Consider the following 57671-nt stretch of genomic DNA (forward strand, 5'->3'; position numbering starts at 1 on the left):
GCGCCTCACGCAGCGAGCCGCTATTCCGATTGCTCTTGTGTCAGAGGACCTGGAAGGCGTCCGAACAGGCCTCTACTCTGCAATAGTCGAATGGGACCGGATTGCCCCCGGGTCGTCGAATGTGATCGAGGAAATTAGAACAGCCGGGAGTGAGTTGCTAGCGAAGCTCTCGAAGGAAGATGGCAGGAGCGAAGGTTGACAGACGCACAGAAGGTTCAGGGCAAGGTAGCGGAAATCGTCAGCGATCGGGAGGTGATCTTGAACCGGGGGGAACGAGACGGCGTCGAACAGGGAATGTACTTCGCCATCCTCGACCCCGACTTCGTCAGCGTGACGGACCCCGACAGCAACGAAGATCTTGGCGGTATCCGTCTCGTCAAGGTGGCGGTACAAGCCGTCGAGGTCGCCCCTCACCTCACCCTTGCTCGAACGTTCAGAACCCGAACCGTGAACGTAGGTGGTACTGCCGCTGGTATTGGGTCCATACTCGCTGCAACACAGCCGCCGCGCTACGTCGAGCGTGTCGAGCGTCTGACGATCGACGAGAGCACCCGCCGCAAAATCGATCCGTCTGAGAGTGTCGTCGGGCGCGGGGATCCGTTCGAGGAGATCGACGAGGACGACGCCGAGGACATCAAATCCATCACTATTTGGCGGTGAACTACTTGCGCATTCCTCTGCCTCTTCCCCAGTAGTAGCAGCTCGAGCCCGATCCGCATGTCAGTGGAAGAAGTGGCGTTCGCCCGTGAAGTACATCGTCACGCCGGCCGCGTTCGCCGCAGCGATCACCTCGGCGTCGCGCACGGACCCGCCGGGCTGGACCACCGCCCGGACACCCGCGTCGATGAGGACCTGCAGCCCGTCGGCGAACGGGAAGAAGGCGTCGGAGGCGGCCACCGACCCCGCGGCGCGGTCGCCCGCCCGGGTCACGGCGAGGTGGCACGAGTCGACCCGGTTCACCTGGCCCATGCCGACGCCGACGCTCGCCCCGGCGTTCGCCAGCAGGATCGCGTTCGACTTGACGGCCCGGCAGGCCTTCCACGCGAACGCGAGGTCCGCGAGGGTGGCGTCGTCCGCGGCGTCCCCGGACACGAGGTCCCACGTCGCCTGGTCGAACGTCGTGAACCGGTCGGCGTCCTGCACGAGGAACCCGCCCGAGATCTGCTTGACCTCGCGGGGCGCCAGGGCGAAGTCGGCCGGCAGGGTGAGCAGCCGGATGTTCTTCTTGGCGGACAGGATCTCGACGGCCTCGGGGTCGAACGCGGGTGCGATCACGACCTCGGTGAAGATGTCCGCCACAGCCTCGGCCATGCCGCGCGACACGGGGCGGTTCGCCGCGATGACCCCGCCGAACGCCGACAGGGGATCGCACGCGTGGGCACGGGCGTGGGCGTCGGCGATCGGGTCGGCCGCGTCGGGTGCCGCGACCGCGATGCCGCAGGGGTTCGCGTGCTTGATGATCGCGACCGCCGGCTCCGTGAAGTCGTACGCGGCACGGAGCGCTGCGTCGGCGTCGACGTAGTTGTTGTACGACATCTCCTTGCCGTGCAGCTGGGTCGCCTGCGCGATGCCGTGGCCGTCGGCGGCGGTGTAGAGCGCGGCGGCCTGGTGCGCGTTCTCGCCGTAGCGGAGACCCGCCGCGAGCGAGCCCTCGAGCTGGATCGTCGGTGCGAAGCCGCTGGCGCCGGACCCGTCCGCTGATCCGTTCCCCGGGCCTCCCGGCTGCGCGACGTCGCCATGGACCGTCGGGCCGCCCGCGACGTGCTCGGTGAAGTACGCGGCCACGGCGGTGTCGTACGCCGCGGTGTGGGCGAAGGCCGCGGTGGCGAGCCGACGGCGGAGGGCGAGGTCCGTGCCTCCCGACCGGACCGCGGCGATGACCTCGGCGTACGACGACGGCGAGACCACGACGGCCACGTTGGCGTGGTTCTTCGCGGATGCGCGCACCATCGCGGGGCCGCCGATGTCGACGTTCTCGACGACCGTCGCCGTGTCCGCACCCGACGCCACGGTCTCGACGAAGGGGTAGAGGTTCACGACGACGAGCTCGAACGGCGCGATCCCGAGGTCGGCGAGCTGCTGCTCGTGCGACTCGAGCCGCAGATCGGCGAGCAGACCCGCGTGCACGGCCGGGTGCAGGGTCTTCACGCGGCCGTCGAGGGACTCGGGGAACCCGGTGATCGCGGCGACCTCGGTGACGCCGATGCCCGAGTCGGCGATGGCCTTCGCCGTCGACCCCGTGGACACGATCTCGACCCCGGCGGCGTCGAGGGCCGCGGCGAGGTCGAGGAGGCCGGACTTGTCGCTCACCGAGATGAGCGCGCGGCGGACGGCGACGCGGTCGCGCTCGCGGTAGAGGCTGGGATCGGCGGCGTGGGCGCTCATGCGCGGGCGAGTTCCTTCAGGTCGACGGTTCCGTTGGCGATGTCGAGGACGGTCTGGATGAGCAGCCGTCGCTCCACGTGCTTGATGCGGTCGTGCAGCGTGGACTCGGAGTCGTCCGGCTCCACGGGGATCCGCTCCTGGACGATGATCGGGCCGCTGTCGACGCCGTCGTCGACGAGGATGACGCTCGCGCCCGTCTCCCGCACGCCCGCGACGAGGGCGTCCCGCACGGCGTGCGCGCCGGGGAACTCGGGCAGGTGGGCGGGGTGGGTGTTGACGATCGCGGGGCTGAACTCGGCGACGACGTCGTGCGGGAGCAGCCGCATGAACCCCGAGAGCACGAGCAGGTCGGGCGTCCACGGGCGGATCTGCTCGGCCAGGGCGGCACCCCACTCCTGCCGGGTCGCGAACGCCGTGAAGGGGACCGTGAAGGTCGGGATGCCGTACTCCTCGCCGAGGTCGAGCCCCTCGGCGTCACGATCCGCACCGATCGCGACGACCCGTGCGGGGTACTCGGCGTCCCGTGCGGCGTCGAGCAGCGCGCGGAGGTTCGATCCGGCACCGGAGATCAGCACCACCAGTTCGAGCACGGTCGCCAGCCTACCGGGTGTCGTTCAGCGGGCGGCGTCGCCGCGGGTGTCGTTCAGCGGGCGGCGTCGCCGCGGCTGTCGTTCAGCGGCCGGCGTCGCCCTTGGGCCGACGCCACCACGGGAGCTCGTGCTCGGGGATCTCGTCGACGACGTCGGTGTCCCACTGGTCCGCCTCGCCGCCGACCGCTTCGGGGGACGTCGACTCGGCGCCGTCGGACCCTCTGGTCTCAGCGTGCCGGGACGGCCGGGCCGCCCATCCGAGCGGGAGCTGGGGCAGCGCGGCCTCGCGTTCCCGCTCGCGCTCGCGCTCGAGCTCGCGGACGACCTCCGGGTCCCCGTCGGACACCGGCTCGGTCGGCTGCTCGGGGTGCGCGATCGTCGCACCACTGCGTCCCGTCACGCGGAACCGGGAGTGGCCACCGGTGCGGCCGCCCACCGTCGTCGTGTCCGCCGCCCCGGCCCGGCCGAGCGCGCCGAGGAACCCGCCGTCGTCGTCCTCGGTGATGGTGTCCACGGGGAGCGGGGCGGCCGCCTCCGCATCGTCGTCGCGCCAGCGTTCACGGCGGGGCAGCCAGGAGTCGCGCTCCGGCCACCGCACCAGGTCGCTGCCGACCGCGAGCGCGAGGACCGCCGGCACACCGGCCTCGAGCGCGGCGAGTGCCCCGACGGCGACGGGGGACGGCCCGACGGTGACGAGTCGTCCGGGGCCGAGGGAACCGGCGGTCAGCCACGCGGCGAGTCCCGTCGCCAGCCCCGCCACCACGCCGATGCCGACGCCGGCGATGGCGCGGCGTCCGGCCGTGTTCCCCTCCGCGAGGGCGCGGACGAGCCGCGGGCGGAGCAGCGCGGCGACGAGGAACGCCCCGACGGCGGGCACCAGCACGGACAGCAGGCCGAACGCGTGTCCTCCGGTGGGAAGCGCGCCGAGGACGGGGATGCCCGGGATCGGACCGAGGGTCGTGCCGATCGGCGAGACGTCCGACCCGGTGCCGATCGCGAACCCGGGGCCGACGATCCACGCCATCGCCCAGCCGACGAGGTCGGGCAGGAACGCGAGTTCACCGACCGTGATCGCGAGACCGCCGACGAGTCCCGCGTGCGACTGCTCGTAGAGCGTGATGACCTGGGCGTACGACCCGAGCACGAGCAGGGCGACGAGCAGGGCCGCCGCGGTCACGAGCACCGCCACGACGCCGAGACCGCCGCGCAGCGCCACGTCGGTCACGGAGCGCCACGGGCCCGGGATCCGGTCGACGGCGTCGAGCACCGCGGCGGTCGCGGGGTCGGGATCGGCGCCCCGGCGGCGTCGGGCGACCTCGGCCGCCACGAGCAGCGGCACGGCGTACCAGAGGGTCGGCAGCAGGACCGACTGCCAGATCGAGGGACGAGCCGCGACGCTGACGGTCGACAGCGCGACGGCGAGCGCCAACGCGGCGACGACGACGATGCCGGCGATGCTGCCGGTCACGCGGTGTTCGGTCTCGGCGAGGCGTCGACCGGCGCGTGCGCCGAGCCACGCGGTGATCACCGCGAACCCGAGCGCCGCGATCGTCAGGACGATGGGCGCGTCGGCGCCGCTGAGGCCGGTCGCCTTGGCGGTGGCGGCGTCGAGCACGAAGGTGACGTCGACGCCGTGGCCGATCAGCCAGACGCTCCCCGCCGCCCGCCAGAACGCGAGCCACGGGACCTGCAGGCCGTACTCGATGCCCCAGAGGAGCGTCAGCGGCACGAGGGCGATCCCGACGCCGACGGCGACCGTCACGACGGCCTCGACGGCGGCGAAGAGAGCGGTGCCCGGGCGGTTCATCGCGGACGAGGATACGGGAGGGCCCGCCGCACACCGGGTCGGCGCGCGGCGGGCCGGGCGACACTCAGCCGAGTGCGGCGACTGCCTCCCGCAGCAGGGCCGCGGTCTCGCTCGGGGTCTTGCCGACGCGGACCCCGGCGGCCTCGAGCGCCGCCTTCTTCGCCTCGGCCGTGCCGGCCGAGCCGGACACGATCGCCCCGGCGTGCCCCATGGTCTTGCCCTCCGGCGCCGTGAACCCGGCGACGTAGCCCACCACCGGCTTCGTGACGTTGGCCTTGATGAAGTCGGCCGCGCGTTCCTCGGCGTCGCCGCCGATCTCGCCGATCATGACGATCGCGGTCGTCTCGGGGTCGGCCTCGAACGCGGCGAGCGCGTCGATGTGCGTCGTGCCGATGACCGGGTCGCCGCCGATGCCGATCGCGGTGGAGAACCCCAGGTCCCGGAGCTCGTACATCATCTGGTAGGTCAGCGTGCCCGACTTCGACACGAGGCCGATCGGCCCCTTGCCCGTGATGTTCGCGGGGGTGATGCCGACGAGGGACTCACCCGGCGTGATGATGCCGGGGCAGTTCGGCCCGATGATCCGGGTCTTCCCGCCGAGCGCCTTCGCGTGTGCCCAGAACTCCGCCGCGTCCTGCACCGGGATGCCCTCGGTGATGACGACGACGAGGGGGATCTCGGCGTCGATGGCCTCCATCACGGCGTCCTTCGCGAAGGCCGGCGGGACGAACACGATCGACGTGTCCGCTCCGGTCTCCTGGATGGCCTCGGTCACCGAGCCGAACACGGGCAGGGTGACGTCGCCGTGTGTGACCGTCGTGCCGGCCTTGCGCGCGTTCACGCCGCCGACGACCTTCGTCCCGGCCTTGAGCATGAGCGCGGTGTGCTTCGTGCCCTCGCCGCCGGTGATGCCCTGGACGATGACCTTCGAGTCCTTGTCGAGGAAGATGGACATGGTGCTGGTCCCTTCTAGGCCGCGGCCGCGGCGAGTTCGGCGGCCTTCTCGGCCGCGTCGTCCATGGTCGCCACGACGGTGACGAGCGGGTGTGCCGCCTCGGCGAGGATGCGCCGGCCCTCGTCCACGTTGTTGCCGTCGAGCCGCACGACGATCGGCTTCGTGGCCGCGTCGCCGAGGATCCCGAGCGCGGCGACGATGCCGTTCGCGACGGCGTCGCACGCGGTGATCCCGCCGAAGACGTTGACGAAGACGCTCTTCACCTGCGGGTCCCCGAGGATGACGTCGAGGCCGTTGGCCATGACCTCCGCCGAGGCGCCGCCGCCGATGTCGAGGAAGTTGGCGGGCTTGACGCCGCCGTGGCGCTCCCCCGCGTACGCGACGACGTCGAGCGTCGACATGACGAGCCCGGCTCCGTTGCCGATGACGCCGACCTCGCCGTCGAGCTTGACGTAGTTGAGGCCGTGCGCCCCGGCCTTCGCCTCGAGCGGGTCGGCCGAGGCGCTGTCCTCGAGCGCGGCGTGGTCCTCGTGCCGGAAACCCGCGTTGTCGTCGAGCGACACCTTGCCGTCCAGCGCGAGGATCTGGCCGTCCTCGGTGCGGACGAGCGGGTTGACCTCGACGAGCGTGGCGTCCTCGCCCTGGAACACGCCGTAGAGCGCGACGAACACGGGCACGACCGCGGGGATCAGGTCCTCGGGGAACCCGGCCTGGCGTGCGATCTGCTCGGCCTCGGCGTCGTTGATCCCGGTGAGCGGGTTGACCTCGACGCGGGCGAGTGCCTCGGGCTTCTCGACCGCGAGCTGCTCGATCTCCATGCCGCCCTCGACGCTGACGAGCGACAGGTACGAGCGGTTGGCGCGGTCGAGCAGCACGGAGAAGTAGAACTCCTCGGCGATCTGCGCGCCCTGCGCCACCATCACGCGGTGCACGGTGTGGCCCTTGATGTCGAGCCCGAGGATGGCCTGCGCGGCCTCGTACGCCTCGTCGGGGGTCTTCGCGACCTTGACCCCACCGGCCTTCCCACGCCCGCCGACCTTGACCTGCGCCTTCACCACGACGACCCCGCCGATGCGCTCGGCCGCCGCGCGGGCCTCGTCGGGGGTGTCGGCGATGATGCCCTGCAGGACGGGGACGCCGGAGGACTCGAAGAGGTCCCTGGCTTGGTACTCGAAAAGATCCACGCTGTTCTTCCTCACCGCGATGTGCGTCTTCGGGCAGCGCCGTCGTCGTGCGTCGGCGCTGGTCGGACGGTCGCACTCGACGTCGAGGTCGCTCGATGTCGAGACAACGGCCGCGGCCAGCCTAGCGCTCCGGGCCGGTCGTACCCCGGCCGCCGGGTCGCCTCCGAGCGGCGCTCCGGCAGGGTGTCGTGCATGAGCGATGACATCCGCGACCGTGCCGAGGCGACCGCCCGCGAGGTCTTCGGTTGGGAGGCCCTGCACGCCGGCCAGGCCGAGGCGATCGAGGCGGTGGTCGGCGGACGTGACACCCTCGCCGTGATGCCGACCGGCTACGGCAAGTCCGGCATCTACCAGGTGGCGGGGCTCCTCATCGACGGCCCGACCGTCGTCGTCTCCCCGCTCATCGCGCTGCAGGACGACCAGGTGGCGGGGCTCGAGGCGCGAGAGCAGACCGGCGGACCCCGTGCGGTCGCCGTCAACTCGACCCGGTCCGCGGGCGAGGTCGAACAGGCATGGGCCGACCTGGCGAGCGGAGACGCCGAGTACGTGTTCCTCGCGCCCGAGCAGCTCGCGAAGGACGAGGTCGTCGAACGCCTGCTCGACCTCGGCGTGCGCCTGTTCGTCGTCGACGAGGCCCACTGCGTGTCGAGCTGGGGGCACGACTTCCGCCCCGACTACCTCGTCCTCGGCGAGGTCGTCGAGCGGCTCGGTCACCCGACGGTCCTCGCCATGACCGCGACCGGCTCGGGTCCGGTCCGGTCCGAGATCGTCGAGCGGCTCGCCATGCGGGACCCGCTCGAGCTGAGCCGCGGGTTCGACCGGCCGAACCTCCGGCTCGAGGTCGTGCGTCACAGCGACGACGACGGCAAGCGGGCCGCCGTCGTCGAGCAGGTGGCGGCCCTCCCGGTCCCCGGTCTGCTGTACGTGGCGACCCGCAAGGAGACCGAGTGGTACGCGGACGAGCTGGCGGACCGCGGGCGGAACGTCCGCGCGTACCACGCCGGACTCAAGGCGTCCGAGCGGCAGGAGGTGCACGAGGCGTTCCTCGCCGGCACCCTCGACGTCGTCGTCGCGACGAACGCGTTCGGCATGGGCATCGACAAGCCGGACGTGCGCTTCGTCGTGCACGCCGACGTGCCCGAGTCCGTCGACGCGTACTACCAGGAGATCGGCCGGGCCGGACGCGACGGCGATCCGGCGACCACGACCCTCCACTACCGGGCCGAGGACCTCGGGCTGCGGCGGTTCTTCGCGTCCGGCACGCCCGCCAAGGCGAAGCTCCGCACGGTGTTCGACGCCGTGCCCGACGACGGCGCGATCCGTCGTCCCGAGCTCGCCGAGGCGGCGGAGGTGCCCACGCGGTCCCTCGGCCGCTACGCGAACGCCCTCGTCGAGGGCGGGGCGCTCGAGGAGACCGAGGACGGCCTCGTCCGCACCGACGACGACGCCGCGCGGGACGCGGACGCCGCCGCCGACGCCGCGGTCGCCCGCGCCGAGGACCGTGAGCGGATCGAGGAGTCGCGCATCGCGATGATGCGGCAGTACGCCGAGACCCTCGGTTGCCGACGCCAGTTCCTGCTCGGCTACTTCGGCGACGAGCTGCCCCAGCCCTGCGGCAACTGCGACACGTGCGCCTCCGGCTCGGCGTACGCGCAGGACGCCCACGTGGCGGACGGCTCGAACGACGCCGCGTACCCGCCGGACTCCGAGGTCGAGCACGACGAGTGGGGTCACGGGACCGTCATGAGCACCGAGGAGGACCGGATCACCGTGTTCTTCGAGTCGGTGGGGTACCGCGTGCTGTCGATCGACGCGGTGCGCGAGCGGGGCCTCCTGCGGACCGTCTGACGGCCGTCGTCACCCGCTGCCGGCGGCCCGGCGCGGGTCGGGGAAGGCGCGGCCGCTCGACCACCCGTCGGCGGCCGCGCTCCACTCCCCCGAGCCAGAGCAGCCTGGCCCCCGCGGGCGTCGCGCAGGTGACCGCCCGGTGAACACCGCGTGGCGGATCGCGGTCCGATGCGTCGCCACGGCGTTGCCTGTGCGGCACCTCCGGATGCCGGGGCCGGGAGGCCCGGTGCGGGTACCCAGGAACCGTCACCCGACGCGGTGGCCCAGCGGCGCACCCGCGCCGACCCGACGACAGGAGTCACCATGAGCAAGGACGTCAACACGAAGGCCCAGCAGCACCTCGGCGAACTGCTCCAGCAGCGTGCGTTCGACCGGTTCGGCGAGGTGTGGGCCGAGGACGTCGTCGACCACGACCCGGCTCCGGGCGCCGCTCCGGGGCTGGCGGGCATCGTCGCCTTCTGGCAGGAGTTCACGACCGCGTTCCCGGACGTCGCCCTGCAGCCCGAGACGCTCGTCGCCGACGACGACTCCGTCTCGGTCGTGTTCACGATCACCGGCACGCACAGCGGCGAGTTCCAGGGCCACGCGCCCACCGGCCGGACCTTCCGCGTCCGGGGACTGCAGACCGCGCGGTTCGAGGACGGCAAGATCGTCGAGCGCTGGGGCGCGACCGACGAGAAGGGCCTCGCCGAGCAGCTGCACCTGACCGGCGGCGAGACGCACTTCGTCACGGCCTGACCCCGACCGCCCCGCTCCGCACACCGGCGCGGGGCGCCCCTCGGCCACCGTCCGGAGGCACACCCCGGCCGGACCGAGTACGAACGAACGGGGACGGCACCACGGCCGTCCCCGCCACCAGCACCACGGGAGGACCCCATGAGCGACCCCGCCATCGGACCGGACGACGACGCCACCGAGCTCCGCGAGCAGACGACGACCGACGACCAGGTCGCGTTCGACGAGGACCCGGACGCGATCCAGGAGTCCATCGAGACCGTCACGAACGACGCCGTCGCCGGCGAGACCGTTGATCCGGAACCGGGCGACGGCACGGCGAACGGACCGACCGGCGGTGCCCCACGCGAGGGCGAACCGATCCTCTGGGAGAACGACGGCGAGGACGAGCCCGAGTCCCAGGGCGTCGACTTCGGCAACGACGAGTACCGGTCGCTCTGACGAGCGTCTCCCCGGCCGTCCGCCGGTTCGCGGCGGACGGCTCGCTCGTCATGGCGGGCGGCCGCGCGATCCTGCTGCAGATCGCGGACCCGGTCGTCGCGGCCGGTGTCGCCCGGCACAGTGACTTCGCGCACCGACCGCAGCAGCGGCTCGTGCACACGCTGCAGTACGTCTACGCGGTCGTGCTCGGCTCGCCCGCCGACGCCCGCGCCGCAGCAGCGTTCGTCGAGCACGCCCACCGACCCGTGCAGGGCGCCGACGACCCGGACCACCAGCTCTGGGTCGCCGCGACCCTGTACGAGTCGGCGCTCCGCATGCACGAGGTGCTCCGCGGTCCGGTCGACCCGGCGCTGGCCGCAGCCGTGCTCACCGCGTACGAGCCGCTCGGCGGCGCGCTCCGAGTCCCCGCGGACCGGTGGCCGTCGACGCCCGCGGCCTTCGACGCGTACTGGCGCCGGGCCTCCGCGGCGCTCCGGGTGACCGACGAGGCACGCGGGGTGGTCCGGGACCTGTTCCACCCGCGCTTCGCGCCCGTCTGGATCCGCGCGCTCATGCCCGTCGCGCGGATCGTCACCGTCGGGATGCTGCCGCCCGACCTGCGGACGGCGTACGGGTTCGCGTGGGGAGGCTCCGAGCAACGCCGGTACGACCGCACCGTCGCCGTGCTGCGCCGGGTCGTGGCGGCGGTCCCGGGACCGGTGCGGCGCCTCCCGGTCCGGATGCTGCTGCGGTCGCTCCGACGGGCGGCCGCACGCCGCACCACCGTCGCCGGCCGCTGAGCGTCAGGCGCTGAGCCTCGGCCGCTGAGCGTCGGGCGCTGAGCATCAGGCGCTGAGCCTCAGCCGCTGAGCGCCAGCCGCTACGGTGGTCGGCATGGGGGCCGACCACTTCGCCATCACCGTGCCGCGGACCTGGTTCGAGCTGCCGGTCCGACCCGAGCACCGCGACGACGCGATCAGCGCCCTCGTGCAGGAACGGGTCGGGGACCAGCCGACCCTGCGGGAGCACCGCACCGAGATCGTCCGGATCCTCCGACGGTTCGCCCGGTCCGCCTGGGACTCCGGCGCCCGGTACTGCGCCGCGTTCGCGGAACCGAGCGACGACGGGATCGTGTCCGGTGCGCTGACGGTCAGCATGCTCCCGGCGCCCGGCGGGGACGACGATCCGCTCACGGCGCTGACCGACCGGGTCGCCATGCTGGCCGATCGGGACAGCGGTGACGACGAGGCTGCGCGCGCGCACGTCGACCTCCACGACCTCCCCCGCGTCGGCCGGGTCCCACGGACCTGGGGCATCAGCCGGATCGTCGATCCGTCCGGGCAGCGGTCGTTCCCCGTCGCGACGATGCAGACGTTCGTGCCGATGGACGACCAGGTGGCACTCGTCAGCGTCGCCTCACCCGCGGTGGACCTCGCCGAGGCGCTGTTCGACCTCTTCGAGGCGGTGACGGACACGTTCGAGCTCATCGACGCGGGCGCGAGCGGTGCCACGGATCAGGAGGCGCGGTGATGCGCCTCCGGTTCCGTCGCCGTCGTCGTCCGGTCACCGTCGTGCCCGAACGGGTCGCGCCCGACGACGTCACGCGCATGGCCGCGGACGGCCGACTCGCACGGGTCGTGACGACGCCACCGCCCGCGCCGCGGGCGAGTGCCGGACGGGTGCGGGACCTCCTCGCGGTGCTCCCGGAGCGGCCGCTCGGGCACACCGCGGCCACCGACGCCACGGCGCCGGCGCGGCCCGCCGCTGCCGTCGTCCTCGTGCTCGACGACGACCGACGCGTGCTCGTGCGTGGCCCCGGGGTCCTCGGACGCGACCCGTCGCTCCACGCCGCCGGGATCGACGACGACACCGTGCACCGGATCACGCTCGACGACCCGGATCGGTTGCTCAGCCGGACCCACCTGGCGTTCGGGTTCGGGGCCGAGGGCTCGTTCTGGGTCCTCGACGCGGACTCCGCCAACGGCGCCGAGCTGCACCGCCCGGGGTTCCCTTCCACGATGCTCTCGCGGGGCCAGCGCACCACGATCCGCCCGGACGACGTCGTCGTCTTCGGGGGTCACGTGCTCCGCACCGAACCGGCGACCGCGCTCGTGCCCGAGACACCGCTCGACTGACGGCGCGCACGCGATCAGTCGCCCTCCGGCACCTGCACCACCCGGAGGACGCCGTCCGCGTCGTGCAGCAACCCCCGCCCGGGCATGCGGTCCTGACCCAGCGCGCTCTTGGTCAGGCGCGCACCGATCAGGTCGCCGTCGACGGTGCTCAGCGGGGCGAGGAGCAGGCCCCGTCGCGCCTTCTTGGCGTCCACCTGCCAGCCGCGGAACCCGCTCGCCACGCCCTCGACGTCACCGCCGAGCACGAGGCCGACGCGGCGCCCCCGCTCCGACGCCATGATCGCGCGGAACACCGGCTCGGCATCGGTCTCCTTGAGCAGCTCCGCGTCGTCGACGAGCACGAGGGTGAAGCCCTCCGCCCCCTCGACCGCCGCGGCGAGGTCGTCCGCGCTGAGTCCGGGATCGGTGAACACGGTGCACCGTGCGTGCTCGGCCGCGAGTGCGCGCAGCGGTGAGTCGCGCGGGACGACCGCGACGACGCTCCCGCCCGTGTCCAGGGCGTGTCGGGCCATCGCGACCAACGTCGTGCTCTTGCCTGAGCGGGCGCTCCCCGCGACGACGAACACCGCGGTGTCGTCGACGAAGTCGTGGGTGTGGAAGCGGAGCTCGTCGCCGCCCACACCGACCCCGATCCTCCCGGCGCGCGCATCGGCGACCGGCAGGTACCGGACCGCCTCGGAGCGCGTGATCCCCTGCGGGAGCGCATCGACCCGGACCGGCCGGGGCGCGTCCGCGGCCACCAACGCTCGGACCTCGTCACCGATCCCGCGGAGGGCGTCGGCCTGCGCCCGCCCGGTGGCGCCACCGGGGAGCACGGCGATCTGGGTCTCGGTGGCCGTGGCGTTGCGGAACCCCCGACCGGGCGGGATGATCTCGGGCAGCTTCTTGCCGTTCACGCCCTCGTACGCGTAGTCGCCGCGGTCCGCCAGGGCGAGCAGGAGCTTCCGCTCGACCTGGCTCGACATGCGCCCGGCGGTGAGCGTCCGATCCCCGGTGACGACGAGGTGCACGCCGACGCCGACGCCCTCGCGCAGGAGCGTCTGGACGGCGTCGTGCAGTGCGCCGTTCTCGACCTCGGCCAGCGAGGACATGAAGCCCTCCCACTGGTCGAGCAGGACCACGACGTGGGGCATGGGGACCTCGTCGGCGGCGGGCGCGGCCTCGCGCTGCTCGGCGATGGACCCGTACCCGCCGCGGGCGAACGCCGTCTGCCGCGTCCGGACGAGACCGAGCAGGGTGGTCACCAGCCGCGCGACACGTTCCGGCTCGTGTCGCTGCACCACTGCACCGCAGTGCGGGAGCGCGCCGATCGGCAGGAGGGCACCGTTGCCGCAGTCGATGCCGTAGAGGTGCACGTCCCCGACACCGAGCCGCAGGGCCATCGCGCCGGCGAGGGTCCGCAGCGCCTGACTGCGTCCGCTCCGCGGCGAGCCGATGACGAACAGGTGGCCGTCCTGGTCGAGGTCGAACACCAGGGGCCGCTGCTCCTGCCGGTCCGGGTGGTCCTCGAGCCCCCAGGCCACCGCGAGCGGCGCCGTCGCCGCGGACACGGCCTCCACGTCGGCCAGGGTCACGAGCGACGGCAACGGTGGGAGCCACGGCTTGCGCTGCTCGGGGACGCCGACCGCCATGGCCGCGTCGCCGACGGCCCGGACCAGCACGCTGAGGTCCGTGACCTCGACGTCGGCCAGGTCGGAAGCCGTCGCAGCGCGGCGCGGTGCCGGTTCGCTGAGGTCCGCGAAGCTCCGCTCGCGCACGAGCGGAGCGACGTCCGCGTCGTCGCCGACGCCCCCTGGACGACGACCCCCGACGCGACCGGTCTGGAACGGCAGGAGCGACGCCGCGCCGAGCCGGACGTAGGCGCGTCCGGGCGTGGTCTTCGGGATCCGCGCCGCGTCGTTCGCCCCGATCACGTCCTGGCTCTCGGACTGGTCGGTCACCCGCAGCGCGATGCGGATGTTCGTGTTCGCCCGGATCTCGGGCGACACGACGCCGCCCGGCCGCTGGGTCGCGAGCACCAGGTGGATGCCCAGCGAGCGGCCCCGCTGCGCCACGTTCACCAGGCCCTTCACGAAGTCCGGGAGTTCGCGGGCGAGCGACGCGAACTCGTCGATCACGATGACCAGACGGGGCAAGGAGGGAACCGAGGCGTCACCCGCCGCCGCCCGTTTCGCGCGGAGGTCCTGGTGGTCCTCGAGATCCTTGGCGCCGACCGCGGCCAGGGCGTGCTCGCGGCGGCGGAGCTCCGCCCCGAGCGACTCCAGCGCGCGCTCGACCTGGTGGGTGTCGAGGTCGGTCACCATCCCGACCGTGTGCGGCAGGTCGACGCAGTCCTTGAACGCCGCGCCGCCCTTGTAGTCGACGAGGACGAACACCATCTCGTCCGGGCGGTTCGCCACCGCGAGCGACGCCACCAGCGACTGCAGCAGTTCGGACTTGCCGGACCCCGTCGTGCCGGCGACGAGCCCGTGCGGCCCGTCGCGGTGCAGGTCGATCGCGAAGGCGCCGTCGATGGACTCGCCGATCACGGCCGTCGTGCTGCGCCCGCCGAGCATCCAGCGCGCCTGGACGGCCTCGGACGTCGGCGGTTCGAGCGCGAGCACGTCCAGCAGCCGGGACGACGACGGCACCGCGCCGTCCTCGACGTCGGGGCTCGCGTCGACGATCGGCGACAACGACCGCGCCACCCACTCGAGCCAGTCCTGGTCCACCAGGTCCGGGCGGGCGTCGTCGATCCGCTCGCTCCGCTGCTGGCGGACGCGGAGGCGGCCGTCGCGGACGACGACCACGGCGTCGCACTCCTCCGGGAGCAGGCGCTCGTCGAGGTCGAGGCAGATGCTGAAGACGCCGACCGCCGGGCCCTCCTTGAGCACCTGGACGAGCGACGGCATGGCGCGGAGCCGGCGCGCGCCGTCCATGACGACCACGATCTGGCCGGCGTGCTGCGCCTGCCGCCCGGCCCGGACACCGGCCTCCTTCCGGGCGTCGATGGTGGCGGACAGCTCCGCGATGAGCCGTGCGGTACCGGCCGCGGTGGACGCGATGCTCGTGACCGGCTGGTCGGCGCCGTCGCGGCGGACGTGTGGGAGCCACGACATCCACTCCCACAGACCCGTCCTGGTCGAGTCGGTGAGCAGCGCGAACGTCAGGTCCTTCGGGCTCTGCAGCGTCGCCAGTTGCGCGACCACCCAGTTCGCGATCCGGCGCGCGTCGTCCCCCGGGCCCGCGATCCCGAGCACGCCCCGCTCGGCGAGCTCGATCCGCACCGGGACGTCGCGGGCGTCCCACGTGACCGTCCGCTTGTGCGAGAGCTGTTCCGGGTCCTCGAGCGTCACCTCGGACCGCTGCGTCGCGGTGCCGACGCGGACGAGCAGGTGGTCGGGGTCGGTCGGGCGGCGTTCCCAGAGGCGCGGGAGCGGCCCGACGGCGGTCTCGTACACGTCCGCGGGATCGGGAGCGCTGGCGATCCACCGCGCACGCTCACGTCGGAGGGACTCGGTCGCGTCCGCCTCGATCCGCGCCCGGGTGTCCTCGTACTCGGCCACCCGCTGCCGGTGGGTCTTCTTGCCCTGCCGTCGGCCCTGCAACCCGGTGATCACCATGACGAGGGGCGAGAGCAGGGCGACGAGCAGGTAGATCCAGCGGCCCGTCGTCGACACGAACATGACGGCCATGCCCATCGGGGCCAGGGCCATGAGGATCGGCAGGGCCCTGGCCGGCGGCTCGATCGGCGGCACCGGCAACTGGTACCGCGCGTGGTCGTCCGGCGGCAGGATGCGGGGTGGCCGGTTGTACTCCAGGGCCATGCCGTCCTCGGCGAGCGCGAGGTGCGCTCCGCGGCTCCGCGGGCGTCCGTACGCGAGCAAGGCCGACCCGATCGTGAGCTGCGCGTCCTCGGCCCATGCGGTTTCCGTCACCACGGGGTCGCCGTCGAGCGCGGCACCCGCGTACCCGTTGACCGGGCGCACGGTCGCGCCGTCCGGACCGACGGAGACCAGGAGCGCGATGTCGGGCACGCCCTGGCCGCCGAGCGCCGCGGCGGCGTCCGCCAGGCCGTCGGCCTGGGTGGCGGCCTCCACGCGGAGCTGGGCCGCCGCCCCCGAGCCGATCGTGACGATCCCCGCGTCGGCCCGGACGACCGTGCCCGCGTGCGGTCCGGACACGATCCGGACCTCGCCGAGTGACAGCGCACGGACGGGAGGCGGTGGGACGGCCTCGGCGCTCCGGCTCACCACCACGCCGTCACGGACACCGGAGGCGGCGATCGACGCGTCGAGGTCCAACGGGCGCTCGCCCACGAAGTAGGTCGCCGGGCCGGTGGCGGACGTGACATCGGTCGCGAGCAGCCGCTCGGCCTCGGCCACGACCTCGCGGACCGCCCGCCCGGTGTCGCCATCGACGTGGACGTTGGCCGTCTGCCCGCTGTCGCGGTCCACCATCGTGAACGTGAACGTCATCCTGCTCCCCCTCGCCCCGCCATCGTGGCGGGCACCTCTGACAGCGGGGCCCCTTAGCACATGCGATTGCATGAACTGTGGAGAACCGCTGTGCGGCCGACGCGTCGATGGTAGTGTCGCGCCGTGGAACGCCCCGAACGGGGGGAAATACAGCATGACTCCGGGGAAAGGGAGCACCAGTGGCGAACATCAACGTGTCCTACGCGGACCTCGAGGCAGCGGCATCCGACCTCAAGGCGGGGCAAGCCGACATCGAGGACCGTCTGTCCGCGCTGCAGCGCAAGATCCAGCAGCTCATCTCCGACGGCTACGTCACCGACAAGTCGTCCGTGGCGTTCGGTGAGTCCTACGACGAGTTCAACCGGGGCGTCACGCAGACGGTGCAGGGCCTCGACGGGCTCTCGTCCTTCCTGACGAAGGCGTCGCAGACCCTGTCCGAGACCGACGAGTCGCTCGCATCGGGCCTCAAGGGCTGACATCGCTCCACGACCCGTGCGCCGTCCGCGGCGCACGGGTCGTGGGCGTATCCGCGCGACGGGGAGGGACATCGCCATGGCAGACCGGCTGCTCGTCGACCTCATGGGTCTCGGCGAACTGGAACGGGACCTGACGACCGTGCACCGCACGCTGGAGCGTGCGCACAAGCAGGTCGACGCATCCGACGACGAGATCGGATCGCGGGTCGTCCAGGGTGCGCTGCACGACTTCGACCACCGGTGGGAGGACAAGCGCCGGAAGATCACGGACTCCACCGCGGCCCTCGCTGCCATGCTCACGACGTCCGAGCGCGCCTACCGCGAGACCGACGCCCACCTCGCCTCCGCCCTGCGGGTCGACGACCAGGCCGGTGGGCCCACCGCCGCCGGATCGGCGCGGTAGCCGTGTCCCGTCCCACGGGCTGGGCGGTCGTGGACCAGGGGTTCGACCCGGTCCCCGGCGACCCCACCGTCGTCCGCATGATGGCCCGTGAGTACCAGCGCATCTCGGAGGCCGCAGACGACGCGACCACGCGCCTCCGGTCCGTCCGCGGCTCGGGCTGGCTCACCGATTGGCAGGGTGAAGCCGCCGACGTCTTCGTCCGCGCGATCCAGGACACCCCCACCGACCTCGCGAAGCTCGTGCACTCGTACGCCGACGTCGCCACCGCGCTCCTCGGGTGGGCCGACGTCGTCGACCACACGCAGTACCGCGCCGACGGTGCCCTCGCCGACGCCAAGGACGCAGCCGGCGACCTCGACGCCGCCCGTCACCGGCTCGACGACGCCCAGGCGACCGCGGCGCACTACGCGGCGACGGCCTCCCGTCTCACCGCGCTCGCCGCCGCGCACCCCGCCGGCTCGACGCCGCCCACCGGCGCGGAGGTCCCGACCCCGGCGCAGCTGCGCGCCGCGTCCGACAACGCCGCCGTGGCATCCGACGGGGCCGAGGCCGCACAGAGCTCCATCACCGCCGCGCAGTCCCGGATCGACGCCGCGAAGCGTCTGGTCGCCGAGGCCCGTGGCGACTGGGAGGACGGCGAACGTCGCACGGCGACCGCGATCGGCCACGCGGCCGACGCCGGTCTCGGCAAGCAGTCCGTCTGGGACGAGGTGTTCCAGTCCGAGGTCTGGAGCGACATCGTCTCCGTGGCCAAGGTCGTCGTGGCCGTGGGGGGCGTCATCGCGCTCATCGTCGGCGGTCCGATCGCCTGGATCGTCGCGGGTGTCGCGCTCCTCGTGCTCGCCGACACCGTCTACAAGATGACCAAGGGCCAGGCGGACGGGTGGGACCTCGCGTTCGCGGCCCTCGACTGCATCCCGATGGGCAAGGGGATCACCACCGCGGCCCGGGTCGGCGAGGAGTTCGCCAAGGGCGCGGGACTCGCGGGCGGGATCGCCTCCGCAGGCAGGCACGTCGGTTCCGAAGTGGTGAACACGGCGCGGTCGTTCACCGCGCTCCCGCACCTCGTCGCCAACGTGCGGCACGGGACGGCGCTCCGGTCGGTGGAGTCGCTCCGCGCGTTCGTCGTCGCGGGGCTCCCGGCCGGGGTGCGGGACGTGCGGAACGCGCGCGGCGCCTTTCGCGATGGCGTGGAGGCGTACTGGCGGTCCGACCTCCCCTCGGTCGCCGCTCGCGCCCGGCACTGGCAGGGCACAACGAGCGGTTGGAAGAGCGGCTACCCGGGGGTCGACCCCTGGCGCTCGGGTCGGCCGACGTCCATCGTCGGCCAACGCCTGCAGGTGGTCGGGAACGGCGAGTTCTACGTGATGAGCGAGGGACCCGCACACGATCTGATCACGACTGGTGGTGACGCCGCGCAGTACGCCGCCAGCGTGCAGGTCGGAGTGCACGACGCGAGCGGCCCGTTCCAGACCTTCCGGCCGCAGGGCGAGACCTACCTGGTCACCCAGCCCCTGCCGCACGCCGTCGGATCGGCAGTGGCCAATCCGCAGTACGGCGCAGGCGGCGCGAGCGAGGTCTTCATCCCAGGTGACCGCTCGTCGTGGGGCACGGCCTTCCAGTCGATCGACCGGCCTCTCATGGATCCTGCCAGTGTCCATCCCCTCCCCGGCACGCTCCGGATGGAGGAGTACGGCTCCGCACTCCGTTCCATGGGTGTCGGTGCTCGCGGCCTCGTCGTGGCGACGCCCTGGGACTACGCCGACGACCTCCGGCATCACGTCGTCGCTGCGCAGTGAGCCCCCGCGGGATCACGCGAGGCGGCGAAGAGATCCTGCCGCGCTCGGCGAGTTGGGCGACCCAGCCCGCCGGCGACGGCACGGGTCGGCTCGTCGTGCCGCCGTCGCACGTCCCGATGTGGCCCGAGTACGGGCGGCTACTCGGCCTCGTCAACTGGTACCAGGCGTCCGGGTACGAACTCCTCGAACACCGAGGGCCAGCGATGGAGCGAGGGAACGAGATCATCGCTGACCGACGGATGACGCTGCTCGGTCCTGTGCCGACGCCCGCCGAGTTCGCGGCGCGGTGGGTGCTGCCGCCGGGGACCACGTACGAGGCCGTACCGGCCCTCGGGCACGACGGTGACGGACTGCGGGTCCGCGACGGGCTCGAGGCTGGCGGCTCGCGGTACGCCGTGGACCTCCGCTTCGCTCGTCCGGGCACGGAGACGGTCGCGACCGACACCGCCGATCCGGTCATGCGGCGTCCGATCCCGCTCCGTGCCGCGCTCCGCGACCCCGCTGACCCGGAGGGCGGATGGGGCCGTCTCCCCGCACTGGTGGCTCAGCTCCGCGGTGCGGGCGCGCGCGTGCACTCCGCCTTCGGCCGCTACCGGCGCTTGTCCGGACTGGTCGAGCACTCGGCGGGCGTCCGGGTGTCGGGCCACCACGTCTGGTCGGAGCTGCTCGCGACGGCGGCACTGCCGGCCGGTGTCCTCGTCGAGGACTTCGGCGACGGCCACGGCATCGTGCGCGACTTCCCCCAACCGTTCCGCGCGGAACGACCCCGATTCGCGTTGGTCCTCGAACCGTGAACCGGACGCCGACGTCACACGCGGAATCCGTCGCGGCCGGAACCGGTGACCGCAGTCGAAACGGGCAGCGCATCGCGGCCATGATGGAGTTCGACGGGGAGCCCGGGAGCCGGGAGCCCGGTACCGCCTCCCTCGACCACCGACGACGACGGGATGACCCCATGCCCCTGACGCCTCCGCGGAACGCGCACCGCGACATGATGCTCCGCTCGAAGTACGGGTTCGCCGAGGCACAGGTCATCGTCCTCCGACACGAAGAGCAGGGTGTTCCGTTGGCGGTCAGCACGCCAGCGGGTGTTGCACTGGTGTTGGGGTTCACCGTGCCCGAGGACGCCCTCGCTCGCATCCCTGCGGGGACCCCTGCCCGGATGCTGTCGATCCCGGTGCACGAGCTCCTCCGTCGGATCCCCGACGAGTGGGGTCTCGTGGTCGACATCGACCGCCCTTTCCCGCAGGTCGTGCAGCCCGATGAGAAGGCGGCGCTGGTGAGCGCCAGTGGGCCGTTTCCCGTCGGCGCGCAGGTCGCGCTCGATCGGGTGACGCGTCGGGATCGGCGGTTCATCGAGGCACTCCAAGCGCACGCTCCCGCCACCGCAGAGACACCGCGCGTGTGGGTCTTCCGACATGCGGTCGAGTCCCTTCCGGAAGACCTGCTCGTGGTCGTCACCGCTCGCGATCAGGACGCCGCGCTGCGGTACGCCGAGGCGGTGTACGACGTGTCGTCGTCGCTGGGCGTGCCCGATCCGGTCACCACGACGTGGATCGACGAACTGCCCGTCGAGCACGCGATGTGGGTCAGGACGCAGGACCCCGTGTCGACCGCGCTCGGTGCGACGGATCCGACGACGACGTGAGCGCACGACGGTGGTGACGCCCACGGACAGCCCGCGCGGATCGAGCCGCGGGGGCCCGGAGGACCCGTCGTACCCATCGCGGATCACCGTCGGACCCGCTGGCAGAAGAGACGGAGTCCGGCCCAGCACGCGCTCGAAGGCCCGTGGTCGTGATGCGCTCGCGCGCCCGCAGGAGCATCGTGGGCTCGTGACCACGGACCGCATCACCCGCGACGACACCGCCAGCTTCCCGGAGTTCGACGGCCTGACCGCCCACCCCGACCACCCGATGACGCTCGCGCGACGCTGGCTCGACGCCGCGACCGCCCGGGAGGTCCGCGAACCGCTCGCGATGACCCTCGCCACCGCGAGCCTCACGGGTGTGCTCAGCGCCCGGACCGTCGACGTCAAGGAGTTCGCCGACGAGGGGCTGCTGTTCGGCACGGGCACGGACACCCCCACGGGCGTCGAGCTCACGGCGAACCCGAACGCCGCCCTGCACGCCTACTGGCGCGAGACGGGGCAGCAGCTCCGGTTCGAGGGGCACGTCGTGCGCCTCGACGACGCCGCGGCCGACGCCCTGTTCGCGGCGCGCTCCCCGAAGTCCCGGGCCGCGACCGCGGCGTCCCACCAGTCCGCGGCGTTCCCCGCCGAACACGACCCGCGGTCGGTCGTGGACGACCTGATCGCGCAGGCCAACGCCCTGCTCGACGAGCACGGCGACGACGTGCCCCGACCACCCGCATGGGCCGCGTACCGCCTCGTGCCGGACGTGGCGGAGTTCTGGCTCAGCGCCCGCGACCGCGTGTACCGGCGCCTGCGTTACCGGAGCGCGGAGGGCTCCTGGCGGGTCGACCGACTGCAGCCCTGACCGGTCCTACCCTGAGGTCATGGCACACCGCGCCGTCGTCCGCACCGCCACCGCCGCGGACGCCCGCGGCATCGCGACGGTCCACGCCGTGTCGTGGCGCGAGACGTACGCGCACCTCGTCGACGGGGAGGACCATCCCGCGTTCCAGGTGGAGCCCCGCGTGGTGCGGTGGGAACAGAACCTCGCCGCCGGGTCCTTCGGCACGGTGGTCGCGGTCGTCGACGACCGGGTGATCGGCTTCGCCACGACCGCTGACCCCGACGACCCCGACGGGGACGAGCAGCCGACCGGCCCTGCCGCCGACGACCGCCCCGCCGCGCGCCACCCCACCGAACTGACCATGCTCTACGTCCTCGCCGCCGCGCACGGCACCGGGATCGGCCAGGCACTCCTCGACGCGGCGCTCGCGGACCGGCCGGCGTCGCTGTGGGTCGCGGCCGACAACCCGCGGGCGCAGGCCTTCTACCGGCGCAACGGGTTCAGGACCGACGGCACCACCGGCGCGTTCCCGCCGATCGGCGCGACCGTGCGCATGGTGCGCTGAGCAAGACGGGAGGCCCGACCCGGCTCCCGCGGATCGTCAGAGCTTCTCGATCGGCGCGATCTTGATGAGGAGCTTCTTGCGCCCGGCCGTGTCGAACTGGACCTCGGCGATCCGCTTCGCCCCGTTCCCGGTGACCGCGGTGACGCGTCCCTCGCCGAAGTCGACGTGCGAGATCCGGTCCCCCGGCGCGAGCTCCATGTCGCCGTTGTCGCGCACCTGCCCCGAGACGCTGTTCGACCACTCGGTCTTCGGGCGGGTCTTCGCCGCGGCCGTGGCCCGGTCGAAGCTGCCGCCCGCGAACCCGCCGCCGCGTCCGCGCCAGCCCGCGCCGCCGCCCGGTCCGACGCCGCCCTCGCGCCGGGCGTTCAGGGCGCGGGGTTGCGTGCCACCACGGCTGTTCGCCATGCCCGGTGACTGCTTCCACTCGATGAGCCCGTCCGGGATCTCCTGGAGGAACCGCGAGGGCATGGCCACGTTGACGTCACCGAACTGCGCGCGCGTCATCGCGAGCGAGAGGAACAGGTGCTTCCGAGCGCGGGTGATGCCCACGTAGAACAGACGGCGTTCCTCGGCCGGGCCACCGGGCTCGCCGGCGGACATGCGGTGCGGGAGCAGGTCCTCCTCGATGCCGGTGAGGAACACCGCGTCGTACTCGAGCCCCTTCGCGGTGTGCAGCGTCATGAGCGAGACGGTGCCCGAGGAGTCGTCGAGCTCGTCGGCCGCGGCGACCAGGGAGACCTCGGTCAGGAAGTCCGAGAGCGTGCCGTCGGGGTTGTTCTTCTGGAACTCCCGCGTGACCGCCACGAGCTCGTCGATGTTGTCGGCGCGGGCGGCGTCCTGGGCGTCCGGCGACATCCGGAGCACCTCGAGCAGCTTCGAGCCGTCGAGCAGCTGCGTCAGGGTGTCGACCACGGGCTGCGTCGGGGCCTTCTCGGCGACGGCGTCGAGCAGCGCCGCGAAGTCGGTGATCGCCGTGCGGACCTTCGGCCCGAACCCGAGTTCGTCGGCGTGCCGGAGGGCCTCGCGCAGGGAGACCTCGTTCTGGTCGGCGTACCGCTGCAGGGCCGTCTCGGTGACGGCGCCGATGCCGCGCTTCGGGACGTTGAGGATCCGGCGCAGCGAGAGCGGGTCCGCGGGGTTCGCGACGGTGATCAGGTACGCCATGGCGTCCTTGATCTCGGCACGCTCGTAGAACTTCGTGCCGCCGAGCACCCGGTACGGGATCGCCGCGCGGATGAAGATCTCCTCGAGTGCACGGGTCTGGGAGTTCGTCCGGTAGAACACCGCCATGTCGCGGTAGTCCATGTGCTCGTCGTCGTGCAGCCGCTGGATCTCGTCCGCGACGAACTGGGCCTCGTCGTGCCCCGTGTAACCCGTGAAGCCCGTGATCTTCTCGCCGGCCCCGACGTCCGTGAACAGGTTCTTGGCCTGCCGGTCGAAGTTGTTCGCGATCACGGCGTTGGCGGCGTCGAGGATGTTCTGCGTCGACCGGTAGTTCTGCTCGAGCAGGATCACCCGGCTGTTCGGGAAGTCCCGCTCGAACTCGACGATGTTCCGGATGTCCGCCCCGCGGAAGGCGTAGATCGACTGGTCGGAGTCGCCGACCACGGTGAGCGACGCCGGCGCGATCGACCCGTCGGGCTCCCGCATGCGGTCGACGTGCTGCCCCGATGCCTCGAGCGCGTCGACCTGCTCGGGTGCGACCGGCCGTGTGAGTTCGCGGATCAGGGCGTACTGGGCGTGGTTCGTGTCCTGGTACTCGTCGACGAGCACGTGCCGGAAGCGCCGCTGGTAGAGCGCGGCGACGTCGGGGAACGCCCGGAACAGGAACACCGTCTGCCCGATGAGGTCGTCGAAGTCGAACGCGTTCGCCCGCCGGAGCTCGCGTGAGTACTGCCGGAACACCTCGAGGAACATGACCTCTTGCGGGTCGTTCGTGTTGATGTCGCGGGCGTAGGACTCGACGTCCTGCAGCTCGTTCTTGAGCTTGGAGATCTTGTTGGCGGCGGCGCCGACCGTCAGCCCGAGCGCGTCGGCCTCGAGGTCCTTGAGGATCCGCTTGAGCAGTGCGCGCGAGTCCGCGGAGTCGTAGATCGTGAACGACGACGTGAACCCGAACCGCTCGGACTCGCGTCGGAGGATGCGCACGCACGCCGAGTGGAACGTCGAGATCCACATGCCCTCGGCCGCCCCGCCGACGAGCGCCTGGACACGCTCGCGCATCTCGGCCGCGGCCTTGTTCGTGAACGTGATCGCCAGGATCTGACTCGGCCAGGCCTCGCGGTTGGCCAGGAGGAGCGCGATGCGCCGGGTGAGCACACTCGTCTTGCCGGATCCCGCGCCCGCCACGATGAGGAGGGACTCGCCGCGGTACTCGACCGCGGCCTTCTGCTGCGGGTTGAGGCCGGCGGTGAAGGGGTCGTCGTAGGTGGCGGTGCCGCTGCGCGCGGGTCGACCCGCCCCGTCGTCGGGAGCGGAGTCGAAGGGGTCGAGCACGATCGTCATGACCGGGTCAGTCTAGGCGCGACCACGGACACCGCCACCGGACCGACGCCCGACCGCGGCCCGCATCCGGGCCTCCCGCGGCGCCGGGAGCTCAGCGGGCGAGACCGTCCCGGAGCGCGTCGAACAGCCGCCCCAACCGCGCCCGGTGGTCGTCGACGAGGGCGTCGGCCGGGGTCCCCGCGATCACGTGACGCGCGGTGACCACGAGGACGGTGGCGTAGCCCGCCACGACGAAGGCCGCGAGCAGGGTCGGATCACCGTCGGACGACCCGTCCTCCCGGACCGCGTCCTCGAGGGTCCGCTGCAGTTCCGCGCCGATCTCGCGCGCCCGGGCAACGAGGGCCGAGGACTCCGCCACGGTCCGGAAGAACGGACCGGACCGGTCGTCGAGCCCGGACAGGGGATGCCGTTCGTCGACGAGCCGCAGGGCCACGGCGTGCAGTGCAGCCAGGACGTCGGTGCCGGCGGGACGCGACCGCACCGCCGCACGGAGCAGCTCGGCGGCGTCGAGCGAGCGGTCGAGGAACAGGTCCTCCTTCCGCGGGAAGTGGTTGAAGACGGTGACGCTGGACACGCCGGCGGCCCGCGCGACCTCCGCGACGGTCACGGCGTCGAAACCGCGTTCGTGGAACAGGCCGGACGCGATCGCGGCGATCCTGGCTCGCGTCTCGGGTCCACCGCGCGCTGTGGTCCGTGGCATCGTTCCTCCACTTGCTTGTGTAACTACACTTACTCACATAAGGTCATGGTCATGTCCGACCCGACCACCAGCGCCATCGTCCCAGGCGCGCGATCCACCCGGCGCGCGCCCACCTCGCTCCGACAGGCGTGGCCCGCCCTGCTCGGCCTGTCGGCCGTGTTCCTGTTCGAGATGCTCGACAACGCGATCCTCAACGTCGCACTCCCCACGATCGGCCGGGATCTGCACACGACGACGACGGGACTGCAGTGGGTGACCGGCTCCTACGCCGTCGTGTTCGGCGGGTCGATGCTCGTGTTCGGGGCGATCGCCGACCGGTTCGGGCGGCGGCGCGTCATGCTCGTCGGGCTCGTCCTGCTCGCCGTCACGAGTCTCGCGACCGCACTCGTCGGCTCGACCGGCGAGCTCATCGCGGTCCGGGTCGTGATGGGGGTCGCCGCCGCGATGACCACGCCGGGCTCGATGGCGCTGGCGTTCCGGCTCTTCGACCGCGACGACCTCCGCGTCCGCGCGACCACCCTGATCTCGACGGTCGGACTCGTGGGGCTCGCGATCGGACCGACCGTCGGCGGGTTCGTCCTCGCGGTCGCGCCGTGGCAGGTCCTCCTGCTCGTGAACGCCCCGATCGCGGTGCTGGCGATCATCGGGGTCCGCCGGGGCGTGGCCCCCGACGAGCCCGAGGAGCTCCACCGCGCGCCGATCGACGTCCTCGGTGCGGCGCTCGGCACGGCGACGATCGTCCTCGGCCTCGTCGCACCGACGCTCTTCGTCGACCGTGGTGCGCAGGACGGCGCGCCGTGGGCCGCGAGCCTCGCCGCCCTCGTGGCCGCGGCGCTCTTCGTGCTCCGCGAACGCACCGCGCAGCACCCCCTGCTCGACCTCGCCCTGGTCGCCCTGCCCCGCGTCTCGAGCGGACTCGCGTTCAAGGCCGCCGCCGGACTCGCCACCGCCGGGCTCGGGTACCTCGTGACCCTGCAGTTCCAGCTGGACTGGGGTTGGGCACCGGCACTGGCCGCCCTCGGCATGCTCCCGCAGGTCGCCGTCCTCGTCGCGGGCGGCCCGTTCGTCGGCCGGTTCGTCGACCGCGTCGGGATCGACCACGCGGCGTGGTCGAGCGCCGCCGCGGTGGTGGCCGGTCTCGCCGTGTACGGAGTGCTCGGGCGCTTCGGCTACCCCTGGGTCGCCGCCGCGCTCGTGCTCGAGGCCGCCGGCATGCGCGTCGTCGGGGTCGTCGCGGGCGTGAACGTCCTCCGCGGCCTGCCGTCGGCGCGCACGACGATCGGTGCCGCGCTCGTCGACACGGCCACCGAGGTCGCGTCCGGCGTCGGTCTCGCCGTCACGGGGACCGTCCTCGCCGCGTCCGCCGTCGGTCGGCTCACCGCGGGCGGGTGGACCGCCGCACAGACCGCGGGGTTCCGGGAGGCCGTGACCACCGGGTCCCTCGTCCTCACCGTCGTCGCCGCGGCACTCGTCGCCTGGGGGATCGCCCGCGGCCGACGTGCCGTGCCGCTCGGTTGAGCGGGGGCGCTCAGCGGAGCATCGACCGTGCGGCGAGCGCGAGGTCCGGCTGGTCCCCGAACACGCCGTCGACGCCCGTGCGCATCACCGAGGTGAACCAGCGGGCCCAGTCCCCGTGCGCCGCGAGGTCGCCGTCGCGCCGGAGTGGCGCGGGGAGGAACCGGTTCTCCGCGCGGAGCGTCCAGGTGAACACCGTCAACCCGGCGGCGTGGGCCCGCTCGACCAGGCCGCTGCGGACCTCCCGGTCGTCGCCCACGGCGACCGAGTCGACACCCGCCATCAGAGTCGACAGGTCCACGCTGATGCCGTCGAAGCGCGACGCGAGCCCGGCCAGGCCAGCGTCGGTGCGCTCCGCGGCGTACGTCGGGGCGGCGGAGCCGTGCCGGGCGCGCTCGTCGGCCGCCGCGCCCCGCCGCTCCATGAGGTAGACGGAGCGACCGCCCGTTCCCCGGGCCCTCAGGTCGAGGAGCACCTGCTTCTCGAAGCTCTCGAACGTGAGGCGCGGATCGGAGCGCCAGCCGGCCTCGCCGAGGACGGCGTCGACGAGCTCGTCGAGGGGCAACCCCTGGTCGGCGAAGAACGTGGCGTGCTTGACCTCGGCCACGAGCCCGACCGGGCGCGGTGCGGCGTCGAGCAGTGCGAGGAGGTCCTCGAAGCGGAGGATCCCCCCGCTGCCGTCGTACGCCGCGCTCGCCGGCCGCAGGGCGGGGAGAGGCTCGCGCACACGGAGGGTGCGCAGCTCCTCCCACGTGAGGTCCTCGGTGAACCAGCCGGTGACGCGCTGACCGTCGACGCGCTTCGTGGTGCGCCGGTCGCGGAACTCCGGTCGGGACGCGATGTCCGTCGTGCCCGAGATCTCGTTCTCGTGACGCAGGACGAGCACACCGTCCCGGCTCACGACGAGATCCGGCTCGATCGCGTCCGCGCCGAGCATCACCGCCAGGTCGTACGCCGCCCGGGAGTGCTCGGGACGGTGCCCGGAGGCGCCCCGGTGGGCGATGACGCGGGGCTGTGGAGACGCCGTGTACGCGTGCTCGTCGGGCATGCGCACGAGCGTACGGGCGTTCTCCCAGAGGACGGCGACAGGATCGCGAGCACACCGGTGATTGCAGCCCGTCACCACCAGGAGGCCCGCAGTCCGCTCATCGCGAATCCCCAGCCAGGCGCCGTCGAACGACCCTAGGCTGAGAGAACACGGATGTTCGCACCCGCGACGCTCCCCGACAGCCGGACCACACCCGGCCGCCGAGCACCCAGAGAACAGGAACAACGAGGACACCATGGCGTTCAAGCCCGGTTTCGACCAGTCCCCCGCCTTCAACGACGCGGGCCGCAACGCATGGGGCAACGGTGCCCACGGCGCCGGCGCCCCCTACGGCCAGGCCCCGAACGGACAGCAGGCCCCCTACGGCCGGGCCGGCGGCCAGCCGCTCACGCCCGAGCAGCTCCAGTACATGTACGACCGCCCGGCGGCCGGCCCGGTCGAGACCGACCGCATGAGCTACGAGGACACGATCGTCAAGACGCTCGTGGCCTTCGGTGTGCTCGTCGTCGGCGCGGTCATCGGGTGGATGGTCCCGGCGCTCATGATCGTCGGCGTCATCGGGGGCTTCGTGCTCGCGCTCGTCAACACGTTCAAGCGCAGGCCCTCACCCGCCCTCGTCCTCACCTACGCGGGGCTCGAAGGCCTCTTCGTCGGCGGGATCTCGCAGGTCTTCAACACCCAGTGGGACGGCATCGTCGCCCAGGCGGTGTTCGGCACGCTCGGCGTCTTCGCCGTGACGCTCCTGCTCTTCACGTCCGGCAAGGTCCGTGCGACCCCGAAGGCCACGCGGTTCTTCCTCGTCGCGATGCTCGGGTACCTCGCGTTCTCGCTCGTGAACCTCGTCCTCATGTGGACGGGTGTCACGCACAGCGCGTTCGGTCTGCTGAACGTGACGCTGTTCGGCATCCCGCTCGGTGTGCTCATCGGCATCCTCGTGGTGCTCATGGCCGCGTACTCGCTCGTGCTCGACTTCGACCAGATCAAGACCGGCGTCGAGCGTGGCGCCCCGCGCATCTACGGCTGGACCGCCGCGTTCGGACTCATCGTCACGCTGGTCTGGCTGTACCTCGAGATCCTGCGCATCCTCGCCATCCTGCGGAACAACTAGGCCCTCCCGGACCTCGTCCCCGCACCCCGGACCGAGCCCCGCCGACGCGTCCCCGTCGGCGGGGCTCTTCCGTGTCCGGGCGCCGTGGCGGAGCGGGAAGTGCGCGCACAGACGACAAGTGCGCATGCGAGCGCATGCGCGCGCACAGACGACAAGTGCGCATGCGGACGCATGCGCACTTGTCGTCAGCGTGAGCAGATCGGGGCCCGGGCCCGGGGCCCCTGGCCCCTGGCCCGGAGGGCCCTACTCCCACTCGATGGTGCCCGGCGGCTTCGACGTGACGTCGAGCACGACGCGGTTGACGTCGCGCACCTCGTTCGTGATCCGGTTCGAGATCCGCGCGAGGACGTCGTACGGCAGGCGCGTCCAGTCCGCCGTCATGGCGTCCTCCGAGGAGACGGGGCGCAGCACGATCGGGTGCCCGTAGGTCCGCCCGTCGCCCTGCACGCCGACCGACCGGACGTCGGCGAGCAGCACCACGGGGCACTGCCAGATCTCCTGGTCGAGGCCCGCCGCGGTGAGTTCGGCGCGGACGATCGCGTCCGCCGCACGGAGCAGGTCGAGGCGGTCCTTCGTGACCTCGCCGACGATGCGGATGCCGAGGCCCGGGCCGGGGAACGGCTGCCGCCCGACGATGACCTCGGGCAGGCCGAGTTCACGGCCGATCGCCCGGACCTCGTCCTTGAACAGGGTCCGGAGCGGCTCGACGAGCGCGAACGTCATGTCCTCGGGCAGGCCGCCGACGTTGTGGTGCGACTTGATGTTCGCGGTGCCCGTCCCGCCGCCGGACTCGACGACGTCGGGGTAGAGCGTGCCCTGCACGAGGAACCTGACCTCGCCCGCGTCGTCGTCCGCCTTCGCCTCGAGCACCAGGGCCTCGGCCGCGGACTCGAACGTCCGGATGAACTCGCGCCCGATGATCTTGCGCTTCTGCTCCGGGTCGGACACACCGGCGAGCGCGTCGAGGAACTGCTGCTCGGCGTCGATCGTGACGAGCCGGACGCCGGTCGAGGCGACGTAGTCCTCTTCCACCTGCTTCCGCTCGTCGGCGCGCAGCAGGCCGTGGTCGACGAAGACGCAGGTGAGCTGATCGCCCACGGCCTTCTGCACGAGCGCGGCGGCGACGGCGGAGTCGACACCGCCCGACAGACCGGCGATGACCCGCGCCGAGCCGACCTGCTCGCGGATCCGCTCGACCTGCTCGGCGATGACGTTGCCGGCGTTCCAGTCACCCGGCAGGCCCGCCGCCTTGTGCAGGAAGTTCTCGATGACCCGCTGGCCCTCGGCGGAGTGCTTGACCTCGGGGTGCCACTGCACGCCGTAGAGCTTGCGCTCGTCGGACCCGAAGGCCGCGACCGGGGTCGAGGAGCTCGACGCGAGGACCTCGAAGCCCTCGGGCGCGGTGCGCACGGAGTCGCCGTGGCTCATCCAGGCGGTCTGCGCCGCGGGCTGGCCGCCGAGCAGCGTGCCACCGTCACCGACGAGCTCGACGTCGGTGGCCCCGTACTCGCGGAGGCCGGTGTTCGCGACCTCGCCGCCGAGTGACTTCGCCATCACCTGGAAGCCGTAGCAGATGCCGAGGACGGGCACACCGAGCTCCAGGATGCCCTCGTCGAGGTCGGGCGAGCCGGCCTCGTAGACACTGGACGGCCCTCCCGACAGGACGATCGCGGCGGGGTCCTTCGCCTTGATCTCGTCGGCCGTGACGGTGTGCGGCACGATCTCGCTGTAGACGTTCGCCTCGCGCACGCGACGGGCGATGAGCTGCGCGTACTGGGCGCCGAAGTCGACGACGAGGACGGGACGCTGGTCGGTCTCGCTCACCGAGCGGCCTCCTTCTGGCGCGCCTGCTGGTGCTGCGCGACGAGTTCATGGTGGGTCGCCAGCGCGATGCCCGCCATGCGGTGCTCCACGAAGAACGACAGGAACGGGACGACACCGCCGAGGGCGATGAGCAGGAAGCGCAGCGGCTTCCAGCGCATGATGCTCCACAGGCGGAAGTCGGCGAAGAGGTAGAGCACGTACAGCCAGCCGTGCGCGATGAGGATCCCGATCGACAGGTCGAACGTGCCGGGGGCCTTGCCCGAGGTGCCCTCGGGCACGAAGAAGCCGTTGCCGCCCAGCTGCATCTCGGTGTGCATCGGCGTGTACTTGAGGACCATCTCGAGCACGAGCAGCAGGAGCATGACACCCGTGATGTACGCGGAGACCCGGTACAGGCGGACCGCCCCCGGGATCTTGCGGATGTCACGCGTGCGGACGGTCAGGGCCATGGACCGATCCTACCGGTGGCCCGCGTGGGCCCCGGCGAGCAGCTGGGAGTCCTGAGCACCCGCAGAGCCGACCGGGAGGTCCGGGTCGGGATCGCGGTCGTCGTCCGGCCCGTCGTCGTCACCGGCCGCCTCGTCCTGCTCACGCTCCCAGGCGTCCTTGACGAACCGGTACCAGAGGAACACCGCGAAGCCCGCGAAGACGACCCACTCGACCGCGTAGAAGAGGTTGAGCCAGTTGAACTGGACGTTCCGGGTGGGCGCCCGGTCGGCGATCGTGCCGAGGTGCGCCTGGGCCGCCGTCGGATGGGTGGCGACCACGTACCCGCCGTAGATCTCGCCGTCGAAGTCGTGCCACTCGTTGACGAGCGACGCCGCGGCCACCGCGCTGTGCTCGCCCTTCTGGAACGCGTCCTGGTCGGGTGACTCCGACGGGTAGTAGCGGCCCTCGACCGTGACGGTACGACCCGTGGCGGCCCGGGCACCACCCGCGAGGGCCGCCCGCCGCGCGTCCGCGTACCCGATGACGACCGGGAGGCTGGCGCCCGAGCTGCTGTCGACGAAGTGCCCGACCGTCTGGAAGCGGCCACCGCCGCTGCGCCCGGTGAGCACCACCGTGTCGCCCGCGACGAAGTGCCCTCGCACGGAGACCCGCTGACCGGCGAGGTCCTCCGGCATGGAGCGCTGCGGCTTCGTGACGCGGTCGAGCACCTGCTGGTTCTCGGTCGAGGCGGGACCGACCTTCGCCGTCGCGATCGCCCGTTCGAGCTGCCACCGCCCGAGGAACGCGAACAGCGCCGCGAGGGCGAGCGCCAGGACCAGGAGACCGATCCACCGCGGTCGACGCGCCACAGCCCACATGTGTCAGTACTCCGGATCCCGCTGTCGTTCGGCGCGGACGTCGGACTGCTGCCCGGCCTGCTCCGCGTGGAGGTCGATCGGCGACGCCGGTACGGGTTCGCGGTCCTCCACGAGCACCGGTGCCTCCTCCGGTGCACCATTCTCGCGCGTCTCGCTGCCCGCTGCCTCCACGAGGGCGATCTCCTCGGCGAACATGCGATCACGCTCAGCTCGCCGCGCTTGCTCCGCGGCCGTCCGAGCACGCGCACGCCGCCGCTCCGGGCGGAGCACGAGGAGGCCGATCCGGTCGGCGTTCACGGCCAGGAGCGGACCGAGGATCGCCATCACGAGGACGTACAGCCCCGCGAACGCCGTGATCCGCGCCTCGAGGCCCGCGGCCGCCGACAGCGTCGCGAGGATGAGCGCGAACTCGCCGCGGTTGACGAGGATCACGGCGGTGTTGATGCCCGCCTGGGCGCCGAACCCGTTCATCCGGGCCACGACCTGGCCGGCGATCGCGTTGAGGACGACGGTCATGAGCACGGCGCCGAGCACCGGCCACACGACGACGCCGAACGTCGAGACGTCGAGGCCCAGCCCGAAGTTGACGAAGAAGAACGCGCCGAAGACGTCCCGCATCGGGAGCGCGAGCTGTTCGATGCGGTCGCGGTACCGCGTGGCACCGCAGAGCAGGCCGATGACGAACGCGCCGATGGCGTCCGTCACGCCGAGCAGGTCACCGAGCCCCCCGAACAGCACCGCGAGCCCGAAGAACAGCACCGTGAACAGCTCGTCGTCACGGGTGTTGAAGGCGCGCGAGACGAACCTGCCGCCCCAGCGCGCGAGCGAGAACATGACGATGAGGAACCCGAACGACAGCGCCAGCTTGCCGACGACCGCCCAGATGTTCGTGTCGCCGCTGAGCACGACGGACACGATCGCCAGGTAGATGGCGATGAAGACGTCCTCGATGACCGTGACGCCGAGGATCATCGGCGTCTCGTCGTTCGCGAGGCGCCGGAGCTCGATGAGGAGCTTCGTGACGATCGCGCTCGAACTCGTCGCCGTCATCCCCGCGACGACGAGGGCCTCGCGCGTGCCCCAGCCGAGCGAGAAGCCGAACGCGAACCCGACGCCCATGTTGATCGCGACGTAGGTGCCGCCGGACACGAGCAACTTGCCCGCGTTGCCGTAGAACTCCTCTTGGTCGAACTCGAGCCCGAGGTTGAACAGCAGCAGCACGAGCCCGAACGTCGCGATGAGCTCGATCGTGTGCGACTCGATGCTCAGCCCGATCCACGTGGAGTGCGGACTCGCGATGAGTCCGACCACCATGTAGATCGGGATGGCCGGCAGGCCGATGAGCTTGCCGAGACGTCCGAGGACGTAGGCGATGAGGAACAGGCCGCCGATGGTCAGCAGCTCACCACCCAGGTGCATCGCCCTATCCTCCGGGCGGGGCCTCGACGGACGCCGCCGTCAGTACACCGCTGCGGTAGTAGGCGAAGGCGCGCGCGACCTTCTCCGGGGAACCCGCGACGACGATGGTGTCGCCCGGGAACACGACGAAGTCGCCGGAGGGCGCCGGGTTCGCCGAGTCGCCACGGACGACCGCGACGACGGTGAGGCCGATGATGCCCGCGGCCGCCAGGTCGCCGAGCGGCTTGCCGGCGATGGCGTCCTCGTAGTCGACGCTGAACCAGTCGATCGACAGCCCGGGGATCTCGTCGAGCTTCGACAGGCCCTCCGTGATCCGGGTGCCGCCGAGCAGTTCGGCGAGCGTGTGGGCCTCGTCCTCACTGAGGCGGAGCGAGACCTTCTGCGCACGGTCGGCGCCGTCCGACACGTCGGCGAAGGAGATGAGGTCGGAGTGCCCCGACCGGTGCGTGATGACCCCGCACTTGCCACCGTCGTCGGTGTAGAAGCTGTGCAGTACGCCGACGCCGGGGAGCTTGACGCGATGAACGTCGACCATGGATGACTCCCTTTGTTGTCGCCCATGTTAACCGCGCACGCGCTCGCGCGATTCCCGCCGCCGCGGACCGGGAGGAGCGCGGCGCGCCCGCACCGTCCCTCCCGTCCGCCGTCCGGCCGGGTCCGCCGCGGTCAGCGCGGCTCGGTCGTCTTCTCGCCGATCACCTGCTCGTCCTCGGCGCGGCCGCCGTCCTGGCGACCCGGGCCGCCGACCTTGACGTCGTCCTCCTCGAAGCCGAACGCGATGTCGGGCGCCTCGAGCCGCACGCGGTCGGCGGAGGCGTCGTCCGGCTCGAGCTGGCTCGCCCGCTCCGCCGCGACGCGCTTGAGGTAGTTGCCCACTTCCTCCTCGGTGCGCTCGCGGTCCCAGCCCAGCACGCCCGCCATGAGCCGCGCGGCCACGGGTGCGGCCGACTCGCCGCGGTCCCACGCCTCGATCGAGATGCGCGTCCGCCGGGCGAGGACGTCCTCGAGGTGCAGGGCGCTCTCGTGGCTCGCCGCGTACACGACCTCGGCGCCGATGTAGTCGTCGGCCCCCGGCAGCGGCTCGGCGAGCGTCGGGTCCTCGCTGACGAGCCGGAGGACCTCGTCGGCGAGGGTGCCGTACCGGTTGAGCAGGTGCTCGAGCCGGACCTTGTGCAGCCCGTACGCCCGGGCCGTCCTGCCGCGCCGGTTCCACGCGGCCGGGTAGCCCTCGGCGCCGAGCAGCGGGATCTCGTCCGTGATCGACTCCGGGATCCGGCCGTCGAGCGCGGCGACGGCCTCGTCGATCGCGTCCTTCGCCATCACGCGGTAGGTCGTCCACTTGCCGCCCGCGACGACGACGAGCCCGGGCACGGTGTGCGCGACGATGTGCTCGCGGGACAGCTTCGACGTCTGGTCGGACTCGCCCGCGAGCAACGGGCGGAGTCCGGCGTAGACGCCCTCGACGTCCTCGCGCGTCAGCGGCACCGCGAGGACCTGGTTGACGTGCTCGAGGATGTAGTCGATGTCCGCAGCGGTCGCGGCGGGGTGCGCCTTGTCGAGGTCCCAGTCGGTGTCCGTCGTGCCCACGAGCCAGTGCCGGCCCCACGGGATCACGAACAGCACGCTCTTCTCGGTGCGCAGGATCATGCCCATGGTCGACTGGAACCGGTCACGCGGGATCACGAGGTGCACGCCCTTCGAGGCGCGGACCTTGAACTGGCCCCGCTCCCCCACCATCGCCTGGGTGTCGTCCGTCCACACGCCCGTCGCGTTGACGACCTGCTTCGCGCGGATGTCGAACCGCTCACCGGTCTGGATGTCGTGCGCCTTCGCCCCCACGACGCGCTCGCCGACCTTGACGAAGCCCTCGATCCGCACCCGACTGGCGGCGTGGGCGCCGTACGCCGCTGCGGTGCGGGCGAGGGACGCGACGTACCGCGCGTCGTCGACCTGGGCGTCGTAGTAGGTCATCCCGCCGACGAGGGCGTCCTTCGCGAGGCTCGGGATCGCACGCATCACCTGGCGCTTCGACAGGTGCCGGTGGTGCGGGACGCCCGGGGGTCGCCCGCCGCTCCAGCTGAACGCGTCGTACATCGCCATGCCGATCCCGATGTAGAACCGCTCCCAGACCCGGTGGTTGAGCGGATAGAGGAACTTCACGGGCTTGACGAGGTGTGGGGCGAGTCGCTGCAGGAGCAGGCCGCGCTCGATGAGGGCCTCGCGGACGAGCGCGAAGTTGAGCTGCTCCAGGTACCGGATCCCGCCGTGCACGAGCTTCGACGAGCGGCTGGAGGTCCCCGATCCCCAGTCCCGGGCCTCGACGATGCCGACACTCAGCCCGCGCGTGACGGCGTCGAGCGCGCTCCCCGTGCCGACGATGCCGCCCCCGATGACGAGCACGTCGAGTTCGCGTGACTTCAGGGCCTGGATGGCCGCCGCACGTTCCTCCGGACCGATCTTGTTCGAGTTCGAGACCGTCGTCCTGGCCATGTCCGCCTCCGTACCGCGTGGTCGGCCACGCCGGCGACGCAGCCCGCGGCGCCGGGCTCCGGACGACCGCCGAGCGGGCGGGTCAGGCGTGGTACGGCGCCACGACCACTTCTACTCGCTGGAACTCCTTGACGTCGGAGTATCCGGTGGTGGCCATCGACCGGCGGAGTGCGCCGACCAGGTTCGCCCGGCCCTCGCTCGTCGGGGTCGGGCCGGCGAGGACGTCCTCGAGCGGCGCGATCGAGCCGACGTGCATCCGGCGTCCGCGCGGGAGCTCGGGGTGGTGCGCCTCGGCGCCCCAGTGGTAGCCGCCGCCCGGGGCGTCCGTGGCACGCGCGAGCGCCGTGCCGAGCATGACGGCGTCGGCACCGACCGCGATCGCCTTGACGATGTCGCCCGAGGTGTCGAGCCCACCGTCGGCGATGACGTGCACGTAGCGGCCGCCGGACTCGTCGAGGTAGTCGCGCCGGGCACCGGCGACGTCCGCCACCGCGGTGGCCATGGGCGCGTGGATGCCGAGCGCCGCGCGTGTCGTCGATGCCGCACCGCCGCCGAAGCCGACGAGGACCCCCGCGGCGCCCGTCCGCATGAGGTGCAACGCGGCCGTGTACGTCGACGCGCCGCCCACGATCACGGGCACGTCGAGCTCGTAGATGAACTCCTTGAGGTTCAGCGGCTCCTGGTTCTGGGACACGTGCTCCGCCGACACGGTGGTGCCCCGGATCACGAAGAGGTCGACACCGGCGTCGACGACGGTCTGGTACAGCTCCTGCGTGCGCTGCGGGCTCAGCGCGCCGGCGACCGGCACGCCCGCGGCGCGGATCTCGGCGAGGCGGGCGGTCACGAGCTCGGGCTTGATCGGCTCGGCGTAGATCTGCTGCATGCGGGCCGTGACGTCGCCGTCGGCGAGCTCGCGGATCTCGGCGAGGTACGGCTCCGGGTCCTCGTACCGGGTCCAGAGGCCCTCGAGGTCGAGGACACCGAGCATGCCGAGGCGGCCCATGTGCACCGCGGTCGCGGGCGAGACCACCGAGTCCATGGGAGCTGCGATGATCGGCGCGTCGAAGGTGAAGGCGTCGATCGACCACTGCACGGACACGTCGCGCGGGTCGCGCGTGCGCCGCGAGGGCACCACCGCGATGTCGTCGAAGGCGTACGCCCGTCGTCCGCGCTTGCCGGCCCCGATCTCGACTTCAGTCACCGGGTCAGACTAGCGGGCCGGGCCGACCCGGGAACGGGCCGGCCGGACGGTGCGCACCGGTCCGCGAGCGACGCGTCGGGCACGGCCGGGAGGCACGGCAACGGCCGCCGCGCGCGTCACCGACGCGAGCGGCGGAGCAGCCGGAGCGTCAGCCCGAGTCCGACGGCGAGGACGAGGAGCACGACGACGAGCACCGCGAACACCTTGAGCACGAGGGCCGCGCCGACGAAGAGCAGGGCGAACACGACCCACACCACGCCGTCGAGGACGGGGCGGTGTTCGGGAGCGGGGCGGCGGCCGGACGTGGGCACGGACCCGACGCTAGCAGCGGGGCGGGCGCGGCCCGGACCTCCCGGGCGTGGTGCGGGGGGCGGGAGGACCGCACGGCGCTCGCGCGACCTCGTCCGGCCCTCCCGGCGGATGCCGCCCCCACGGCGGCACCCGCGGTCGGCGCGGCCTACCCGGCGGCGTCGACGTCCTTCGCGAGGGTACCGAGGTACAGCTCGATCACCTTCGGGTCGTCCGCGAGCGCACGGCCGGTGCCCGAGTAGGCGTTGCGTCCCTGGTCGAGGACGTACGCCCGGTCGCAGATCTGCAGGCAGCGGCGGGCGTTCTGCTCGACCATGACGATCGAGACGCCCGCCTTGTTGATCCGTCGGGTGCGGATGAACGTCTCGTCCTGCCGCACCGGTGACAGCCCGGCGCTCGGTTCGTCGAGCAGGAGCACCTTCGGGTCCATCATGAGGGCGCGGGCCATGGCCACCGACTGTCGCTCGCCGCCGGACAGCGATCCGGCCCGCTGACCCCGCCGCTGGCCGAGGACGGGGAACAGGTCGTAGACGACCTCGAGCCGTTCGGCGAACGCCCGCGGCCGCAGGTACATCCCCATCTGCAGGTTCTCCTGGATCGACAGCGAGGGGAACACGTTGTTCGTCTGCGGGACGAACCCGATCCCGGCGCGCACGAGCTTGTCGGCCCGGTGGTTCGTGATGTCCTCGCCCTCGAGGGTCACGCTGCCGCTCCGGACCGTCACGAGCCCGAACAGCGCCTTGAGGAGCGTCGACTTGCCGGCGCCGTTCGGGCCGATGATGCCGATGAGCTCCCCCGGCGCGCACACGAGGTCGCAGCCGTTCAGGATGTCGACGCCCGGCAGGTAGCCGGCCACGACGTTCTCGGCCCGCAACACGGGCTCCCCGATGGTGGCGGTCATCGCGTGGTTCCTCCGATGTGGTCGCTCGCGGTCGGCGGCGCCGGGTGGTCCTGGTCGTGGGCGGCGTCCTCGGCCGCGACCTCCTGCTCGAGCTCGTCGAGCGTCTCGTCGCTGAGGAGCGCGTCGTCACCGAGGTCCGTGTCGTGGTGCGCGCCGAGGTAGGCGTCGATCACGGCCTGGTCCTCCATCACGCTGGCCGCGGGCCCCTCGGCGACCACGCGCCCCTCGGCCATCACGACGACCCAGTCCGAGATGTGCCGGACCATGTGCATGTCGTGCTCGACGAACAGGACGGTCATGCCGTCGTCGCGGAGGCCCTGGATGTGCCCGAGCAGACTCTGGGTGAGCGCGGGGTTCACACCCGCCATCGGCTCGTCGAGCATGATCATCGTCGGATCGGACATGAGCGCCCGCGCCATCTCGAGCAGCTTCCGCTGCCCACCGGACAACGACCCGGCGTAGTCGTCCTGCTTGTCGAGGAGCGAGAAGCGGGCGAGCAGCTCGCGCGCCTTCTCGGTGATCTCGGCCTCCCGCTTGGCCCACAGCGGCTTGACGAGGGCCGTGAAGAACCGCTCACCGGGCTGGTCCGTGGCGCCGAGCAGCATGTTCTGCAGCACCGTGAGCCGGGACAGCGCCTTCGTGAGCTGGAACGTCCGCACCATGCCGGCGCGGGCCACCGCGGCCGCGCCGACCGAGCCGAGCGGACGGCCGTCGAACTCCCACGCCGCGTCCTCCGGGCGCCGCCGGGCGAGGGCGCGCGGCGCGGAGCTCGGCTTGTCGAAGCCCGTGAGCAGGTTGAAGAAGGTGGTCTTGCCAGCGCCGTTCGGTCCGATGAGGGCCGTGATCGCGCCGCGCTGCACCTCGAGGTGGTCGACGTCCACCGCCGTCATCCCACCGAACCGGCGCGTGATGCGATCGACGCGGAGCACGGGGTCGGGCTTGGCGGAACCGGGCGCGTGCGGGACGTCCCGGAGGGCGACGGCCGCGGTCGTGGGGTCAGACACTGAACGTCAGCTCCTTCTTGTTCCCGAGGAGTCCCTGCGGGCGGAACACGATGAGCAGCATGAGCGCGACCCCGACGAGGACGTACGAGAACTGCTCGGCCTGCTGCGTGTTCATGATCGAGTTCGGGATGACGTCGCTCGCGAGCGTGCGGATGGCGAGCCGGACGACGAAGAACAGGACCGAGCCGAGCACGGGGCCGAAGACCGTCGCCGCCCCGCCGAGGATGAGTGCGGTCCAGATGAAGAAGGTCATCGAGCGGCCCATCGCGTCCGGCTGGACGGACGACGGCAGGACGTACACGATGCCGGCGAGCGCACCGATCACCCCGCCGAGCACGAGCGCCTGCATCTTGTACGAGTACACGTTCTTGCCGAGGGAGCGGACGGCGTCCTCGTCCTCGCGGATCGCCTTGAGGACGCGCCCCCACGGACTCCGCGTGAGCGCGAACAGCATCAGGGACAACAGGGCGACGAGGCCCCAACCGACGATGCGGATCCACCAGCCGTTGACGCCGTTGTTCGTGAAGTCGAACCAGAGGATCCGCGTGCTGCCCTCGGGCAGGAACGACAGCGCGTTGAACGAGTCGCGGTAGCTCGACCCGGTGAGGCCGTTCGACCCGCCCGTGACCGTCGTCAGGAGGCTGGAACGCCCCACCATCCGGATGATCTCGGCGCCCGAGATCGTGACGATCGCGAGGTAGTCCCCCCGCAACCGGAGCGTCGGGATGCCGAGGACGACCGCGAACACGATCGCCGTGAGCAGTGCGATGACGATCGCCAGTCCCACGGGCACGCCGTGGATGACCGCGATCGCGTACCCGTACGCGCCGAGCAACAGGAACGCGGCCTGTCCCATGTTGACCAGTCCGGTGAGCCCGAAGTGGATGTTGAGGCCGATCGCGGCGATGGCGAACGCCGCCGTGGTGGGCGCGATCGCCTCGGCCGAGAGCGACGTGAGCAGGCTGACGAGGTAGTCCATGGTCCGTTCCCTAACCGATCCGTTCGGCGCGTCCGAAGATGCCCTGCGGCCGGAGCAGCAGCACGAGGATGAGGATGACGAGCGCGGTGGCGTACTTGAAGTCGCCGGGCAGCACGAGGTTCGTGAGTTCCACGACGATGCCGATCACCATCGAGCCGACGAGCGCGCCGTACGCCGTGCCGAGGCCGCCGAGCGTGACCGCCGCGAACATGAGGAGCAGCAGCTGCAGCCCGGTCTGCCAGTTCACCCCGTTGAGGACGAGCCCGAGCATGACGCCCGAGAGGCCGGCGAGGCCCGCGGCGAGGGTCCACACGAACCGGATCACCCGGTCCACGTCGATGCCGGACGCCGCCGCGAGTGCGGGGTTGTCGGACACCGCGCGGGTGGCCCGGCCGAGGCGGGTCCGGACGAGGAACAGGCCGGTCCCGACCAGCACGAGCACCGCGATGCCCATCGCGACGTACGACTGCACGGTCAGCGTCACGCCGGCGAAGTCGACCGTGCGCGGGTTGCCCTGCTGGATCCGCACCGTCGCCGCCCCGAAGAAGTACTGGAACGCGTACTGGAGCGCGATCGACAGTCCGATCGTCACGATCATGAGCTGCGTCAGGCTGATCCGCCGCCGTCGGAGGGGGCGCCAGATCACGGCGTCCTGCAGGTACCCGGTCGCCGCGCAGAGCACGACGACGATGATCCCGGCGAGCCAGATGTCGAACCCCAGGACGTTCGCGAACAGGTAGGCGAGGAGCCCGCCGAGCGTGACCTGCTCGCCGTGCGAGAAGCTCGAGAGCCCGGTGGTGCCGTAGATGAGCGAGAGGCCGACCGACGCGAGCGCGATGAGCAGCCCGAGGCGGATGCCGGATGCGAGCTGCTGCCAGGTCCGACCCCAGGTGACGCCCGAACCGTCGTCGAGGCTCGCGCTCGTCGCGCCCTTGACGGTGGTCAGCTGGAAGATCGTGCCGGCGTTCGACCCGACCGTGGCCTGCACGGGGCGCGCGTCCTGCTGCGCGTCGGCCAGGTACTGCCCCTGGGGCAGGGTCGTCTGATCGAGGGAGACCCGGTACCGGCCCGACGTCGTGATGCGGACGGACCAGCGACCGTCGTCCTCCGTCGTGGAGGTCTCGGCGAACCCACCGGGTCCCGTGACCCGGACCTCCGCTCCCCGGACCGGCTCGCGGTCCGAGTCGAGGATCGTGCCCTGGATGCAGCCGTTCGCGTCGCTCACCGTGCAGGTCGCCGCCGTGGCCGCGACCGCGCGCGGCGCTGACGCCCACTGGAGGCCCACGACCGCGGCGAGCGACAGCAGTGCGGCGAGGAGCAGGACGACCGGGCGGTGCCGGCCCACCCGGGTGCGGGGACGGCGCGTGTGCGGCGCCGTGCCCGTCGACGTCGTGGAACCCACTGAGCCTCCCTCTCGGACCGTCGGACGTCGACGGTTCCGGCACGACCTCCGTCCGATCGGGCGGTCCGTGCGGTTGCGCCGACAGTACGGAGCGTTTGTGTCACCTGTGTTTCCATCAGGTTCCCTGCGTGCTTCGTCACGGAACCGTGATGATGCACAGGAGCGCGAGTGGGGACCCAGCGTCCGCTCAGCCGAACCCGGGCGGACCGCTCAGGTCCAGCCTCCCGCCCGGTCGGACGGTGCCCGGCTACGGGAATGGCGGGCCCACGCGCCCGCGTTACCATGTCCCATCCGGTACCCGACGTCGTGGCCGGAGCACCTGCAGCCAGCCCGGAACGACGAGAGGGACCCATGGACCAGCCGGATCCGTTCGGATTCATCGGACTCACCTACGACGACGTCATGCTGCTCCCCGGGCACACCGACGTCATCCCGAGCGAGGCGTCGACCCGCTCGCGCCTCACCAAGCGCATCGAGGTGGCCGTACCGCTCCTGTCGGCGGCCATGGACACCGTGACCGAGGAGCGCATGGCGATCGCGATGGCCCGCCAGGGCGGGATCGGCATCCTGCACCGCAACCTGTCGATCGCCGACCAGGCGGCTGCCGTCGACAAGGTCAAGCGGAGCGAGTCGGGCATGATCACGAACCCCGTGACCACGCGGCCCGACGCCACCGTCGCCGAGGTCGACGCACTCTGCGGGCAGTTCCGCGTCTCGGGGCTCCCGGTCGTGGAGTCCGACGGCACGCTCGTCGGCATCATCACCAACCGCGACATGCGCTTCGTCGCGCCGTTCGAGCAGAGCACGACACTCGTCCGCGACGTCATGACCAAGGCGCCCCTCATCACCGCGCCCGAGGGCATCGACCCCGAGGCGGCGGTCGCGATCTTCGCCCAGCACAAGATCGAGAAGCTCCCGCTCGTCGACGCGTCCGGCCGGCTCCGCGGGCTCATCACGGTCAAGGACTTCGACAAGAGCGAGAAGTACCCGGACGCCACGAAGGACGCCGAGGGCCGCCTGCGCGTCGGTGCCGCGATCGGCTTCTTCGGCGATGCCTGGCAGCGGGCGACGGCCCTGCTCGAGGCGGGCGTCGACGTGCTCGTCGTCGACACCGCGAACGGCGAGAGCGAGGGCGTCCTCGACATGGTGCGCCGGCTCAAGGCCGACCCGGCGTTCGCCGGCGTCGACGTGATCGGCGGCAACGTCGCGACCCGCGCGGGCGCGCAGGCGCTCATCGACGCCGGGGTCGACGCGGTCAAGGTCGGCGTCGGTCCGGGCTCCATCTGCACGACGCGCGTCGTCGCGGGCGTGGGGGTGCCCCAGGTCACGGCCGTGTACGAGGCCTCACTGGCCGCGCGCGAGGCCGGAGTGCCGGTGATCGCGGACGGCGGCCTGCAGTACTCGGGCGACATCGCCAAGGCGCTCGTCGCGGGTGCCGACACGGTCATGCTCGGTTCGCTGCTCGCCGGCTGCGACGAGTCCCCCGGGGACCTCGTGTTCGTGGGCGGCAAGCAGTTCAAGACGTACCGCGGTATGGGGTCGCTCGGCGCGTTGCAGACCCGCGGCAAGAAGACCTCGTACTCGAAGGACCGCTACTTCCAGGCGGACGTCCCCTCGGACGACAAGCTCATCCCCGAGGGGATCGAGGGCCAGGTGCCCTACCGCGGCGCCCTCGGCAACGTGGTCTACCAGCTCGTGGGCGGCCTCCGGCAGTCCATGTTCTACGTCGGCGGTCGCACGGTGCCCGAGCTCAAGGCCCGCGGCAAGTTCGTCCGGATCACCGCCGCGGGGCTCAAGGAGTCGCACCCGCACGACGTCCAGATGGTCGTCGAGGCGCCGAACTACCGCGGCTGACACGGCTTCCCCGGGGACGGGCCCGTCGACTCCGGTCGGCGGGCCCGTCGCCGTTCCGCGGGCCCGTCGCCGTTCCGCGGGCCCGCCGCCGTTCCGCGGCCCACGCGCGGTCGCTGGTGCGGGGAGGGTGGCCCGGCCCTAGACGTCGGCCCGTTGCCCCTCCGGCGCTCCCATGAGGTGCCACTCGTACGCGACCCGCACGGCTTCTGCACGGGAGCCGACGCCGAGCTTGCGGTAGATGCTCCGCACCTGCGTCTTCACGGTGTTCGGCGACACCCCCAGGTCGGTGGCGATGTCCTCGATGGAGCCCTGGGCCCGGAGCCGCGTGAGCACGACCCCCTCGCGGCGGGTCAGCCGCGGCACCGTGAGGTCGCTCGAGTACACCGACGGGGCGTCCGCGAGCACCGGCCGGAGGTGCGGGGCCACCTGGTCGAACAACCCCTCGAGTTCGTCGCGTGGGACGAGCCACCACGGGGTGGACAGGCCCCGCGCGCTGCTCACCGTCGCCGCCTCGTCGAGCGACGTCCGCGCGGCGTCGAGGTCGCCGAGCCGGCAGGACGCGACCGCGCGGACGACGTGGAGCTCGGTCCGGGTCCGGGGGCTCGGGTTGCTCCGCCACATGAGCCGGTCGGCGAAGAGACGGGCATGTGGCGCGTTGCCCGCGAGGAGCAGCGCGCGCGCCTGGGCGCCGGCGACGCTCTCGCGCCCGTCGAGGAACGGGCGGAGGCCGGCGAGCGCGGCCTTCGCCTGCCGCGCGAGCAGCAGCAGGTCGGACTTGAGGACGTGCATGAGCCCCTGGTGGTGGTTGCTCAGGGCGTCACGGCCGTAGTGGCCCTCGGCGTCGCGGATCACCCCGAACCCTCCGAGGCCGTCGCCCTGGAGCAACAGTCGGAAGGCGCGGAGGTGCACGACGAGCGGCCAGTCCTCGAGGTCGTACGGCAAGGTGTCGAGCACCCGCATGTGCCGGTCGACCGTCGGGAGGTCCCAGGTCTCGAGTGCGGCGAGGGCGGCGGCGACGTGGACGGGGACCGCCCACACGCTGTGCCGCCACGGGAACCAGCTGCCGTCGCGCATCGCGAGGGTCACGAGTTCCCGACCACGCCGGACGTCCCCGCGCAGGACGTGCAGGTACGCGGAGTAGCCCATCGCCTGGATGCGCAGGTGCGGGTCCTCGTTCGAGCGGGCGAGCGGCGCGAAGTGCTGCAGGGCCTCCTCGTGGCTGCCGTCGTGCAGGTGCGTGATGCCGACCTGCATGTGGCCGTCCGCGCTCAGGCGCACGCCCGCTGCCGGCGTGGTGCGCATCGCCGTGAGCAGGTCCGGCAGGGACCGGGCGACCGCGAGGGCCCGTCCGAAGCTCCCGGCGCGGCGGAGGGACGCGACGCGGAGGACCGAGTCGCGGACGCTCTCCGCTCCGACGTCGGACTTCAACCGCTCGCGCGCCGCGGCGTCGGCCCGGGCGAAGGCCGCGGCCGGCACCGCCGTCCGCCCGCCGTCGTCGGCGAAGTGCATGGCCGCCTGCAGGTGGAGGAGCCAGGGGTCCGTCTCCATGTGGTCACGCGGCACGACGGCGAGGATCGCCACGAGTTCGGCGTGGTGGTCGCGGCACAGCACCGCGTAGTGCTGTCGCGTCAGCGCGGCCAGGTACGGCCAGTCCTGAGCGGCGGCGGCGAGGCCCACGGCCTCCCGGATCTCGCCCTCCCCCTCGAGCAGGCGCGCTCCGGCGGCCGCGATGTCGGGCATGGAACGGTCCTCCTGCAGGGCCAGCTGCTCCGTGAGGACGCGCTTGACGACGGGGGTGAGCGTGAAGCGGGAGCGGCCGCGCACGCGGGTCCACGCGCCGAGCCCGGCTCGTTCCGCCACGTCGAGGAGCTGCGCGACCTGCGCCGCGTCGCCCTCGTCGCGGACGAGCATGTCCTTGTTCATGAACGGGAGGACCGCGCCGGTGACGATCGCCGGCCACGACGCCGTCCCCCGCAGCCCCGACGTCAACTCGTCGACGATCTCGACGGCGATGCGGCGGACGACGGGCTCGAGCTCGTCGCGGTGCCACACCCGGTGCGGTTCGAGCGCGAGCTGGTTCGTCAGCCGCTGCACCGCGGTCGGCCAGCCGGACAGCCGCTCGTGCACCATCGCGATGGCGGGGCTGTCGAACGCGACACCGCGGAGCGTCAGGACCGCCGCGGTCTCCTGCTGGGTGAAGAGCAGGCCGGACGTGTCGAGGACCTCGACGTCGAACCGGGCCGCGACGGCACTCCCCTCGAACGCCGTGCTGCGCCGCGACACGACCACGACCGTGCAGCGGGTGCGTTCGAGCAGCCAGGCGACGTCGTCCTCCACCGCCGCCGCGATCCCGGCGTCGCGGAGCCGGTCGAACTCGTCGAGCACGATGACCTCGTCGCCGTCGAGTCGGGTGAGCAACGCCGCCACGACCTCCTCGTCCGGCGCGTCATCGCGGTCGGGGTGCTCGGGCTGCGATCCGTCCGCTTCCCGTCGGAGCTGGGCGACCACGCTCCGCCACAACCCGCACCGTGTGTCGGTCTCGCGGGCGCCGTGCCACGCGACGCGTCGTCCGCCCTCGGTGACCTCGCGGTCGACCCAGTCCGCCACCACGGTGGTCTTCCCGGTCCCGGCCGGACCACGGACGCACACGATCTGCGCGCGAGCGGCGTCGTCGAGCGCCTCGAGCCACCGCGGCCGACGCAGCTGGAACCGGCGCGGTCGCGGGTAGCCCGGCCGCGGTGTCCGACCACCTCCGCCTCGCGCCCGGGCGACGTCCGCCGCCTGTTCCGTCCCGACCGAGGTCAGCATCTCTTCCATACGCGTTCGCTCCGATGACCACATCACGTACCCCTGACTGGGTACGAGGAGGCTAGGTGCGTGATCAGGCGGACGCGACGGCGAAACTTCGTACATCGCCGTTATCTCGCCCACGGGTGACATTCCGGAACAACACCGGGTCGTTCCACTTCACCCGGTACCCAGAGGTGAAGGGCAAGACCCTCCCGCCCTGAGGGTATCTCGACACCGCTCGCGGGTCGAGCACGACCGACGACGGACCGTCCGGTGGACGGGGGTGCCCTCGCGTCGTGGCCGACGGTGCGCCATGATGTGCAGATGCCCTCGGCCGCCGACGTCCCGACCTCGTCGCCGTTCCGCATCTCCTTCGTCTGCAGCGGCAACATCTGCCGGTCCCCGATGGCCGAGGTCGTCTTCCGCCGCATCGTCGAGGAGGCCGGGGTCGCCGACCGCTTCGCCGTCTCGTCCGCCGGCACGGGCGACTGGCACGTGGGCGAACCGGCCGACGAGCGGACGATCGCCGCCCTCGCGGCACGCGGATACGATGGGTCCAGGCATCGCGCCCGTCAGTTCGACCCGGACCGGTTCCCGGAGTTCGACCTGGTGGTCGCACTCGACCGCTCCCACGAGCGCATCCTGCGATCGTGGGCCCCCACGATGGACGACGCCGCGAAGGTGACGCTCATGCTGCGGTACGACGAGGCCTGGCCGCAGCACGCCGACGTGCCCGACCCGTACTACGCGGATCGGCACGAGTTCGACCGGGTCCTCGCGACCATCGAACGCGCGTCGCGGGCCCTCTTCCACCAGATCGAACCGGCAGTCCGTCAGGGAGCCCCATGACACCCCTTCCCCCGCAGCCGATCAGCCCGCTCGACGGGCGGTACTTCCCGGTCGTGCACACGGTGGGGGAACACCTCTCCGAGGCGGGTCTCAACCGGGCCCGCGTCCGGATCGAGGTCGAGTGGCTCGTGTTCCTGACGGACCACGCGATGTTCGCGACGTCGCCGCTGTCGATCGACGACCGAGCAGCGCTCCGCGCCGTCGTGGACGACTTCGGGCAGGCGGCGATCGACGAGCTCGCCGGGCTCGAGGCCACCACCCGACACGACGTCAAGGCCGTCGAGTACTTCGTCCGCGCCCGGCTGTCCGAACTCGGGCTCGACGCCATCGCCGAGCTGACGCACTTCGCCTGCACGAGCGAGGACGTCAACAACCTCGCCTACGCGCTCACCATCCGCGACACCGTGCAGGACGTCTGGCTGCCCGCCGCCCGAGCCGTCACCGACGCGCTCCGCACCCGGGCGGTCGAGCTCCGCGCGGTCCCCATGCTCGCCCACACGCACGGACAGCCGGCGACGCCGACGACGCTCGGCAAGGAGCTCGCCGTCGTCGTCCACCGCCTCGAGCGGGTGCTCGCGCAGGTCGAGGACACCGAGTACCTCGGCAAGTTCTCCGGCGCGACCGGCACGTTCTCGGCGCACCTGGCCGCCGATCCCGAGGCCGACTGGCCGGCACTCTCCCGGGCGTTCGTCGAGTCGCTCGGGCTCGTGTGGAACCCGCTCACCACGCAGATCGAGTCGCACGACTGGCAGGCCGAGCTGTACGACCGGGTCCGGCACGCGAACCGCATCCTGCACAACCTGGCGACGGACGTCTGGACCTACATCTCGATGGGGTACTTCACGCAGATCCCGGTCGCCGGCGCCACCGGGTCGTCGACGATGCCGCACAAGATCAACCCGATCCGCTTCGAGAACGCCGAGGCGAACCTCGAGCTCTCGACGGCGGTGTTCTCGACGCTGTCCGAGACACTGGTGACGAGCCGCATGCAGCGCGACCTCACCGACTCGACGACGCAGCGGAACATCGGGGTCGCCTTCGCGCACTCCCTGCTCGCCCTCGACAATCTGCGCCGCGGGCTCGGTGAGATCGCCGTGGCCGAGGGCCGCCTCGCCGCCGACCTCGACGGCAACTGGGAGGTCCTCGCCGAGGCGATCCAGACCGTCATCCGCGCCGAGGTGACCGCAGGCCGCTCCGAGATCGAGGACCCGTACGCGCTGCTCAAGGAGCTCACCCGGGGCCGCCGCGTCGGCCGCGAGGACCTCGTCGCGTTCGTGAACGGACTCGACATCTCCGACGGAGCGAAGGCGCGGCTCGCCGCGTTGACCCCGGCGACCTACACCGGCCTCGCCGACGAGCTCGTCGGGTTCCTCGACTCCTGACGACCGCGCTGCCGGTGCTCCGCCACGGCGCTCGCGAGCGCTCCGCGGAGTTCCGGGTGCACGAAGCGGTAGCCCGCTCCCTCCAGGCGCGCGGGGACGACCCACCGGCTCTTCAGCACGAGCTCCGTCTCGGTTCGGATCGCGATCGACCCGAGTTCGAGCATCCAGCGCGGGAGCGGGAGCCCGAAACGCCGCCCGATGATCTCGCGGAGGGTCCGCATCATGGTGCGGTCGTCCGTGGGGTGTGGGGCGCAGACGTTGACGACCCCGTCGATCTCCGGATGGTCGCGCACGAACCGGATGGCACCGAGCACGTCGGCGATGTGCACCCAGCTGAAGCGCTGCCTCCCGTGCGTGTGCCGGTCCTCGTGGAACGTCCCGGCGGCGCGACGGCGACGCGTCGCGAACCACGGTCCGTCCAGGTGCGGACCGCCGAGTCCGAGCCGCGCCAACCGGATGAGCGGCACGAGGGCGCTGCCGTCGCCGAGCACGATGGCGATGCGGAGCGCGACCCGACGGGTGCCCGGCAGGTCCCCGTCGAAGAACGCCGCCTCCCACGCCCGTGCGACCGACACGGAGAACCCGGTGCCGATCTCGCCGTCGGACTCGGTCTGCGGGCGGTCCTCCGCGTGCCGGTAGATGGTCGCGGTCGACGCGTTGCACCAGACCCGCGGCGGCCGTCGCGCCGCGCGGATGGCGTCCCGGAGTTCGCGCGTGGTCTCGACCCGCGAGCGGAGGATCTCGGCACGGTTGCGGGCGCCGTACCGGCAGTCCACGCTCTTGCCCGCGAGGTTGACGACCAGGTCGGCGCCGTCGACGAGCTCGGTGATCCGGCGGATGTCGCCCCACACCGCGTCGCCGGTCCGTCCCACGGTCGTGACGTCGGCGCCCTCGGCGCGGAACGCGTGGACGAGGTACCGGCCGATGAAGCCGGACGCGCCGGCCACCACGACGCGTGGCCGCACAGCGTCGCCACCACCGCCGGTGCCGCCGCCGCCGCCGGCGGCAGCACCGTGCTCGCTCCCGCTGTCGCTCCCGCTGTCGCTCATGGACGCCTCCCCGGTCCGCCGGTTCCCCCGGGGGCGTCCGCGTCGTCGGGCACGACACCGTGGACGAACGACCCCTCGTACCGGTACAGCGTGCCGACGAGCGGCGCCGACAGCGTCAGCGACACGCGTTGGCGGTCGACGCCCGGGTCGTACCGCTCGGTCAGGACCACCCGCGGTGCCACGGCGGCCGGGAGGCGCAGCATCCGTCCCAGCACCCGGAACGACACGCGGGTCGAGACCAGGCGGAGCGCGCCGTCGGCGACCGCGACGTCGAGCGCGGCCACGAGCCGGCCGCGCCGCCCCAGGTGGTCGGCGAGCCCATCGGCGTCCGCCGTGATCGCGTCCTGCATCACCCAGGGCCCGGACCGGAAGTGGAACGTCCGGCGAGCGAGGACGGCGATGCGTCCCTCCCGGTCGACGGCCGGCCGGTTCTCGACGGTGAACGGCACGTCGCGTTCCCACACCGGCGCCATGACCGCGTCGCGGGCGAACCAGGCGAGCAGCGGCCACATCCAGCGTCGTGGCGTCCCGACGACGTCGAAGACGCCGGTGCCCCGTCCGACGTGCCCCGCGGGGATCGCGCCGAAGTAGCCGCGCAAGCGGGGGTGCAGCGCGTCGAGGGCGCCGGGACGGGTGCTCGCCTCGTAGGGCGATCGTGCGCTCGGGGTCACGGTCGGATCCTGTCACGTCCCCGGTGCCCGGTCGGTGCGGATGCCTACGATGGCGGCATGAGCCACCACCACGAGCACGGCGCGCGGTCGGCCAGCGCTCGGGCGTTGACCGTGGCGTTCTGCGTGTCCGCCGCGATCCTCGTCGCCGAGGTCGTCGGCGCCGTCGTGACCGGCTCCCTGGCGCTCCTCGTCGACGCCGGGCACATGGTCGTCGACACGGGCGGTCTCGCGATCGGGCTCGTCGCGGTGCGGCTCGCGCAGCGCTCACCGACGGCCAGACGGACCTGGGGCTTCCAACGCGCCGAGGTCCTCGGCGCCGTCGCGCAGGCCGCGGTCCTGCTCGGGGTCGGGATCGTCGTCCTCGTGACGGCCGTGCAGCGCCTGGTCACGCCGGTCCCCGTCCCCGCGGTGCCGCTCCTGGTGTTCGGTGTCCTCGGCGTGGTCGGCAACGCGGTCGCGCTGGCGGCGCTCACACGCTCCGGAGGCGGGACGTTCACCGCGCGGGCGGCGCGGCTCGAGGTGCTGAACGACTCGCTGGGGTCCCTCGCGGTCGTCGCCGCGGCGATCGTCGTCGCACTGACCGGCTGGGAGCGCGCGGACTCCGTCGCCGCGATCCTCATCGGTGCGCTCATCCTGCCGCGCGCACTCCGGCTGCTCCGCGAGACCACCGACGTCCTGCTCGAGGCCACCCCGCCCGGGCTCGACCTCGACGCCGTACGTCGTCACATCCTCCGGCTCGACCACGTGCGCGCCGTGCACGACCTGCACGCGTCACTCGTCGCCACCGGGGTGCCGACCCTCACCGCGCACGTCGTGATCGACGACCACTGCTTCACCTCCGCGCACGCCCCGACGATCCTCGACGAGCTGCAGCAGTGCGTCGCCGAGCACTTCGCCGTGCCGGTCGAGCACTCGACCTTCCAGCTCGAGCCCGCGTCACACCAGCGGCACGAGCACGACGTCCACGCCTGACCCCGGCGGCGCGGCTCAGGCCCGGGCTGCGAGACGGCTGCCGGCCCAGAGCGCGAGTGCGATGACGACGACCACGAACCCGAGGAGCACGGGCAGCGGCGCGACCACGAGCAGCACCGCGCCGGCGAGGACCACCGGGACGACCATCCCCGCGTAGCCGATGAGGAACGTCGCCGCCAGGACACCGCCGCGCCGCTCCGGCCCGACCAGACCGCCCGCACCGGCGATGGAGGCCCGGAAGAGCAGTCCGACGCCGGCACCGGCGAGCACGCTGCCCACGACGAACACCGCGACGACGAGGACGAGCGCGCCGACCGCGACCCCGGCGAGTCCGACGGTGACGAGCAGCATGCCCCAGCGGACCTGCGCACGCATCGCGAGGCGGGCGAGGGCGATCTGCGCGACCGCAGCGCCCGCGAAGACCCCGAAGCTCGTCGCACCGGCGGCGAGCCGGTCCGTGACGTGGAAGGTGGTCGCGAGGAACGTCGGCGCGATCGACGTGAACAGGCCGAGCACGGCGAAGGTGCTGAACGCCCCGGCACCCGCCGCCCAGAAGGGTCCCGCTGCCCCGGACGGCGCGGTGATCGGCTGGGGTCGGTAGGCCGGGCGTACCCGCCCCGTGTCGATGGTCTCCGGGACGACGAGCATGGCGACGAAGGCGACCGCGAGGACCACGACGAACACGGCGTACGGCACGACGAGGGGGTGCCGGACGAACTCCGCCAGCACACCGCCGACGAGGGCACCGCCTCCGATGCCGCCGAGGTTGACCGCTCCGGCGACGACGCTCGCGTTCCCGCCCGCGCCCCCGTCCCGGCGCGCTCGGACCCGGAGTTCACCGAGGTGGGCCGTGGCCGAGGCCGTCAGGGTGCCGACACCGAGTCCGCTGATGAACCGCGCGACGAGGAGGCCCGGGACGTCGTTCCAGACGAGGAACAGCACGGCGGCGACGAGCTCGAGCGCGACCGACACGAGGATGAGCCGTCGGCGTCCGTGGACGTCGCTGAGGTGCCCGGCGAGCCAGAGCGCGATCATGACCCCCACGGCGTACGCCGCGAACACGAGTGTCACGGTGAAGGTCGGGAAGCCGTCGCGTGCCTGGTACAGCGCGTACAGCGGTGCGGGGACGGCGGCGAACGCCATGACGCTGAGGAAGCTCCCCGCGACGATCCAGAACCCGGCCGCGTGGCGCTGACGGCTCGGGGTCGGTCGGGCGGGCCGCTCCGGGCGTCCGGCACCAGCGACGGGATCGGGCAGCGGCACGGATGCGGTCCGGGGAGCGGTGGTGGTCATGGTCCGAGCGTGCAGGACTGCACCGATCGTGTCCAACGGACAGGACCGCTGGCGTCCATCGACGTGGACGATGATGGACGCATGGAGACCCGCCTGCTCGAACAGTTCGTCGCCGTCGCCGACGAGGGCAACGTCACCCGCGCCGCCGCCCGGCTCTTCGCTGCGCAATCGACCGTGTCCGCCGGTCTGCAGAGCCTCGAGCGCGAGCTCGGCGGGGCCTTGTTCGACCGGGTCGGTCGCCGTCTGACCCTGAGCCCCCTCGGCGAGGCGCTCCTGCCGGACGCCCGGGCCGCGCTCGGCGCGGTCGAGCGCCTCCGGGACGGCGCCGTCACCGCCGACGCGCAGCTCCGCGGCCGCGTGCGCGTCGGGATCTTCGCGAACATGGACATCGTCGACCTGCCGCGGATCATCACGACCTTCCACGCGCGGCACCCGCTCGTCGACGTGCACCTCAGCGCCTCCGCGGCGGGGACCACCGGCCTGGCGGAGGACCTCCGGGCCGGCCGGCTCGACCTGGCCTTCACCGCACTGCCGCAGGACCCGCCGGGGATCGCGGTGACTCCGCTCCGCGCCCTGGCGTTCCGGGTGTACGTCGCACCGCGGCATCGACTCGCGGACCACGCTGTCGTGTCCCTCGCCGAACTCGCGGACGAGCCGTTCGTCGACACCGCGCGCGGGTTCGGGAACCGCATCATCCTCGACGCGGCGCTCCGCGACCGGGGCATCCGGCGCCGCATCGTGGCCGAGATGAACGACCTGCCGTCGGTCGTCCGGTTCGCGGCGACCGGGCTCGGCGTCGCGGTCGTCCCCGACCCCGGCACCGCCGGGGACGCCGTCGTGCTCGAACTCGCGGACCCGGTCGAGCCGCTGCGAGTCGGACTCGCCACCGCTGCCGGCGCCGCTCTGAACCGCGCCACACGCGCCCTCGCCCGAGCGGTCGTGGGCGGTACCGGCGGCGGCACCGGCGGCGGTACCGACGGCGGCACCGGCCGCGTCGGCAGCGCCGAGCGGAGCGCCGGCTCGGATCAGGCCGCGGACGGCTCCTCGAGCAGGTGACCGATCGCCTCCACCGAACGCCGGGCGCGCGCCGTCGTCGACACGAAGCCGATCACGACGACGCCCACGGCGATGCCGACGACGATCCACCACATGGCGTGCGTCGCGACCGCGAAACTCGCGTGGACCGCCGCCGCTCCGCTCGCTCCCGTGACCGTCCCGGCGAGCGCCACGCCGAGGGAGACCCCGGTCTGGCGACTCGTCGACGCGACCCCCGCAGCCGATCCCGCCTGGGCACGGGGCATGCCGGACACCGCCGTGTTCGTGATCGGCGCGTTCACCATCCCGAAGCCGAACCCGAACAGCGCGAAGGCGACGACGAGCATCCACATCGGCGTGTCCGCGCCGATCGTCGTGAGGACCGCCGCGCCCGAACCGATGCCGACACCCGCGAGCACGAGCGGGATCCGGGTGCCGACCGAGGCGACGAGGCGACCGGAGAACGGCGACACGACCATGGTCGCCACCGCGGCGGGGAGCGTCCAGAGCCCGGCCTCGAACGGTGACATGTGCCGGACCTCCTGGAGGTACAGCGCGTTGAGGAACAGGAACGCACCGTTCGCGCCGAAGGCACCGACCGCCGTGAGCACGGCCGTCGAGAACGGGATGCTCCGGAAGAACCGGACGTCGACGAGCGGCTCCCGGCGCCGCCGTTCCACCACGACGATGAGGACGAGCGCGAGCGCTGCTGCGGCGAACAGGGAGATCGCCGCGACCGAGCCCCACCCGAGCCGTGGACCCTCGATGAGTCCGCCGACGAGCGCCGCGAGCAACACGACCACGAGTGCCTGACCCGGGGCGTCGAAGCGCCGGGGGCGAGCCGCACGGGACTCCGGGACGAACGCGAACGTCAGCACGACGGCCGCGATGCCGATCGGCACGTTGATCCAGAAGATCGCCCGCCAACCGATCGTGTCCGTCAGGGCTCCACCGACGAGCGGACCGACCCCCATCGAGACGCCGACCACCGCCCCCCAGACGCCGACCGCGCGAGCACGCTCCTTGGCGTCGTCGAAGGTCGCCGTGATGATGGACATCGCGACCGGGTTCATCATCGAGCCGCCGACGGCCTGGACCATCCGGAACACGACCAGCCAGCCGACGCTCGGCGCCAACGAACAGAGGAGCGAGCCGACGGTGAACAGGACGAGCCCGACCTGGAACGTCCTGCGTCGGCCGATGCGGTCCGCGGTGGACCCCGACAGCATGAGCAGACTCGCGAGGACCAGCGTGTAGGCGTCGATCGTCCACTGGAGTCCGGAGATCGTGCTGTGGAGCTCACGGCCGATCGACGGCAGCGCCACGTTCACGACGGTGGCGTCCAACGAGACGATGAAGAGACTGAGGCAGCAGACCGTCAGGATCACGTACCGGTGGCGGTACCGCGACGGGAGGTCCGGGTCGCCCTGCTGGGGACTGCGTGCGTGGACGGACTCGCGTCGGTCGTGGTCAGTGGTGGTCGTCGCCCTCGTCCTTCCGGTGTCCGCCGAGCATGTCGTTGTCGTCCTGCTCACTCGTGGCCGCCAGCTGCAACATCGCCAGCACGACGATGACGACGATGAACGCGATGCAGAGGAACACCGCCGCGAGTTCGGGCTGACGGGTGGACATCAGGACGACGAGTCCGACGAACACCGCGACGATCGCCGAGATCGCGAGGAGTTCGACCGGGCGGAGCCGGTCGCGGCGGCTTGGGGTGGTCATGCGTGTGGTGCTCCGTTCGGGGCCGACGGCGTGGGTGCCGAGGTCCCCCACTTGTGCGAGAGGGCGGCGATCACGTGGAAGACCGCCGTCAGGGCGAGGTACGCGCCGAGCAGGCCGACGAGGATGATCGACGAGTCGAGCGTGCCGCTGACGTGCTCGATGCCGCCGAGGTCCTTGGAGTAGTCCGGAGGCGTCAGCAGGAACGCGATCGCCAGCAGGACCGTGAGCCCCCCGACGGTCATCCAGTCGCGGGCGAAGGGCGACGTACGCCGCGCGAGGACGCCCTGCAGGAGTTCGATGCCCCCGGTGACGACCGCGAACGCGGTGACGACCGCGAGGAACGCCGGGAGTCCCGCAGACGGGAGGAACAGCGCGACGACGCCGGCGGCGACGGTCACCGCAGCCTGCACGACGGCGAGGCGACGGGACCGGGGGTCGTCGAGTCGGCGCAGGCTGCCGACGCCGAGCAGGGCGCCCTCGACGATCGCGAAGGCGCCGAACAGCACCAGCCCGAGCGAGGTGGCGTGGTTCGACGAGAACGTGATCACCATCGCCACGACCGCGGCGGGCAGTGCCCGGGACAACGGGACCGTCCAGTACCGGGCGCGCTGCGCGGCGTCGTCCACGGTGTCGGACACGGAATCCCTCTCTTGGGCAGGCTGATCGTACGGTCAATGGTACCGCCGGGCCGATGCGGGCCCGTCCGGCCGGCGGCGTCGCGGCTGAGGATGCTCGAACCGCGAACGCGCGCCGCCGACCCCGCGGGCCGACGGCGCGCGACACGACCGGTCAGGCCGCGGGGTCCTCCTGTCGCTCGAGCTCACGTCGGCGACGGACCGAGCGGACGCCCAGGCCGGTGACGACGGCGATCGCCGCGACCAGGACCGCAGCAGCCGTGCCCACGGTTCCGGTGAAGGCGAGCCGGGCCGGGTGCGCTCCGGCGGCGACCGGTGTCGCGGAGGCCGAGGGCCGTGGCGTCGCGGTCGGGTGCTCACCGCCGTGGGGCGGGGTGGTCGGTGTCACGACGGGCGGTTCGATCGTGCCGATCGGTCCGGGCAGCGGCACGGGGTCCGACGGGTCGCCGTCGTCCGGGTCGTCGGGCGAGGTGGCGATCGCGACGTTGAGGACGTCGGCGCCGTCGCCGCGGTACCCGGCGTCGAGTTGGGCGTCGAAACGGAACCGGTGCCGTTCGCCCGGTGCGACCGTGACCGCCGAGGAGCACGTCACGTGCTGACCGTCGGCGCGACAGCCGTCCTCGGACCCCACGAAGCGCACGGGCTCCGGCAGGTCGTCGACCGCACCGACCCGGCGCGCGTCGGACGGTCCGCCGTTGACCGCGGTGATCGTGTACCGGAACACGCCCCCGGGCAGCAGCTCGACGTCCCCGGGCAGGAGCTCGGCGGCCTTCTCGGTGCGCAGCGCGGCGTCGGTCCCGATCGCGGCCCGGACCGTCGACGCGTTGTCCGCCGTGTTCGTGTCGGCGCGCGACGGTGGCGTGGTGATCCGTGCCGCGCTCGCGATCTGCCCCGTGGCGTCCGCAGCGAGGTCGCCCTCGATCGTCCAGGTGACCGTGGCCCCCGGGTCGATGTCGGCCGTCGTGGCGATCTCCGGACCGGCGCCGGACCCCGCACCGCACGCGGCACCGGCCGTGGCGGCGCACGTCCAGCGGACGTCGTGCAGTTCGGTCGGCGTCGCGATCACCACGTCGTTGCGCGCGGAGCCGTTCCGCCCCCGGTTCGTCGCGGTCGCCGTGTACCGGACGTGCGTGCCCGCGACGACGCGCTCCGGCATCTCCTGCGTGATGCCGACGTCGGTCGGGATGGACACGGTCAGGTCGTCGACCTCGTGGGCGTTGGTCGAGTTCCCGGTCGAGGCGGTGAACCCGAGGCGCAGTGTGTCCGGGAGCGGCGCCTGTCCGTCACCCTCGAGCGCCACCTGGTCGATCACGGTCCGCATCCGGGTACCCGGTCCGGAGTCGGACCGCACCGTGAGTGCGAGGACCCCGTCGGCGGCCGGCAGCAACGTGACGTGCACCGTCCGTTCGTCGGACCGGGACTGCGTCCCCACTCCACCGTCGGGGCCGACCGCGCCGCGGAGGAACCG

At 72.4% G+C, this 57671-nt stretch carries 51 protein-coding genes (2 of these 51 only partly in view); 22 read left to right on the plus strand and 29 right to left on the minus strand.

Annotation, left to right across the window (positions count from 1 at the left end; all coding sequences use genetic code 11):
* Window positions 1–199, plus strand: the 3' end of a protein-coding gene (locus tag DEI81_RS15965) for a hypothetical protein (protein ID WP_146244035.1). 320 nt of this gene lie to the left of the window's left edge; the window shows 199 of its 519 coding nt (coding positions 321–519); its start codon lies beyond the left edge, outside the window; it ends in the stop codon at window positions 197–199.
* Window positions 196–660, plus strand: coding sequence for a hypothetical protein (locus DEI81_RS06645; protein WP_111009744.1), 465 nt, complete (start codon window positions 196–198; stop codon window positions 658–660). Before DEI81_RS15965 ends, DEI81_RS06645 begins: the two co-directional genes overlap by 4 nt.
* Before the next feature lie 60 nt (window positions 661–720).
* On the opposite strand, the gene purH is transcribed toward DEI81_RS06645, so the two are convergent.
* The 5 genes from purH to sucC form a co-directional block, all read right to left on the minus strand.
* Window positions 721–2385 (minus strand): bifunctional phosphoribosylaminoimidazolecarboxamide formyltransferase/IMP cyclohydrolase, encoded by a 1665-nt coding sequence (purH, locus tag DEI81_RS06650; protein WP_111009745.1) that lies wholly within the window; start codon window positions 2383–2385, stop codon window positions 721–723.
* Window positions 2382–2975 carry a phosphoribosylglycinamide formyltransferase gene (gene purN / locus DEI81_RS06655; protein ID WP_111009746.1) on the minus strand — a complete coding sequence of 198 codons (594 nt, stop codon included), beginning with the start codon at window positions 2973–2975 and terminating at the stop codon, window positions 2382–2384. Before purN ends, purH begins: the two co-directional genes overlap by 4 nt.
* Before the next feature lie 82 nt (window positions 2976–3057).
* A complete protein-coding gene (locus DEI81_RS06660; RefSeq protein ID WP_111009747.1) occupies window positions 3058–4782 on the minus strand; it encodes a DUF6350 family protein in 1725 nt (574 codons plus the stop codon).
* 64 nt (window positions 4783–4846) lie between these two features.
* Window positions 4847–5737, minus strand: a complete 891-nt coding sequence (sucD, locus tag DEI81_RS06665; protein WP_111009748.1) for a succinate--CoA ligase subunit alpha — start codon at window positions 5735–5737, stop codon at window positions 4847–4849.
* 14 nt (window positions 5738–5751) lie between these two features.
* Window positions 5752–6921 (minus strand): ADP-forming succinate--CoA ligase subunit beta, encoded by a 1170-nt coding sequence (gene sucC, locus DEI81_RS06670; protein WP_111009749.1) that lies wholly within the window; start codon window positions 6919–6921, stop codon window positions 5752–5754.
* A gap of 192 nt (window positions 6922–7113) precedes the next feature.
* Between sucC and DEI81_RS06675 the strand changes: the two genes are divergently transcribed.
* The 6 genes from DEI81_RS06675 to DEI81_RS06700 all read left to right on the plus strand — a co-directional run bounded on the left by DEI81_RS06675 (window position 7114) and on the right by DEI81_RS06700 (window position 12059).
* The gene (locus DEI81_RS06675) at window positions 7114–8769 is read left to right on the plus strand and encodes a RecQ family ATP-dependent DNA helicase (RefSeq protein ID WP_111009750.1); all 1656 of its coding nucleotides are present in this window, start codon (window positions 7114–7116) and stop codon (window positions 8767–8769) included.
* Window positions 8770–9072: 303 nt separating this feature from the next.
* The gene (locus DEI81_RS06680; RefSeq protein WP_111009751.1) at window positions 9073–9507 is read left to right on the plus strand and encodes an ester cyclase; all 435 of its coding nucleotides are present in this window, start codon (window positions 9073–9075) and stop codon (window positions 9505–9507) included.
* A gap of 138 nt (window positions 9508–9645) precedes the next feature.
* Window positions 9646–9945: a hypothetical protein gene (locus DEI81_RS06685; RefSeq protein WP_111009752.1), complete on the plus strand. Its 300-nt coding sequence runs from the start codon at window positions 9646–9648 to the stop codon at window positions 9943–9945.
* Window positions 9942–10724 (plus strand): oxygenase MpaB family protein, encoded by a 783-nt coding sequence (locus DEI81_RS06690; RefSeq protein WP_258368550.1) that lies wholly within the window; start codon window positions 9942–9944, stop codon window positions 10722–10724. The genes DEI81_RS06685 and DEI81_RS06690 overlap by 4 nt, the downstream gene beginning before the upstream one ends.
* A gap of 94 nt (window positions 10725–10818) precedes the next feature.
* Window positions 10819–11454 (plus strand): hypothetical protein, encoded by a 636-nt coding sequence (locus DEI81_RS06695; protein WP_111009754.1) that lies wholly within the window; start codon window positions 10819–10821, stop codon window positions 11452–11454.
* On the plus strand, window positions 11454–12059 hold the full coding sequence (locus DEI81_RS06700) for an FHA domain-containing protein (protein ID WP_111009755.1): 606 nt from the start codon (window positions 11454–11456) through the stop codon (window positions 12057–12059). Before DEI81_RS06695 ends, DEI81_RS06700 begins: the two co-directional genes overlap by 1 nt.
* Before the next feature lie 14 nt (window positions 12060–12073).
* Here DEI81_RS06700 and DEI81_RS06705 read toward each other — a convergent pair whose 3' ends face one another.
* Complete coding sequence (locus tag DEI81_RS06705) at window positions 12074–16516, minus strand: FtsK/SpoIIIE domain-containing protein (protein ID WP_111009756.1); 4443 nt, start codon at window positions 16514–16516, stop codon at window positions 12074–12076.
* Between the two features lie 179 nt (window positions 16517–16695).
* Here DEI81_RS06705 and DEI81_RS06710 point away from each other — a divergent pair, with 179 nt between their 5' ends.
* From DEI81_RS06710 to DEI81_RS06735, 7 genes are all read left to right on the plus strand, one after another.
* On the plus strand, window positions 16696–16992 hold the full coding sequence (locus tag DEI81_RS06710; protein ID WP_111009757.1) for a WXG100 family type VII secretion target: 297 nt from the start codon (window positions 16696–16698) through the stop codon (window positions 16990–16992).
* A gap of 76 nt (window positions 16993–17068) precedes the next feature.
* Window positions 17069–17395: a hypothetical protein gene (locus DEI81_RS06715; protein ID WP_111009758.1), complete on the plus strand. Its 327-nt coding sequence runs from the start codon at window positions 17069–17071 to the stop codon at window positions 17393–17395.
* Between the two features lie 2 nt (window positions 17396–17397).
* Window positions 17398–19194 (plus strand): WXG100 family type VII secretion target, encoded by a 1797-nt coding sequence (locus DEI81_RS06720; protein ID WP_111009759.1) that lies wholly within the window; start codon window positions 17398–17400, stop codon window positions 19192–19194.
* Window positions 19191–19988 carry a hypothetical protein gene (locus DEI81_RS06725; RefSeq protein ID WP_111009760.1) on the plus strand — a complete coding sequence of 266 codons (798 nt, stop codon included), beginning with the start codon at window positions 19191–19193 and terminating at the stop codon, window positions 19986–19988. The genes DEI81_RS06720 and DEI81_RS06725 overlap by 4 nt, the downstream gene beginning before the upstream one ends.
* A gap of 161 nt (window positions 19989–20149) precedes the next feature.
* Window positions 20150–20842, plus strand: a complete 693-nt coding sequence (locus DEI81_RS16180; protein ID WP_181435243.1) for a hypothetical protein — start codon at window positions 20150–20152, stop codon at window positions 20840–20842.
* Between the two features lie 187 nt (window positions 20843–21029).
* Window positions 21030–21692: a pyridoxal 5'-phosphate synthase gene (locus DEI81_RS16185; protein WP_181435337.1), complete on the plus strand. Its 663-nt coding sequence runs from the start codon at window positions 21030–21032 to the stop codon at window positions 21690–21692.
* Window positions 21693–21711: 19 nt separating this feature from the next.
* The gene (locus DEI81_RS06735; protein ID WP_111009762.1) at window positions 21712–22236 is read left to right on the plus strand and encodes a GNAT family N-acetyltransferase; all 525 of its coding nucleotides are present in this window, start codon (window positions 21712–21714) and stop codon (window positions 22234–22236) included.
* 36 nt (window positions 22237–22272) lie between these two features.
* On the opposite strand, the gene DEI81_RS06740 is transcribed toward DEI81_RS06735, so the two are convergent.
* Together DEI81_RS06740 and DEI81_RS06745 are read right to left on the minus strand one after the other, a co-directional pair.
* Window positions 22273–24741 carry an ATP-dependent helicase gene (locus tag DEI81_RS06740; RefSeq protein WP_111009763.1) on the minus strand — a complete coding sequence of 823 codons (2469 nt, stop codon included), beginning with the start codon at window positions 24739–24741 and terminating at the stop codon, window positions 22273–22275.
* A 91-nt stretch (window positions 24742–24832) separates the two neighbouring features.
* Window positions 24833–25441 carry a TetR/AcrR family transcriptional regulator gene (locus DEI81_RS06745; protein WP_111009764.1) on the minus strand — a complete coding sequence of 203 codons (609 nt, stop codon included), beginning with the start codon at window positions 25439–25441 and terminating at the stop codon, window positions 24833–24835.
* A gap of 51 nt (window positions 25442–25492) precedes the next feature.
* On the opposite strand from DEI81_RS06745, the gene DEI81_RS06750 reads away from it, so the two are divergent.
* Window positions 25493–26959, plus strand: coding sequence for an MFS transporter (locus DEI81_RS06750; RefSeq protein WP_111009895.1), 1467 nt, complete (start codon window positions 25493–25495; stop codon window positions 26957–26959).
* A gap of 10 nt (window positions 26960–26969) precedes the next feature.
* Here DEI81_RS06750 and DEI81_RS06755 read toward each other — a convergent pair whose 3' ends face one another.
* The gene (locus DEI81_RS06755) at window positions 26970–28004 is read right to left on the minus strand and encodes a glycerophosphodiester phosphodiesterase family protein (protein ID WP_111009765.1); all 1035 of its coding nucleotides are present in this window, start codon (window positions 28002–28004) and stop codon (window positions 26970–26972) included.
* A 235-nt stretch (window positions 28005–28239) separates the two neighbouring features.
* On the opposite strand from DEI81_RS06755, the gene DEI81_RS06760 reads away from it, so the two are divergent.
* Entirely contained in the window at window positions 28240–29112 is an 873-nt protein-coding gene (locus DEI81_RS06760; protein ID WP_111009766.1) for a Bax inhibitor-1/YccA family protein, read from the plus strand.
* A 243-nt stretch (window positions 29113–29355) separates the two neighbouring features.
* Here the strand turns inward: DEI81_RS06760 and guaA are convergent, their stop codons facing one another.
* The 12 genes from guaA to DEI81_RS06815 form a co-directional block, all read right to left on the minus strand.
* A complete protein-coding gene (gene guaA, locus DEI81_RS06765; protein ID WP_111009767.1) occupies window positions 29356–30936 on the minus strand; it encodes a glutamine-hydrolyzing GMP synthase in 1581 nt (526 codons plus the stop codon).
* On the minus strand, window positions 30933–31385 hold the full coding sequence (locus DEI81_RS06770; protein ID WP_111009768.1) for a DUF3817 domain-containing protein: 453 nt from the start codon (window positions 31383–31385) through the stop codon (window positions 30933–30935). Before DEI81_RS06770 ends, guaA begins: the two co-directional genes overlap by 4 nt.
* A gap of 9 nt (window positions 31386–31394) precedes the next feature.
* Entirely contained in the window at window positions 31395–32234 is an 840-nt protein-coding gene (locus DEI81_RS06775; RefSeq protein ID WP_181435241.1) for an SURF1 family cytochrome oxidase biogenesis protein, read from the minus strand.
* Window positions 32235–32246: 12 nt separating this feature from the next.
* Window positions 32247–33662: a cation:proton antiporter gene (locus DEI81_RS06780; protein ID WP_111009770.1), complete on the minus strand. Its 1416-nt coding sequence runs from the start codon at window positions 33660–33662 to the stop codon at window positions 32247–32249.
* Between the two features lie 4 nt (window positions 33663–33666).
* Window positions 33667–34197 carry a cation:proton antiporter regulatory subunit gene (locus tag DEI81_RS06785; protein ID WP_111009771.1) on the minus strand — a complete coding sequence of 177 codons (531 nt, stop codon included), beginning with the start codon at window positions 34195–34197 and terminating at the stop codon, window positions 33667–33669.
* Between the two features lie 131 nt (window positions 34198–34328).
* Window positions 34329–36152, minus strand: a complete 1824-nt coding sequence (locus DEI81_RS06790) for a glycerol-3-phosphate dehydrogenase/oxidase (RefSeq protein ID WP_111009772.1) — start codon at window positions 36150–36152, stop codon at window positions 34329–34331.
* Window positions 36153–36234: 82 nt separating this feature from the next.
* On the minus strand, window positions 36235–37353 hold the full coding sequence (locus tag DEI81_RS06795) for a GuaB3 family IMP dehydrogenase-related protein (RefSeq protein ID WP_111009773.1): 1119 nt from the start codon (window positions 37351–37353) through the stop codon (window positions 36235–36237).
* A 116-nt stretch (window positions 37354–37469) separates the two neighbouring features.
* A complete protein-coding gene (locus tag DEI81_RS15970) occupies window positions 37470–37664 on the minus strand; it encodes a hypothetical protein (RefSeq protein ID WP_111012172.1) in 195 nt (64 codons plus the stop codon).
* Window positions 37665–37810: 146 nt separating this feature from the next.
* On the minus strand, window positions 37811–38563 hold the full coding sequence (locus tag DEI81_RS06800) for an ABC transporter ATP-binding protein (protein WP_111009774.1): 753 nt from the start codon (window positions 38561–38563) through the stop codon (window positions 37811–37813).
* The gene (locus DEI81_RS06805; protein WP_111009775.1) at window positions 38560–39567 is read right to left on the minus strand and encodes an ABC transporter ATP-binding protein; all 1008 of its coding nucleotides are present in this window, start codon (window positions 39565–39567) and stop codon (window positions 38560–38562) included. The genes DEI81_RS06800 and DEI81_RS06805 overlap by 4 nt, the downstream gene beginning before the upstream one ends.
* Window positions 39560–40546 (minus strand): branched-chain amino acid ABC transporter permease, encoded by a 987-nt coding sequence (locus DEI81_RS06810; protein ID WP_111009776.1) that lies wholly within the window; start codon window positions 40544–40546, stop codon window positions 39560–39562. Before DEI81_RS06810 ends, DEI81_RS06805 begins: the two co-directional genes overlap by 8 nt.
* A gap of 10 nt (window positions 40547–40556) precedes the next feature.
* Complete coding sequence (locus DEI81_RS06815) at window positions 40557–41948, minus strand: branched-chain amino acid ABC transporter permease (protein WP_258368539.1); 1392 nt, start codon at window positions 41946–41948, stop codon at window positions 40557–40559.
* Between the two features lie 351 nt (window positions 41949–42299).
* Between DEI81_RS06815 and guaB the strand changes: the two genes are divergently transcribed.
* Window positions 42300–43802, plus strand: a complete 1503-nt coding sequence (guaB, locus tag DEI81_RS06820; RefSeq protein WP_111009777.1) for an IMP dehydrogenase — start codon at window positions 42300–42302, stop codon at window positions 43800–43802.
* A 138-nt stretch (window positions 43803–43940) separates the two neighbouring features.
* Here guaB and DEI81_RS06825 read toward each other — a convergent pair whose 3' ends face one another.
* Complete coding sequence (locus DEI81_RS06825) at window positions 43941–46619, minus strand: LuxR C-terminal-related transcriptional regulator (protein ID WP_146242902.1); 2679 nt, start codon at window positions 46617–46619, stop codon at window positions 43941–43943.
* A 297-nt stretch (window positions 46620–46916) separates the two neighbouring features.
* On the opposite strand from DEI81_RS06825, the gene DEI81_RS06830 reads away from it, so the two are divergent.
* Entirely contained in the window at window positions 46917–47441 is a 525-nt protein-coding gene (locus tag DEI81_RS06830) for a low molecular weight protein-tyrosine-phosphatase (protein WP_111009897.1), read from the plus strand.
* Window positions 47438–48823 (plus strand): adenylosuccinate lyase, encoded by a 1386-nt coding sequence (purB, locus tag DEI81_RS06835; RefSeq protein WP_111009779.1) that lies wholly within the window; start codon window positions 47438–47440, stop codon window positions 48821–48823. The genes DEI81_RS06830 and purB overlap by 4 nt, the downstream gene beginning before the upstream one ends.
* Here the strand turns inward: purB and DEI81_RS06840 are convergent.
* Together DEI81_RS06840 and DEI81_RS06845 are read right to left on the minus strand one after the other, a co-directional pair.
* Window positions 48778–49788 carry an epimerase gene (locus DEI81_RS06840; RefSeq protein WP_111009898.1) on the minus strand — a complete coding sequence of 337 codons (1011 nt, stop codon included), beginning with the start codon at window positions 49786–49788 and terminating at the stop codon, window positions 48778–48780. The genes purB and DEI81_RS06840 overlap by 46 nt on opposite strands.
* Before the next feature lie 80 nt (window positions 49789–49868).
* Window positions 49869–50543, minus strand: a complete 675-nt coding sequence (locus tag DEI81_RS06845; protein ID WP_111009780.1) for a DUF4166 domain-containing protein — start codon at window positions 50541–50543, stop codon at window positions 49869–49871.
* A gap of 57 nt (window positions 50544–50600) precedes the next feature.
* Between DEI81_RS06845 and DEI81_RS06850 the strand changes: the two genes are divergently transcribed.
* Entirely contained in the window at window positions 50601–51515 is a 915-nt protein-coding gene (locus tag DEI81_RS06850) for a cation diffusion facilitator family transporter (RefSeq protein WP_111009781.1), read from the plus strand.
* A gap of 15 nt (window positions 51516–51530) precedes the next feature.
* Here the strand turns inward: DEI81_RS06850 and DEI81_RS06855 are convergent, their stop codons facing one another.
* Complete coding sequence (locus DEI81_RS06855) at window positions 51531–52808, minus strand: MFS transporter (protein WP_111009899.1); 1278 nt, start codon at window positions 52806–52808, stop codon at window positions 51531–51533.
* 81 nt (window positions 52809–52889) lie between these two features.
* On the opposite strand from DEI81_RS06855, the gene DEI81_RS06860 reads away from it, so the two are divergent.
* Window positions 52890–53864 carry a LysR family transcriptional regulator gene (locus DEI81_RS06860; RefSeq protein WP_111009782.1) on the plus strand — a complete coding sequence of 325 codons (975 nt, stop codon included), beginning with the start codon at window positions 52890–52892 and terminating at the stop codon, window positions 53862–53864.
* Here DEI81_RS06860 and DEI81_RS06865 read toward each other — a convergent pair.
* The 4 genes from DEI81_RS06865 to DEI81_RS06880 all read right to left on the minus strand — a co-directional run.
* Complete coding sequence (locus tag DEI81_RS06865; protein ID WP_146244036.1) at window positions 53834–55231, minus strand: MFS transporter; 1398 nt, start codon at window positions 55229–55231, stop codon at window positions 53834–53836. The genes DEI81_RS06860 and DEI81_RS06865 overlap by 31 nt on opposite strands.
* An 82-nt stretch (window positions 55232–55313) precedes the next feature.
* Window positions 55314–55568, minus strand: coding sequence for a hypothetical protein (locus tag DEI81_RS06870; protein ID WP_111009783.1), 255 nt, complete (start codon window positions 55566–55568; stop codon window positions 55314–55316).
* Complete coding sequence (locus tag DEI81_RS06875) at window positions 55565–56206, minus strand: DUF308 domain-containing protein (RefSeq protein WP_258368540.1); 642 nt, start codon at window positions 56204–56206, stop codon at window positions 55565–55567. Before DEI81_RS06875 ends, DEI81_RS06870 begins: the two co-directional genes overlap by 4 nt.
* Window positions 56207–56357: 151 nt before the next feature.
* Window positions 56358–57671, minus strand: the 3' portion of a protein-coding gene (locus tag DEI81_RS06880) for a DUF11 domain-containing protein (RefSeq protein ID WP_181435339.1). Its footprint extends 630 nt past the window's final position; only the last 1314 of its 1944 coding nucleotides appear in the window; its start codon lies off the right edge, out of view; it ends in the stop codon at window positions 56358–56360.

The organism is Curtobacterium sp. MCBD17_013, assembly GCF_003234565.1.
In the GTDB taxonomy this organism is placed as follows: domain Bacteria; phylum Actinomycetota; class Actinomycetes; order Actinomycetales; family Microbacteriaceae; genus Curtobacterium.

Excerpts from the sequence above, each read along its gene's own strand:
- purH (WP_111009745.1), bottom strand. The coding sequence starts at position 2,385 with ATGAGCGCCCACGCCGCCGATCCCAGCCTCTACCGCGAGCGCGACCGC.
- DEI81_RS06750 (WP_111009895.1), top strand. The coding sequence starts at position 25,493 with ATGTCCGACCCGACCACCAGCGCCATCGTCCCAGGCGCGCGATCCACC.
- DEI81_RS06825 (WP_146242902.1), bottom strand. The coding sequence starts at position 46,619 with ATGGAAGAGATGCTGACCTCGGTCGGGACGGAACAGGCGGCGGACGTC.
- DEI81_RS06860 (WP_111009782.1), top strand. The coding sequence starts at position 52,890 with ATGGAGACCCGCCTGCTCGAACAGTTCGTCGCCGTCGCCGACGAGGGC.
- DEI81_RS06790 (WP_111009772.1), bottom strand. The coding sequence starts at position 36,152 with ATGGCCAGGACGACGGTCTCGAACTCGAACAAGATCGGTCCGGAGGAA.
- DEI81_RS06850 (WP_111009781.1), top strand. The coding sequence starts at position 50,601 with ATGAGCCACCACCACGAGCACGGCGCGCGGTCGGCCAGCGCTCGGGCG.
- DEI81_RS06695 (WP_111009754.1), top strand. The coding sequence starts at position 10,819 with ATGGGGGCCGACCACTTCGCCATCACCGTGCCGCGGACCTGGTTCGAG.
- guaB (WP_111009777.1), top strand. The coding sequence starts at position 42,300 with ATGGACCAGCCGGATCCGTTCGGATTCATCGGACTCACCTACGACGAC.
- DEI81_RS06660 (WP_111009747.1), bottom strand. The coding sequence starts at position 4,782 with ATGAACCGCCCGGGCACCGCTCTCTTCGCCGCCGTCGAGGCCGTCGTG.
- DEI81_RS06675 (WP_111009750.1), top strand. The coding sequence starts at position 7,114 with ATGAGCGATGACATCCGCGACCGTGCCGAGGCGACCGCCCGCGAGGTC.
- DEI81_RS06740 (WP_111009763.1), bottom strand. The coding sequence starts at position 24,741 with ATGACGATCGTGCTCGACCCCTTCGACTCCGCTCCCGACGACGGGGCG.
- DEI81_RS06760 (WP_111009766.1), top strand. The coding sequence starts at position 28,240 with ATGGCGTTCAAGCCCGGTTTCGACCAGTCCCCCGCCTTCAACGACGCG.
- DEI81_RS06785 (WP_111009771.1), bottom strand. The coding sequence starts at position 34,197 with ATGGTCGACGTTCATCGCGTCAAGCTCCCCGGCGTCGGCGTACTGCAC.
- DEI81_RS06735 (WP_111009762.1), top strand. The coding sequence starts at position 21,712 with ATGGCACACCGCGCCGTCGTCCGCACCGCCACCGCCGCGGACGCCCGC.
- DEI81_RS16180 (WP_181435243.1), top strand. The coding sequence starts at position 20,150 with ATGCCCCTGACGCCTCCGCGGAACGCGCACCGCGACATGATGCTCCGC.
- sucD (WP_111009748.1), bottom strand. The coding sequence starts at position 5,737 with ATGTCCATCTTCCTCGACAAGGACTCGAAGGTCATCGTCCAGGGCATC.
- DEI81_RS06755 (WP_111009765.1), bottom strand. The coding sequence starts at position 28,004 with ATGCCCGACGAGCACGCGTACACGGCGTCTCCACAGCCCCGCGTCATC.
- DEI81_RS06700 (WP_111009755.1), top strand. The coding sequence starts at position 11,454 with ATGCGCCTCCGGTTCCGTCGCCGTCGTCGTCCGGTCACCGTCGTGCCC.
- DEI81_RS06705 (WP_111009756.1), bottom strand. The coding sequence starts at position 16,516 with ATGACGTTCACGTTCACGATGGTGGACCGCGACAGCGGGCAGACGGCC.
- DEI81_RS06770 (WP_111009768.1), bottom strand. The coding sequence starts at position 31,385 with ATGGCCCTGACCGTCCGCACGCGTGACATCCGCAAGATCCCGGGGGCG.
- purB (WP_111009779.1), top strand. The coding sequence starts at position 47,438 with ATGACACCCCTTCCCCCGCAGCCGATCAGCCCGCTCGACGGGCGGTAC.
- DEI81_RS06870 (WP_111009783.1), bottom strand. The coding sequence starts at position 55,568 with ATGACCACCCCAAGCCGCCGCGACCGGCTCCGCCCGGTCGAACTCCTC.
- DEI81_RS06680 (WP_111009751.1), top strand. The coding sequence starts at position 9,073 with ATGAGCAAGGACGTCAACACGAAGGCCCAGCAGCACCTCGGCGAACTG.
- DEI81_RS06780 (WP_111009770.1), bottom strand. The coding sequence starts at position 33,662 with ATGCACCTGGGTGGTGAGCTGCTGACCATCGGCGGCCTGTTCCTCATC.
- DEI81_RS06745 (WP_111009764.1), bottom strand. The coding sequence starts at position 25,441 with ATGCCACGGACCACAGCGCGCGGTGGACCCGAGACGCGAGCCAGGATC.
- DEI81_RS06830 (WP_111009897.1), top strand. The coding sequence starts at position 46,917 with ATGCCCTCGGCCGCCGACGTCCCGACCTCGTCGCCGTTCCGCATCTCC.
- DEI81_RS06800 (WP_111009774.1), bottom strand. The coding sequence starts at position 38,563 with ATGACCGCCACCATCGGGGAGCCCGTGTTGCGGGCCGAGAACGTCGTG.
- DEI81_RS06855 (WP_111009899.1), bottom strand. The coding sequence starts at position 52,808 with ATGACCACCACCGCTCCCCGGACCGCATCCGTGCCGCTGCCCGATCCC.
- DEI81_RS06715 (WP_111009758.1), top strand. The coding sequence starts at position 17,069 with ATGGCAGACCGGCTGCTCGTCGACCTCATGGGTCTCGGCGAACTGGAA.
- DEI81_RS06685 (WP_111009752.1), top strand. The coding sequence starts at position 9,646 with ATGAGCGACCCCGCCATCGGACCGGACGACGACGCCACCGAGCTCCGC.
- DEI81_RS06810 (WP_111009776.1), bottom strand. The coding sequence starts at position 40,546 with ATGGACTACCTCGTCAGCCTGCTCACGTCGCTCTCGGCCGAGGCGATC.